This window comes from uncultured Clostridium sp., assembly GCF_963515715.1.
In the GTDB taxonomy this organism is placed as follows: domain Bacteria; phylum Bacillota; class Clostridia; order Clostridiales; family Clostridiaceae; genus Clostridium_AW.
This window is the reverse complement of the sequence record NZ_CAUPZS010000004.1, coordinates 1-57,671: the sequence shown is the minus strand read 5'-3', so window position 1 is coordinate 57,671 and position 57,671 is coordinate 1. Positions and strand designations below refer to the sequence as shown.

General features: G+C 30.5%; 57 protein-coding genes (1 of these 57 running past the window's edge). 46 read left to right on the top strand and 11 right to left on the bottom strand.

Going from position 1 to position 57,671, the window contains the following annotated elements; translation table 11 throughout:
* The 7 genes from RYO54_RS04900 to RYO54_RS04870 all read left to right on the top strand — a co-directional run.
* Positions 1 to 866, top strand: partial view of a sugar ABC transporter ATP-binding protein gene (locus tag RYO54_RS04900; RefSeq protein ID WP_315116312.1) — the 3' portion only. 649 nt of this gene lie to the left of the window's left edge; only the last 866 of its 1,515 coding nucleotides appear in the window; its start codon lies beyond the left edge, outside the window; it ends in the stop codon at positions 864 to 866.
* A gap of 17 nt (positions 867 to 883) precedes the next feature.
* Complete coding sequence (gene mglC, locus RYO54_RS04895; protein ID WP_315116311.1) at positions 884 to 1,885, top strand: galactose/methyl galactoside ABC transporter permease MglC; 1,002 nt, start codon at positions 884 to 886, stop codon at positions 1,883 to 1,885.
* 115 nt (positions 1,886 to 2,000) lie between these two features.
* Positions 2,001 to 3,014 carry a LacI family DNA-binding transcriptional regulator gene (locus RYO54_RS04890; RefSeq protein WP_315116310.1) on the top strand — a complete coding sequence of 338 codons (1,014 nt, stop codon included), beginning with the start codon at positions 2,001 to 2,003 and terminating at the stop codon, positions 3,012 to 3,014.
* Between the two features lie 69 nt (positions 3,015 to 3,083).
* Positions 3,084 to 4,649 carry a UDP-glucose--hexose-1-phosphate uridylyltransferase gene (locus tag RYO54_RS04885; protein WP_315116308.1) on the top strand — a complete coding sequence of 522 codons (1,566 nt, stop codon included), beginning with the start codon at positions 3,084 to 3,086 and terminating at the stop codon, positions 4,647 to 4,649.
* A gap of 4 nt (positions 4,650 to 4,653) precedes the next feature.
* Entirely contained in the window at positions 4,654 to 5,811 is a 1,158-nt protein-coding gene (locus RYO54_RS04880; protein WP_315116306.1) for a galactokinase, read from the top strand.
* A gap of 22 nt (positions 5,812 to 5,833) precedes the next feature.
* Entirely contained in the window at positions 5,834 to 6,820 is a 987-nt protein-coding gene (gene galE, locus RYO54_RS04875) for a UDP-glucose 4-epimerase GalE (protein ID WP_315116304.1), read from the top strand.
* A 204-nt stretch (positions 6,821 to 7,024) separates the two neighbouring features.
* The gene (locus RYO54_RS04870) at positions 7,025 to 7,879 is read left to right on the top strand and encodes an RNA polymerase sigma factor RpoD/SigA (protein WP_399549061.1); all 855 of its coding nucleotides are present in this window, start codon (positions 7,025 to 7,027) and stop codon (positions 7,877 to 7,879) included.
* 21 nt (positions 7,880 to 7,900) lie between these two features.
* Here the strand turns inward: RYO54_RS04870 and RYO54_RS04865 are convergent, their stop codons facing one another.
* Positions 7,901 to 8,653 (bottom strand): tRNA threonylcarbamoyladenosine dehydratase, encoded by a 753-nt coding sequence (locus RYO54_RS04865; RefSeq protein ID WP_315116302.1) that lies wholly within the window; start codon positions 8,651 to 8,653, stop codon positions 7,901 to 7,903.
* 113 nt (positions 8,654 to 8,766) lie between these two features.
* On the opposite strand from RYO54_RS04865, the gene RYO54_RS04860 reads away from it, so the two are divergent.
* From RYO54_RS04860 to RYO54_RS04815, 10 genes are all read left to right on the top strand, one after another.
* On the top strand, positions 8,767 to 8,913 hold the full coding sequence (locus RYO54_RS04860; RefSeq protein WP_315116300.1) for a hypothetical protein: 147 nt from the start codon (positions 8,767 to 8,769) through the stop codon (positions 8,911 to 8,913).
* 87 nt (positions 8,914 to 9,000) lie between these two features.
* A complete protein-coding gene (locus RYO54_RS04855) occupies positions 9,001 to 10,137 on the top strand; it encodes a cysteine desulfurase family protein (protein ID WP_315116298.1) in 1,137 nt (378 codons plus the stop codon).
* The gene (thiI, locus tag RYO54_RS04850) at positions 10,137 to 11,282 is read left to right on the top strand and encodes a tRNA uracil 4-sulfurtransferase ThiI (RefSeq protein WP_315116296.1); all 1,146 of its coding nucleotides are present in this window, start codon (positions 10,137 to 10,139) and stop codon (positions 11,280 to 11,282) included. The genes RYO54_RS04855 and thiI overlap by 1 nt, the downstream gene beginning before the upstream one ends.
* A 157-nt stretch (positions 11,283 to 11,439) precedes the next feature.
* On the top strand, positions 11,440 to 12,123 hold the full coding sequence (locus RYO54_RS04845) for a response regulator transcription factor (protein WP_315116294.1): 684 nt from the start codon (positions 11,440 to 11,442) through the stop codon (positions 12,121 to 12,123).
* Positions 12,123 to 13,487: a HAMP domain-containing sensor histidine kinase gene (locus tag RYO54_RS04840; protein ID WP_315116293.1), complete on the top strand. Its 1,365-nt coding sequence runs from the start codon at positions 12,123 to 12,125 to the stop codon at positions 13,485 to 13,487. Before RYO54_RS04845 ends, RYO54_RS04840 begins: the two co-directional genes overlap by 1 nt.
* A gap of 156 nt (positions 13,488 to 13,643) precedes the next feature.
* Positions 13,644 to 13,910 (top strand): metal-sensing transcriptional repressor, encoded by a 267-nt coding sequence (locus tag RYO54_RS04835; RefSeq protein WP_315116290.1) that lies wholly within the window; start codon positions 13,644 to 13,646, stop codon positions 13,908 to 13,910.
* A gap of 12 nt (positions 13,911 to 13,922) precedes the next feature.
* The gene (locus tag RYO54_RS04830; protein WP_315116289.1) at positions 13,923 to 14,054 is read left to right on the top strand and encodes an LDCC motif putative metal-binding protein; all 132 of its coding nucleotides are present in this window, start codon (positions 13,923 to 13,925) and stop codon (positions 14,052 to 14,054) included.
* 28 nt (positions 14,055 to 14,082) lie between these two features.
* Positions 14,083 to 16,527: a heavy metal translocating P-type ATPase gene (locus RYO54_RS04825; protein ID WP_315116287.1), complete on the top strand. Its 2,445-nt coding sequence runs from the start codon at positions 14,083 to 14,085 to the stop codon at positions 16,525 to 16,527.
* Between the two features lie 24 nt (positions 16,528 to 16,551).
* Positions 16,552 to 16,764: a cation transporter gene (locus tag RYO54_RS04820; RefSeq protein ID WP_315116285.1), complete on the top strand. Its 213-nt coding sequence runs from the start codon at positions 16,552 to 16,554 to the stop codon at positions 16,762 to 16,764.
* A 191-nt stretch (positions 16,765 to 16,955) separates the two neighbouring features.
* Positions 16,956 to 18,287 carry an FMN-binding glutamate synthase family protein gene (locus RYO54_RS04815; protein ID WP_315116283.1) on the top strand — a complete coding sequence of 444 codons (1,332 nt, stop codon included), beginning with the start codon at positions 16,956 to 16,958 and terminating at the stop codon, positions 18,285 to 18,287.
* A gap of 100 nt (positions 18,288 to 18,387) precedes the next feature.
* Here RYO54_RS04815 and RYO54_RS04810 read toward each other — a convergent pair whose 3' ends face one another.
* Positions 18,388 to 18,735 carry a hypothetical protein gene (locus tag RYO54_RS04810; protein ID WP_315116281.1) on the bottom strand — a complete coding sequence of 116 codons (348 nt, stop codon included), beginning with the start codon at positions 18,733 to 18,735 and terminating at the stop codon, positions 18,388 to 18,390.
* A gap of 221 nt (positions 18,736 to 18,956) precedes the next feature.
* Between RYO54_RS04810 and RYO54_RS04805 the strand changes: the two genes are divergently transcribed.
* Together RYO54_RS04805 and RYO54_RS04800 are read left to right on the top strand one after the other, a co-directional pair.
* Positions 18,957 to 19,661: a LiaF transmembrane domain-containing protein gene (locus tag RYO54_RS04805; protein ID WP_315116279.1), complete on the top strand. Its 705-nt coding sequence runs from the start codon at positions 18,957 to 18,959 to the stop codon at positions 19,659 to 19,661.
* Between the two features lie 169 nt (positions 19,662 to 19,830).
* Positions 19,831 to 21,471, top strand: coding sequence for a Na/Pi cotransporter family protein (locus RYO54_RS04800; protein ID WP_315116277.1), 1,641 nt, complete (start codon positions 19,831 to 19,833; stop codon positions 21,469 to 21,471).
* A 49-nt stretch (positions 21,472 to 21,520) separates the two neighbouring features.
* Here RYO54_RS04800 and RYO54_RS04795 read toward each other — a convergent pair whose 3' ends face one another.
* Together RYO54_RS04795 and RYO54_RS04790 are read right to left on the bottom strand one after the other, a co-directional pair.
* Positions 21,521 to 21,799, bottom strand: coding sequence for a hypothetical protein (locus RYO54_RS04795; protein WP_315116275.1), 279 nt, complete (start codon positions 21,797 to 21,799; stop codon positions 21,521 to 21,523).
* Positions 21,800 to 21,959: 160 nt separating this feature from the next.
* Positions 21,960 to 23,330, bottom strand: coding sequence for an aldehyde dehydrogenase (locus RYO54_RS04790; protein ID WP_315116274.1), 1,371 nt, complete (start codon positions 23,328 to 23,330; stop codon positions 21,960 to 21,962).
* Positions 23,331 to 23,589: 259 nt separating this feature from the next.
* Here RYO54_RS04790 and RYO54_RS04785 point away from each other — a divergent pair, with 259 nt between their 5' ends.
* Complete coding sequence (locus tag RYO54_RS04785; RefSeq protein WP_315116271.1) at positions 23,590 to 24,123, top strand: 50S ribosomal protein L25; 534 nt, start codon at positions 23,590 to 23,592, stop codon at positions 24,121 to 24,123.
* Positions 24,124 to 24,238: 115 nt separating this feature from the next.
* Here the strand turns inward: RYO54_RS04785 and RYO54_RS04780 are convergent, their stop codons facing one another.
* Together RYO54_RS04780 and RYO54_RS04775 are read right to left on the bottom strand one after the other, a co-directional pair.
* Positions 24,239 to 25,198 (bottom strand): P1 family peptidase, encoded by a 960-nt coding sequence (locus RYO54_RS04780; RefSeq protein WP_315116269.1) that lies wholly within the window; start codon positions 25,196 to 25,198, stop codon positions 24,239 to 24,241.
* A 72-nt stretch (positions 25,199 to 25,270) separates the two neighbouring features.
* Positions 25,271 to 25,858 (bottom strand): ECF transporter S component, encoded by a 588-nt coding sequence (locus RYO54_RS04775; RefSeq protein WP_315116267.1) that lies wholly within the window; start codon positions 25,856 to 25,858, stop codon positions 25,271 to 25,273.
* A 287-nt stretch (positions 25,859 to 26,145) separates the two neighbouring features.
* Between RYO54_RS04775 and RYO54_RS04770 the strand changes: the two genes are divergently transcribed.
* Positions 26,146 to 27,528: a methyl-accepting chemotaxis protein gene (locus tag RYO54_RS04770; RefSeq protein WP_315116265.1), complete on the top strand. Its 1,383-nt coding sequence runs from the start codon at positions 26,146 to 26,148 to the stop codon at positions 27,526 to 27,528.
* Here RYO54_RS04770 and RYO54_RS04765 read toward each other — a convergent pair.
* Positions 27,525 to 28,082, bottom strand: coding sequence for a GDSL-type esterase/lipase family protein (locus RYO54_RS04765; RefSeq protein WP_315116263.1), 558 nt, complete (start codon positions 28,080 to 28,082; stop codon positions 27,525 to 27,527). The two genes, RYO54_RS04770 and RYO54_RS04765, sit on opposite strands and share 4 nt — an antisense overlap.
* A 174-nt stretch (positions 28,083 to 28,256) precedes the next feature.
* On the opposite strand from RYO54_RS04765, the gene RYO54_RS04760 reads away from it, so the two are divergent.
* The 7 genes from RYO54_RS04760 (at position 28,257) to RYO54_RS04730 (ending at position 36,002) form a co-directional block, all read left to right on the top strand.
* Positions 28,257 to 29,885 carry a S41 family peptidase gene (locus tag RYO54_RS04760; protein WP_315116261.1) on the top strand — a complete coding sequence of 543 codons (1,629 nt, stop codon included), beginning with the start codon at positions 28,257 to 28,259 and terminating at the stop codon, positions 29,883 to 29,885.
* Positions 29,886 to 30,052: 167 nt separating this feature from the next.
* Positions 30,053 to 30,421 (top strand): hypothetical protein, encoded by a 369-nt coding sequence (locus RYO54_RS04755; RefSeq protein WP_315116260.1) that lies wholly within the window; start codon positions 30,053 to 30,055, stop codon positions 30,419 to 30,421.
* 209 nt (positions 30,422 to 30,630) lie between these two features.
* Positions 30,631 to 31,482, top strand: coding sequence for a DegV family protein (locus RYO54_RS04750; RefSeq protein ID WP_315116258.1), 852 nt, complete (start codon positions 30,631 to 30,633; stop codon positions 31,480 to 31,482).
* Positions 31,483 to 31,484: 2 nt separating this feature from the next.
* A complete protein-coding gene (locus tag RYO54_RS04745; protein ID WP_315116256.1) occupies positions 31,485 to 31,916 on the top strand; it encodes a PadR family transcriptional regulator in 432 nt (143 codons plus the stop codon).
* A gap of 140 nt (positions 31,917 to 32,056) precedes the next feature.
* Positions 32,057 to 33,076: a homoserine dehydrogenase gene (locus RYO54_RS04740; RefSeq protein WP_315116254.1), complete on the top strand. Its 1,020-nt coding sequence runs from the start codon at positions 32,057 to 32,059 to the stop codon at positions 33,074 to 33,076.
* Positions 33,077 to 33,241: 165 nt separating this feature from the next.
* Complete coding sequence (locus RYO54_RS04735; protein ID WP_315116526.1) at positions 33,242 to 33,700, top strand: DUF5698 domain-containing protein; 459 nt, start codon at positions 33,242 to 33,244, stop codon at positions 33,698 to 33,700.
* 199 nt (positions 33,701 to 33,899) lie between these two features.
* Positions 33,900 to 36,002 carry a methyl-accepting chemotaxis protein gene (locus RYO54_RS04730; protein ID WP_315116253.1) on the top strand — a complete coding sequence of 701 codons (2,103 nt, stop codon included), beginning with the start codon at positions 33,900 to 33,902 and terminating at the stop codon, positions 36,000 to 36,002.
* Between the two features lie 24 nt (positions 36,003 to 36,026).
* On the opposite strand, the gene ablA is transcribed toward RYO54_RS04730, so the two are convergent.
* Positions 36,027 to 37,295, bottom strand: a complete 1,269-nt coding sequence (gene ablA, locus RYO54_RS04725; RefSeq protein WP_315116251.1) for a lysine 2,3-aminomutase — start codon at positions 37,293 to 37,295, stop codon at positions 36,027 to 36,029.
* 11 nt (positions 37,296 to 37,306) lie between these two features.
* Positions 37,307 to 38,071: a hypothetical protein gene (locus RYO54_RS04720; RefSeq protein ID WP_315116249.1), complete on the bottom strand. Its 765-nt coding sequence runs from the start codon at positions 38,069 to 38,071 to the stop codon at positions 37,307 to 37,309.
* A 162-nt stretch (positions 38,072 to 38,233) separates the two neighbouring features.
* Here RYO54_RS04720 and RYO54_RS04715 point away from each other — a divergent pair, with 162 nt between their 5' ends.
* The 17 genes from RYO54_RS04715 to RYO54_RS04635 all read left to right on the top strand — a co-directional run bounded on the left by RYO54_RS04715 (position 38,234) and on the right by RYO54_RS04635 (position 53,992).
* Entirely contained in the window at positions 38,234 to 39,352 is a 1,119-nt protein-coding gene (locus RYO54_RS04715) for an alanine dehydrogenase (protein ID WP_315116247.1), read from the top strand.
* Positions 39,353 to 39,431: 79 nt separating this feature from the next.
* The gene (locus RYO54_RS04710) at positions 39,432 to 40,073 is read left to right on the top strand and encodes a TrkA C-terminal domain-containing protein (RefSeq protein ID WP_315116245.1); all 642 of its coding nucleotides are present in this window, start codon (positions 39,432 to 39,434) and stop codon (positions 40,071 to 40,073) included.
* A 106-nt stretch (positions 40,074 to 40,179) separates the two neighbouring features.
* Positions 40,180 to 40,878, top strand: coding sequence for a phosphatase PAP2 family protein (locus tag RYO54_RS04705; protein WP_315116244.1), 699 nt, complete (start codon positions 40,180 to 40,182; stop codon positions 40,876 to 40,878).
* 181 nt (positions 40,879 to 41,059) lie between these two features.
* Entirely contained in the window at positions 41,060 to 41,668 is a 609-nt protein-coding gene (locus RYO54_RS04700) for a phosphatase PAP2 family protein (RefSeq protein WP_315116242.1), read from the top strand.
* 280 nt (positions 41,669 to 41,948) lie between these two features.
* The gene (locus RYO54_RS04695; protein WP_315116240.1) at positions 41,949 to 43,061 is read left to right on the top strand and encodes an amidase domain-containing protein; all 1,113 of its coding nucleotides are present in this window, start codon (positions 41,949 to 41,951) and stop codon (positions 43,059 to 43,061) included.
* A 50-nt stretch (positions 43,062 to 43,111) separates the two neighbouring features.
* Positions 43,112 to 44,020, top strand: coding sequence for a M15 family metallopeptidase (locus RYO54_RS04690; protein ID WP_315116525.1), 909 nt, complete (start codon positions 43,112 to 43,114; stop codon positions 44,018 to 44,020).
* A gap of 281 nt (positions 44,021 to 44,301) precedes the next feature.
* On the top strand, positions 44,302 to 45,201 hold the full coding sequence (gnd, locus tag RYO54_RS04685) for a phosphogluconate dehydrogenase (NAD(+)-dependent, decarboxylating) (protein ID WP_315116238.1): 900 nt from the start codon (positions 44,302 to 44,304) through the stop codon (positions 45,199 to 45,201).
* 26 nt (positions 45,202 to 45,227) lie between these two features.
* A complete protein-coding gene (zwf, locus tag RYO54_RS04680; RefSeq protein WP_315116236.1) occupies positions 45,228 to 46,715 on the top strand; it encodes a glucose-6-phosphate dehydrogenase in 1,488 nt (495 codons plus the stop codon).
* 13 nt (positions 46,716 to 46,728) lie between these two features.
* On the top strand, positions 46,729 to 47,352 hold the full coding sequence (locus RYO54_RS04675) for a cyclase family protein (RefSeq protein WP_315116234.1): 624 nt from the start codon (positions 46,729 to 46,731) through the stop codon (positions 47,350 to 47,352).
* A gap of 242 nt (positions 47,353 to 47,594) precedes the next feature.
* Positions 47,595 to 48,440: a GNAT family N-acetyltransferase gene (locus tag RYO54_RS04670; RefSeq protein WP_315116232.1), complete on the top strand. Its 846-nt coding sequence runs from the start codon at positions 47,595 to 47,597 to the stop codon at positions 48,438 to 48,440.
* An 83-nt stretch (positions 48,441 to 48,523) separates the two neighbouring features.
* Positions 48,524 to 49,021 carry a GNAT family N-acetyltransferase gene (locus RYO54_RS04665; RefSeq protein WP_315116230.1) on the top strand — a complete coding sequence of 166 codons (498 nt, stop codon included), beginning with the start codon at positions 48,524 to 48,526 and terminating at the stop codon, positions 49,019 to 49,021.
* 382 nt (positions 49,022 to 49,403) lie between these two features.
* Entirely contained in the window at positions 49,404 to 50,123 is a 720-nt protein-coding gene (locus RYO54_RS04660) for a glycosyltransferase family 2 protein (protein ID WP_315116229.1), read from the top strand.
* Entirely contained in the window at positions 50,120 to 50,449 is a 330-nt protein-coding gene (locus tag RYO54_RS04655) for a DUF2304 domain-containing protein (protein WP_315116227.1), read from the top strand. The genes RYO54_RS04660 and RYO54_RS04655 overlap by 4 nt, the downstream gene beginning before the upstream one ends.
* Before the next feature lie 3 nt (positions 50,450 to 50,452).
* On the top strand, positions 50,453 to 50,800 hold the full coding sequence (locus RYO54_RS04650) for an EamA family transporter (RefSeq protein ID WP_315116225.1): 348 nt from the start codon (positions 50,453 to 50,455) through the stop codon (positions 50,798 to 50,800).
* A gap of 33 nt (positions 50,801 to 50,833) precedes the next feature.
* Positions 50,834 to 52,078, top strand: a complete 1,245-nt coding sequence (locus RYO54_RS04645; protein WP_315116223.1) for a glycosyltransferase family 39 protein — start codon at positions 50,834 to 50,836, stop codon at positions 52,076 to 52,078.
* A gap of 23 nt (positions 52,079 to 52,101) precedes the next feature.
* Positions 52,102 to 52,797: a response regulator transcription factor gene (locus RYO54_RS04640; RefSeq protein ID WP_315116221.1), complete on the top strand. Its 696-nt coding sequence runs from the start codon at positions 52,102 to 52,104 to the stop codon at positions 52,795 to 52,797.
* Positions 52,787 to 53,992: a HAMP domain-containing sensor histidine kinase gene (locus RYO54_RS04635; RefSeq protein WP_315116219.1), complete on the top strand. Its 1,206-nt coding sequence runs from the start codon at positions 52,787 to 52,789 to the stop codon at positions 53,990 to 53,992. Before RYO54_RS04640 ends, RYO54_RS04635 begins: the two co-directional genes overlap by 11 nt.
* 30 nt (positions 53,993 to 54,022) lie before the next feature.
* Here the strand turns inward: RYO54_RS04635 and RYO54_RS04630 are convergent, their stop codons facing one another.
* Both RYO54_RS04630 and RYO54_RS04625 read right to left on the bottom strand, forming a co-directional pair.
* On the bottom strand, positions 54,023 to 55,132 hold the full coding sequence (locus RYO54_RS04630) for a hypothetical protein (RefSeq protein ID WP_315116217.1): 1,110 nt from the start codon (positions 55,130 to 55,132) through the stop codon (positions 54,023 to 54,025).
* On the bottom strand, positions 55,119 to 55,628 hold the full coding sequence (locus RYO54_RS04625; RefSeq protein WP_315116215.1) for an RNA polymerase sigma factor: 510 nt from the start codon (positions 55,626 to 55,628) through the stop codon (positions 55,119 to 55,121). Before RYO54_RS04625 ends, RYO54_RS04630 begins: the two co-directional genes overlap by 14 nt.
* A 722-nt stretch (positions 55,629 to 56,350) precedes the next feature.
* On the opposite strand from RYO54_RS04625, the gene RYO54_RS04620 reads away from it, so the two are divergent.
* Positions 56,351 to 57,562: a pyridoxal phosphate-dependent aminotransferase gene (locus tag RYO54_RS04620; RefSeq protein ID WP_315116214.1), complete on the top strand. Its 1,212-nt coding sequence runs from the start codon at positions 56,351 to 56,353 to the stop codon at positions 57,560 to 57,562.
* Positions 57,563 to 57,671 lie beyond the last annotated feature (109 nt).

The following is a 57,671-nucleotide window of genomic DNA, read 5'->3' as shown; positions in this document are numbered from 1 at the left end:
TAACAATAATGAGAGATGGAAAGTATATCGGCACATGGAGATCATCAGAGATGAGCACAGATATGATTATATCTAAGATGGTTGGAAGAGATCTAACTAATAGATTTCCCCCACGTGAAAATAAACAAGGGGAAGTAGTTATGAGGGTAGAAAATTTCACATCAATTAATTCTAAGTCCTTTAAGGATATAACTTTTGAACTAAGACGTGGAGAAATATTAGGAATAGGAGGGCTTGTTGGAGCGCAAAGAACAGAATTGGTAGAAGCCATATTTGGACTTAGAAGAATAAATAGCGGTAAAATATACATTTCAGGCAAAGAAGTAAAGATAAAAAGCCCAATTGATGCTAAAAAATGTGGTGTGGCATTACTTACAGAGGAAAGAAGATCTACGGGTATTTTTCCAGTGCTTTCTGTAGGAAATAACACAATAATTGCAAATTTAAATCGCTACATGGATTTTAATTTTATTGTAAATAGCAAGAAGGGCACGGCAGAAGTGAATAAAAGCATACACATGCTTAATATAAAAACTCCTTCAGGAAAAACTTTAATAAGAAACCTATCTGGAGGAAATCAACAAAAGGTAATTTTTTCTCGTTGGTTGTTGACAGAACCGGACATATTAATCTTAGACGAGCCTACTCGTGGTATTGATGTAGGTGCAAAATATGAAATATACTCCATAATTGCCGACCTTGCAAAGGAAGGTAAAAGTATTATTATGATATCTTCAGAAATGCCTGAACTCATCGGTATGTCTGATAGGATTATGGTAATGTGTTCAGGAAGATTAAGTGGCATTATAGATGGTAAGGAAGCTAATCAAGAACTCATAATGAAATATGCTACAAAGTTCGCTTAGGTAGGGAGGTTATAAACATGGGTGAAGAGTCAAAAAAAATCAGTGGAAATTCTATAAAAGAATATACAAGTAAATATGCAATATACTTAGTGCTTTTAGTTTTAGTTTTATCTATAGGTGCATTAAATAGTAACTTTTTATCTCTAGGCAACCTTGTTAATGTATCTATTATTGCTTCAGTTCGTATAATAATTGCTTTAGGAGTAGGAGGCATATTGATTACTAGGGGAACGGATCTTTCTTCTGGTAGAGTAGTGGGACTAACTGCTTGTATTTCTGCAAGTTTGCTTCAACGTCCTGATTATGCCTACAAACTATTTAAAAATGCTCCAGAATTAAATATTTTTGTAGTAATTTTGTTTGTTATGGCTATAGGTATGATAATAGGTTCAATAAATGGAGTGGTAATAGCCTATCTTAAAGTTCCACCATTTATAGCTACTCTTGGAATGATGGTTATTGTATATGGTGCATCCTGTATTTATACTAATGCTCAACCTATTGGAGGGCTTAGAAATGACTTTACAGGATTAGCCTCAGGAAGATTATTTACTATACCTAACTTGGTATTAATAGCTGCGGTTGTTATATTTTTAATATGGTTCGTATTAAATAAAACACGTTTTGGAAAATATATTTACGCCATAGGGGGAAATCCAAATGCAGCAGAGGTTTCAGGAGTAAATGTTGAGTTTACTTTAATAAAGGTTTATGCTCTTGCAGGAGCCCTTTATGGATTAGCAGGAGCCTTATTGGCTGCTAGAACTGGTGGTGCTACAAACAATTACGGTACTATGTATGAGCTTGATGCTATAGCGGCGGCAACCATAGGTGGGGTTTCAACTTCAGGTGGTATAGGTACTGTGTCTGGTATAATAACAGGAGTACTAATATTCGAAGTTTTAAACAATGGACTAGTAATATTAGGGGTTTCTGCATATTGGCAGCAGGTAGTAAAAGGAATAATAATTATAGGTGCTGTAGCTTTTGACATACGTAAATACTTAGCAAAGAGATAAGTAGACATAAGACTTTCCATTTAGGAGTAATGGGAAGTCTTTTAAATAATAATTGATAAATTAGGGGAAAATATATATTATATATGTATGTTATAAAATATTAGAGGGTGAGTGCGTGACTGTAACTATTAAAGAAGTTGCTAAAGAAGCCGGTGTATCTATAACAACGGTATCAAGAGTTTTGAACAATAATTATCCTGTAAAAGAAGAAACCAGAATAAGGATAGAAAAAGCTATAGAAAAATTAAATTATAAACCTAATATAATGGCTAGAAGTTTAATAACAAAAAGATCTTCCGTTATTGGCGTTGTAGTGCCAGGGATAACTAATTTGTTTTTTCCAACTATTGTAGAATCTATTGAAAGTCTTACCAATAAAGAAGGATATAGTATATCACTATGCAACACTGGTGGTGATGAGGGAAAAGAGAGAAATTTAATTGAAGAGTTGATGGCTAAGAGGGTGGATGGAATAATTATAATAGATCCCACAGTAGATAATTTAAATAGTGGTTATTTAGGGAATATATCAAAAACTTTACCCTTAGTTATAGTTAATGGTTGCAGTGATGGGTATGATTGTAATTTTGTTTCTTATGATGAAAAAGCCGGAACCATGGAAGCTTTTAGATATTTAAGAAATTTGGGACATGAAAAGATTGCTTTTGTAAGAGGAAGTAAAAGTTATTCTTATGATATAAAAGAAAAGATTTATTTGGATATAATAAAGGAAGATAAGCTTAAATATAAAGAAATATTAAATGTTGGTATGGGAAATACCATTGAGGTTGTTAAAAATACTAAAGAAAAAATTAAAACTTTAATGCTTAGTAAAAGCAGACCAACAGCAATATTTGCATGTAATGACTTAATGGCAGTAGGGGTAATAAATGCCTGTAATGAACTAAAATTAACAGTTCCTAAAGATTTATCTGTTATGGGCTTTGACAATACTTTATTAGCTTTTGTCAGCCATCCAAGGTTAACTTCTGTGGATTTAAATATGAAAGAGATAGGTAAAAGAGCTGCCTTAGAAATACTAGATATTATAGATAAAGATAATAAAACTAAAAAAACAATCATAATGGACACAAGTTTAATAATCAGAGAAAGCTGCGATAAGTTATAGTTTAAATATTATATGTTGGTAGACATATAATATAGCAAAATAGAAAAGGTTTTCTAAGGGAGGGGTTTTATGAAGAAAGTAAATGTAGCTAAGGAAGTAGAGCGTTTACTACAGTATGCTTTAAAACATAAATTAATAGAAAAATGGGATGTTATTAGCAGTAGAAATACACTTTTAGATTTATTAAATATAGATGAGCCTTATGATAAAGTTTTAGAGAGTGAAAATTTTCACAGTGTCACCCCTATATTAAATAATATATTAGATTATGCTAATGAATGTGGATTATTATCCATAAATACCACTACTTACAGAGATTTATTAGACTCAAAAATAATGGGGTTATTAATGCCAAGGCAATCGGAGATAGTAAATAAGTTTTATAATATCTATAATACTGAAGGTGCTAAAAAAGCTACAGAGTATTATTATAATTTATCAACGGATTCAAATTATATAAGAATAGATAGAACCAATAAAAATTTATATTGGAAAGAAAATACGCCCTATGGAGATATTGAAATCACAATTAATTTATCTAAACCCGAAAAGGATCCAAGAGATATTGCAGCTTCAAAACTGAAAGAAAACTCAAATTATCCAAAATGCCTTTTATGTTTAGAGAATGTAGGATATGCTGGGCATGTAAATCATCCTGGAAGACAAAATCATAGAGTAATTCCAATAAATTTAGGAGAAGAACAGTGGTATCTACAGTATTCGCCATATGTATATTATAATGAGCATTCTATATTATTTTATGAAAAGCATATACCCATGAGTATTACTGAGAAGACTTTTGAAAGAATAGTTTATTTTCTTGATCAATTTCCTCATTATTTTATAGGTTCTAATGCTGATCTACCTATAGTTGGAGGATCCATTCTAAATCATGAACATTATCAAGGAGGAAAGCATACTTTTCCTATGGTAAAAGCACCTATAGAATATTATTTTGAAAATGAGGAATTTATTCATGTTAAAGGTGGTATTGTAAAATGGCCTATGTCAGTAATAAGGCTTTCATCGAAAAACAAGAACCAATTAATTTTTCTATCAAATAAGATATTAAATCTTTGGAGAGAGTACAAAGATGAGGCTTTAGAAATATTACCTTATAGCATGATTCAAGGAGAAAAATTTTTCCACAATACCATTACGCCTATAGGAAGAATAAATTCTATAGGGGAATATGAAATTGACTTAGTATTGCGTAATAATAGGACTAATGAAGAACATCCTTATGGAATTTTTCATCCTCATAGTTATTTACATCATATAAAGAAAGAAAATATAGGATTAATAGAAGTTATGGGACTAGCAGTATTACCAGGTAGGTTAAATGAGGAGTTAAAGGAAATAGAAAATATACTAATGGAAGGCGTAAAGAGGTTAGATAAAATTAGAGAAGACGAAAATTCAAATATGAAAAAACATCTTTTTTGGATAGAGAGTATGATATACAAATATGAAAATATATGTACGAAAGATTATGCCAAGGAGATTATAAAAAGGGAAATAGGAGAGAAATTTATAGAGATATTAAGTGATGCGGGAGTGTTTAAGAGGGATAAAGATGGAATGGAAGGATTCATAAGATTTATGAAAGAAATTGGATTTAAGTATAAGGGGTGAGGGCATGAATTTAGATTACTTAAAAGATGAATTTATAAAACTTTATGGAGAGGGGAAAATCAGAGTATTTCATTCTCCAGGAAGGGTTAATTTAATAGGGGAGCATATTGATTATAACGGAGGATATGTTTTTCCTTGTGCATTAGATTTTGGAACCTATGGGCTTGTGAGGAAAAGAGTAGATAGAAAAGTAAATTTATGTTCTATGAATTTTCCTAAAAGAGTTCAAGTAGATATAGATGATATGCTCTATGAAATAGAAGATGATTGGGGAAATTATGTTAAAGGAGTAATCAAAATATTTGAAGAAGAAGGGTATAGTGTAGGTGGGATGGATGTATTAATTAGCGGCAATATACCAAATGGTGCAGGACTTTCTTCTTCTGCTTCAGTAGAAGTGCTCACTGGGGTTATTATAGATGAGCTATTTAATAATGGTAATATAGATAAAGTAGAACTAATAAAACTTTGTCAAAGAGCGGAAAATGAATTTGTTGGAGTAAACTGTGGTATAATGGATCAATTTGCTGTAGGCATAGGAAAGAAAAACAAAGGAATACTTTTAGATTGCTATACATTAAAATATGAATATGCTGACATAGAGTTAGGAGATTTTACTTTAGTGATTATGAATACAAATAAGAGAAGGGCGCTGAGTGAATCAAAGTATAATGAAAGAAGAATAGAATGTGAAGAAGGTTTAAAGATTATAAAAAGCATTAAAAATGTGGAAAATCTTTGTCAATTAAGTGTAGAAGATTATAATGATTTTAAATATTTATTGTTAGATGAAAATGTTAAAAAAAGAGTGGAACATGTAATATATGAAAATCACAGAGTAAAAAAAGCCTTTGCATTAATAAATAAAGGGAAAGTAGAGGAGTTTGGAGAATTATTAATTGAGTCCCATATGTCTTTAAAGAATTTATATGAAGTCACTGGTAAAGAGTTAGATACTATAGTGGATTTAGCCTTAGAATGTGATGGATGCATAGGAGCACGAATGACAGGGGCGGGATTTGGAGGATGCGCTATTGCAATAGTAAAAGAAGATAGGGTTATAGAGTTTATAGAATATGTAAAAGAGAACTATAAAAATAAGATTGGATACGAACCGAGTTTTTACCTTAGTGGCATAGGAGAAGGGACAAAGGAATTTTGAAATTAAATAAGGAGGTTATATTATGGCAGTACTTGTTTGCGGAGGTGCCGGGTACATTGGAAGTCACATGGTAGCGGCATTGATTGAAAAAGGAGAGGAAGTAGTAGTTTTAGATAATTTTCAAAAGGGCCATAAAAAAGCGATATTAGGTGGAAGAATTTATGAAGGGGATATAAGAGATAAAATTATTTTAAATAAGATATTTAATGAAAATTCTATAGACTCAGTTATCGACTTTGCAGCAGATTCCTTAGTAGGAGAAAGTGTTATTGAGCCTTTAAAATATTTTAATAACAACATTGCAGGTACAATTAATCTTTTGGAAGTGATGAAAGAATATGAAGTTAAGCATATGGTATTTTCATCAACAGCTGCAACCTATGGAGAACCTAAGAATATACCTATAAAAGAAGAGGATGATACTATACCAACAAATCCTTATGGGGAATCAAAGTTAGCTGTGGAAAAAATTTTAAAATGGTGTGACAAAGCCTACGGTATAAAATATACTGCTTTAAGATATTTTAACGCAGCTGGAGCACATATAAATGGTAGAATAGGTGAAGATCATAGACCAGAAACCCACTTGATTCCAATCATACTTCAAGTAGCTCTAGGGAAAAGAGAGGCTATTACAATTTTTGGAGAGGACTATGCAACGAAAGATGGTACCTGCATAAGAGATTATATACATGTTATGGATTTAGCCAAGGCGCACTCCTTAGCATTAGATAGGTTAAGAAAAGGTGGAGAAAGTAGAATATATAATTTAGGAAATGGACAAGGTTTTTCAGTAAAGGAAGTAATTGAAGTAGCAAGAAAAGTAACTGGTGAGCCCATAAAAACTAAAATCGACGAGAGAAGAAAAGGGGATCCAGCGGTATTGGTTGCATCTTCAAAAAAAATCATAGATGAGTTAGGTTGGATACCAGAATTTAATTCCCTGGAAACAATTATCGATACAGCATGGAATTGGTATAAGAACCACCCCAATGGATATAATGATTAATACTAAGTAGTAAGTTAAGTAAAACTGTAGCAGAACTTGTAAAAAGCTACAGTTTTATATTTTTAATTGTTTACAATCACAATTATTGTATAAAAGTTGAATAAATTGTTACAATTTCTTTAATTTTATTTAATTTAGAAGGATAATGGTGTAGTATATGGAAGTATTAATATTGGGTATTTTAATCATTATTATGTAAGGGTGATGTTATTGAGTATGAAAGAATTTAGTAATATAGAAGATTATATAAATATTTATTTAAAAGAAATAGGTAAAGAAGAATTATTGAACCAAGAAGAGGAAATTGAATTAGCTAAAAAAATAGAAGAAGGAGACCAATTAGCTAAGGATAAATTAATTGAATCAAATTTAAGATTGGTAGTAAGCATTGCAAAAAAATATGTAGGTAAAGGACTAAGCCTATTAGATTTAGTCCAAGAAGGAAATATTGGGCTTATGAAGGCAGTTGAAAAATTTGATTATAAAAAAGGATATAGATTTAGTACTTATGCTACTTGGTGGATAAAACAAGCGGTAACAAGAGCTATTGCCGATCAATCAAGGACAATAAGAATACCGGTGCATATGAACGAAATAGCAAGTAAAGTTATAAAAACCCAGAAGGAATTGGAGCAAAAGTTAGATAGGGAACCATCGGAAGAAGAAGTAGCAGAGGAACTACAAATACCACTTCAAAAGATAAAACAGATATATAGTATATGCAGAGAACCTATATCATTAGAAACTCCTGTGGGAGATAATGAGGATACATTTTTAGAAAACTTTATTTCAGATGACAGTTATGCTCCAGAAAAAAATGTTATATCTTCAATGCTTGGCGATGTAATTACCAGTGCTCTAGGAACTCTTTCCCCTAGAGAAGAGAGAATTGTAAGGCTTAGATATGGTCTATTAGAGGATGGAGAGATTAGAACACTAGAAGAAATAGGAAGAGAGTTTAACTTAACTAGAGAAAGGATAAGACAAATAGAAGCAAATGCAATAAGAAAATTAAGACATCCTAATAGAATAAAACTGTTTCAAGGGTATATGGATTAAATAAGGGATTTGTAAAATCCCTTATTTAATTATATCCTTAATAACTTCTCCACCTATAATCATTCCAGCTACAGGAGGAACGAAAGAAATACTTGCAGGGATTTGTCTTTTAACTGTACATTTTTTACTGCCATTTGTGCAGACACAGCCTTCCTTACAAGTGATTATTTCATCTAATTTAGGCTTAGAAGGTACTTCTTCTGAATAAAGAACTTTTACCCCATCTACACCACGTTTTCTTAATTCGTATCTCATTACTTTGGCTAAAGGACATATTTTAGTTCTATAAATATCTTCTATTTTAAACTTGGTTGGATCTAGTTTATTACCTGTTCCCATAGAACTAATTATTGGAATGTTGTTATTCTTACACCAAATTATTAGAGCTATTTTAGAGGATACTGTATCTATTGCATCTATAACATAATCTGCATCTTTTGGAATTATAGTTCCTATATTGTCATCATTTACAAAGGTTTGATGTATTGTTACTTTACATTTTGGATTAATTTTTTCTATTCTCTCTTTCATTACTGCAACCTTAGGCTTACCTAAAGTGCTATAATCAGCAATTAGTTGTCTATTTATATTTGTTAAACATATCGTATCGTCATCAATTAGTATCAGATGTCCTATACCACTTCTAACCAAAGCTTCCGTTGCAAAACTTCCAACACCACCTATACCAAAGACTACTACGGTACTATTTTTAAGTTTTTCTAAGGATTCTTTACCAATTAAAAGCTCTGTTCTTGAAAACAAATGTTGATTCATTATATTTACCTCGCTTTTTTATATAGATAATACAATTAGTAATATAACATAGAATGAAATCTGCTGTAAAGTCAATAATAAATATATAAATATAATTTAAACGAGGTGATTTAATGAGAAAAAATTATATGAAAGAGTTCATAAATAAGTTAAGAAAAACTAATGTTGAAACCTTTGGAACAGATGAGAAACTAGATTATAGAATTGTCCATAAAGAAAGAATAGAAAGGGCAAAAGAAGATAAATGGCCTCTAGGTTAAGAGTGTACTAAATTACTAGAAAATTAAAACATACAGTGTTATAATTTATAGCATTGTATGTTTTTTAAGATATATAGGAGTGATAAAATGGAAGTGTATTTAGATAATAGCGCCACCACAAAACCCTATGATGAAGTAATAGAAAAAGTCAGCGAAGTTATGAGAGATTACTATGGTAATCCATCCTCAGCTCATAACTTAGGCATTAAAGCAGAAAGGCTTTTAAATGATAGTAGGGCAATAATTGGGGATACTATAAATTGCAGCAAGGATGAAATAATATTTACATCAGGTGGGAGCGAGAGCAATAATTTTATTATTAAAGGACTTGTAAAAGAAGGTGGCAATATAATAACCACTAATATAGAACATCCTAGTGTATTTAATACTTTAAAGGAGTTAGAAAAGGAAGGTATTGAGATTAAAGTATTAAATGTAAATGAAAAAGGAAGAGTAGATTTAGAAGAGTTAGAAAAGGCAATAAATAAAGATACTAATTTGGTAAGTATTATGCATGTAAACAATGAAATAGGAAGCATACAAGATATTTTTTCTATTGGAAAAATTATTAAAGAAAAGAGTAGTAGAGCAAAATTTCATATAGATGGAGTGCAGAGTTACGGTAAATTTAAAATAGATGTTAAAGAGCTTAATATAGATGCTTTTTCAGCCAGTGGTCATAAAATACATGGACCAAGAGGTGTAGGTTTTGCCTATATAAAAAAAGGACTAATGCCAAAACCTTTAATTTCCGGAGGAGGACAAGAAAGAAGCTTTCGATCTGGTACAGAAAATCTTCCTGCTGTAGTAGGTTTTAGTGAAGCGGCAAGAATAATTCATAGTTCCATGGAGGAAAATTATAAAAAAATTTATGATATAAAAAATTATTTTATAGAAAAGATTAAAGATTTTGAAGGTGTAAAAATTAATAGTCCCTTGGAGAATGATTTTTCTCCATACATCCTAAGCCTTTCTTTTGCGGGAGTTAGGGGTGAAGTTTTACTTAGAACATTAGATAGTAATGGGATTTATGTTTCTACAGGTTCTGCTTGCTCCGCTAAAGATACGAAAGATAGTCATGTGTTAAAAGCTATAGGATTAAACAATAGCGAAATAAAGGGAACCATAAGATTTAGTTTTTCTGAATGGAACAGGAGAGAAGAAATAGATTATACAATAAGCAGTCTTAAGGATTCTTTAAAATTTTTAAGGAGGAGTAAATAATGAAAGAGTTATTGTTAATAAAATACAGCCCAGAGATATTTTTGAAAGGTTTAAATAGAAATAAATTTGAAAAAACATTAAAAGATAATATTAGAAGAGTATTAAAAGAAATAGATTATGAATTTATTGTAGATAGTGGAAGATGGTTTTTGTATTCAGAAAATATAAATGAATTAGCAAAAAGAGTAAGGAAAGTTTTTGGAGTTCAAGAAGTGTGTATAGTAAAAGAAGTCAATCTCTCTTTTGAAGATATATGTTCTCAGGCTTTGAAAGAAATAGAAGAAGGAGATTACAAAACTTTTAAAGTGGAGACAAATAGAGCAAATAAAAAATTTCCTAAAAATTCAATGGAGATAAATAGAGAAGTAGGGGCATTTATATTAAAGCATAGAGAAGATTTAAAAGTTGATGTTAAAAATCCAGAGGTGTTTATTAATGTTGAAGTAAGGGAAAAAGGAGCATATATCTACTCTAAAAAGATAAAAGGAGTAGGTGGGATGCCTTACGGAACCAATGGAAGTACCCTTCTTATGTTATCAGGAGGCATAGATTCCCCTGTGGCAGGTTACATGATGGGAAAACGCGGAGTAGAGTTACATTGTGTATATTTCCATAGCCATCCTTATACTAGTGAAAGGGCAAAGGAAAAAGTTATAACATTAAATAATATTTTAAAGTCTTACACAGGAAATACAAAACTATACATAGTACCTTTTACAAAAATACAAATGGAGATTATGGATAAGTGCAGAGAAGATGAACTTACCATCATAATGAGAAGATTTATGATGAGAGTTACCTGTGGACTCGCAAATATTCATAATATAAGTTCTGTTACTACAGGAGAGAGTATAGGGCAAGTTGCTAGCCAAACTATGGATAGTTTAGTTGTTACAAATGCTATAGGAGATAGACCTGTATTTAGACCTTTAATAGCAATGGATAAGGAAGAAATTATGAATATTTCTAGGAAAATTGAAACATATGAAACTTCCATACTTCCGTATGAAGATTGTTGCACCATATTTGTTCCAAAACATCCTAAAACAAAACCTATCTTAGAAATTATTGAAAAATCAGAGAGTGTATTAGATATTGAAAATCTTGTTAAAGATGCTATTGAGAATACTGAAGTTATTCAATAGACTAGGATTTAATCTTCATACTTTCTTTATAATTATATTGTAAACTTATGAAAGAAGCATAAGGCATATAGTATTATGGACATTTTATAAAAGTTCTGTATTCACTATATGCTTTTTTAATAAAGAAATATCAGATAAGGTTAAAAGAGGTGGATATATGGGGAATATATTGATTATTGAGGACGAAAGAAAAGTATTAAATGTAATAAAGGCTTATCTAGAAAAGGAAGGCTATAATGTTTGGGGAGCAACCAGTGGAGTGGAAGGCTTGGAACTTTTTAATAAAATAGATTTTGATTTAATATTATTAGATTTAATGTTACCGGATATAGATGGAGAGGAAATATGCAAAAGAATAAGAATGGCTTCAAAGGTGCACATATTTATGCTTACAGCTAAAGGGGAACTAGTGGATAAGATACAAGGACTAAATATTGGTGCTGATGAGTACTTAGTTAAGCCATTAAGCCCGAGAGAGTTAACTGCAAGAGTAAATGCTCTTTTTAGAAGGATAAGTGAAGATAAAGGGTCAACACTAAGCCTTGATGGAGGGAATTTAAAGATATATAAGGAGGAAAGAACAGTTAAAGCAAAAGAGATTGAAGTAAATTTAACTCCAAATGAATTTGATATTTTATATACCTTAGCTTTAAATAAAGGAAAAGTTTTTACAAGGGAGATGCTTATAGATTCAGCCTTTGATTCAGATTTTGATGGATTTGATAGAACTGTAGATGTACACATAAAAAACATAAGAAAAAAGATAGAAGAAGATAGTAAAAATCCTAGATACATTATTACAGTGACAAGGGTTGGTTATAAATTCGGCGGTGAGAATTGATGTATAGTATAAGAAAAAAAATCCTAATATTTTTTCTAGTATCCTCTTTAGCAACCTTAATAATATCAGCTTTTTTTGTGAATTTAACCATAAACAACACCTTTAAAGACTATATGGAGGGAGTTCAAAATAGAAGAGATGAGAGGATAGTTAGATATTTTCAACAAGTATATAAAAAAGATAGGCAATGGCAGAAAAATTCAGGGGAAGAGTTGGTACATGAAGCTTATATGAGCAAATATTGTCTAACCCTTATGGATGAGAATAAAAACATTATTTGGAGTATGGATCCAAATGAAATTAAGGCTAGAATGCACATGGAAAATATGATGGGACAAAATAAAGGGGTTTACACTACAGACACTTATGAAATAACAGATAAAGATAGGGTAGTGGGATATGTATCTATAGGGCAGTATTGTTCATTACTGTTATCTGAAGAAGATGCTAAATTTAAAAGCCAAATAAATCAGGGCATTGTTATTGCATTGATATTTGCAGTAATAATTACTACAATAATAAGCATTTATCTTTCTAAGGATTTTTCTAAACCAATAAAAAAGATATCCGATATTTCTGTAGAATTATCTAGGGGAAACTATGATGTAGAATCAAAAAATCAAAGTAATATAATTGAAATCAATAATCTTCAAAATAGCATAGAAGAGTTAAAGGAAAAACTCAAGAATCAAGATGCTCTAAGGAAAAGATTAGTTTCTGACATATCTCATGAGATACGAACACCACTTAATATATTGCAAAATAATTTAGAGGCAATGATGGATGGGATAATTCCCATAGATGATGATACACTATCTGGACTCAATGACGAAGTTATAAGATTCAGCAAGTTATTGGATAATTTAAATATACTTAAGGAAGTAGAAGGGAAAGATATTAATTTAAATTTAAAAAGGATTTCTCTAAATAAAGTTATTTTAGCTGTTATACAAGATTTTGAAGTAACTTCTAAAGAAAAAGAGATAACTATAAACTTTAACAAAGATGATAAAGAATATTTTATATTGGGAGATGAAAATAGTTTAAAGCAAGTATTTATTAATCTAATCTCCAATAGTTTAAAGTTTGGAGAAAAAGAGGGAGAAATCTGGATTAATATTAAAGAGACAAAAGAAAATGTAGTAGTAGAAGTAATAGATAATGGAATGGGTATAAAAGAAGAAGATCTGCCATTTATTTTTGAAAGGATGTATAGAGGAGATAAGAGTAGAAATAAAACAGAGGGCAGCGGAATTGGGCTGGCTATAGTAAAAAACATATTAACCCTTCACTCAGCATGGATAAAGGCTGAGAGCAATGGGAAAAAAGGAACTAAAATTTCTATAAATTTCAAAGCTGTATAGCGCCTTCATAATATATTTATAAAAAAATTATATTATAAAAATCTACTAGTAAACTAAATTAGTATAATTTTAATAAAACAGTTGCAATTTATTTTCAACTGTTTTATAATAAAAACATACCCCCTTACTATGGGGGGGTATGGAGGAGGGAAAGATATGAATTTAGAAAAACAAAAGGCTTTACAATCTTTAAAAATATCTAAAGGGCAAATAGAAGGCATAATTAAGATGATAGAAGATGAAAGATATTGTATAGATATATCTAATCAGATTATTGCTGTTCAATCTTTGCTAAAAAAAGCAAATATACAAATATTAAAACAACATTTAAATCATTGTGTAAAAGATGCCTTTCTTCATGATTCAGGAGAAGAAAAGGTAGATGAAATAATGGGAGTATTACAAAAGTTAATAGATAAATAGGAGATGTAAAATATGAGGAATCTAATAAAGAAGTTCATAAAAAAACTTGCTGATGAAAATAGCAAGACCTTTGGAACAGGAGAGAAATTAGATTGCTGTAATATAAATAAAAGTAGCAATGCAAAGAAAACTCCAAATAAATAGTTTAAAAGAGTTTTTATAGGAGGGTAATATGAAAAATGAAATTTTAAATATAGAAGGCATGACCTGTGCCGCCTGCGCTAAAGCTGTGGAACGAGCAGCTAAAAAAGTAGAGGGCATAAATGAAGCTAATGTAAATTTTGCTTCAGAGAAATTAAATATTTCCTTTGATGAATCAAAGGTTAACTTAGAAGAGATACAAAAGGTAATAGAGAAATCTGGATACAAAGCTATAGTAGAGGCTACTACTAAAAGTTTTTCTATAGAGGGTATGACTTGTTCTGCTTGTGCTAAAGCGGTAGAAAGAGCTTGCAAGAAGTTAGATGGTGTTATTGAAGCCAATGTAAACTTTGCTACAGAAAAACTTACAATTACTTTTCAGCCATCAAAAGTAAGAATATCTGAAATAAAAAAGGCTGTAGAAAAAGGTGGCTATAAGTTAGTTGAAGAAGCTACTCTAGATTTACACAAAGAAAAGAAAGAAGAAGAAAGAAAATTACTTTGGAAGAAATTTCTCGTTTCTGCTATATTTACAGTACCTCTATTGATTATTTCAATGGGACATATGGTAGGACTTCATCTTCCAGAGATAATCGATCCAATGCATAATCCATTGAATTTTGCATTAGTTCAGCTAATATTAACTTTACCTGTTGTAATAATAGGTAATAAGTTTTACAGTGTTGGATTTAAGGCTTTAATAAGAAGAGAACCTAATATGGATTCCCTAATAGCCATAGGAACTCTATCGGCTACATTATATGGCATATTTGCAGTATATAAAATTTATTTAGGGGATACTGGTTATGTAATGCAACTGTATTTTGAATCCGCAGCGGTTATATTGACGCTAATTACTTTAGGTAAATATTTAGAAACAGTGACTAAGGGCAAAACTTCAGAAGCTATAAAAAAGCTTATGGGGCTTGCACCAAAAACTGCAATCATAATTCAAGACGGAAAAGAAGTTGAGATTTCTATAGATGAAGTGGAAGTTGGAGATGTTGTAGTAGTAAAACCAGGAGAAAAGCTTCCAGTGGATGGTATAGTAGTTGAAGGGTTAACCTCTGTTGATGAATCAATGCTTACAGGTGAAAGTATACCTGTAGAGAAAAATATTGATGATAGAGTTATAGGAGGAAGCATAAATAAGAATGGCTTTATAAAATATAAGGCCACTAGAGTAGGGAAAGATACCGCTTTATCTCAAATAATTAAGCTTGTGGAAGAAGCACAAGGAAGCAAGGCTCCAATAGCAAGACTTGCAGACATAATTTCAGGTTATTTTGTGCCAATAGTTATAGTTATAGCCATAGTTTCTTCTCTTATGTGGAAACTATCAGGACAAAGCTCAGTGTTTTCGCTAACCATATTTATATCTGTATTAGTAATAGCTTGCCCATGTGCCTTAGGACTAGCAACACCTACTGCTATTATGGTTGGGACAGGTAAAGGGGCAGAATATGGAGTATTAATAAAAAGTGGTGATGCTCTAGAAACTGCACATAAATTAAAAACAGTAGTATTTGATAAAACAGGAACCATTACAGAAGGGAAACCAAAAGTAACAGATATAGTAACGATAAATGAATTTGACAAAGATTATTTGCTACAAATTGCTGCCAGTGGGGAAAAGGGTTCTGAGCATCCACTGGGAGAAGCTATAGTTAAATCAGCCGAAGAAAAGGGAGTAGAGTTTAAAAAAGTAGAAGCTTTTACCGCTATACCAGGGCATGGTATTAAGGTGGAGATAGAAGGTAAGAAAATACTTTTAGGTAATAAAAAATTGATGGTAGAGAATAATATATCTCTAGATAACATGGAAGATAGATCAAATAAGTTAGCAGAAGAAGGAAAAACTCCAATGTATGTATCTGTGGATAATAAATTAGCTGGAATTATAGCAGTAGCAGACACAGTAAAAGAAAGTAGTAAAAAAGCCATAGAAAAGCTTCATAGCATGGGGTTAGAGGTTGCAATGATTACCGGAGACAATAAGAGAACTGCAGAAGCTATAGGAAGACAAGTTGGCATAGATAGAGTTCTTGCAGAAGTGTTACCAGAAGACAAGGCAAATGAAGTTAAAAAGCTTCAAGGAGAAGGTAAAAAAGTAGGTATGGTTGGAGATGGAGTAAACGATGCCCCAGCATTAGCGCAGGCAGATATAGGTATAGCTATAGGTTCTGGTACTGATGTAGCAATAGAATCCGCTGATATAGTATTGATGAGAAGTGACTTGATGGATGTTCCTACTGCTATACAGTTGAGTAAAAAGACCATAACAACTATAAAGGAAAATTTATTCTGGGCCTTTGCTTATAATACAATAGGAATTCCAGTAGCAATGGGGATACTACCTCTATTTGGTATAGATGTTTTATTAAATCCTATGATAGCTGGAGCAGCTATGAGCTTTAGTTCAGTAACAGTTTTACTAAATGCGTTAAGATTAAAAACTTTTAAACCATATAATTAAACAATATTGAAGGGAGATAATATTATGAAAAAGAAAATATTAATTGAAGGAATGAGTTGTGGACATTGCGTCAATCATGTAGAAGGAGCGCTAGAAGATATAGGTGGCGAAAATATTGAAGTAGATTTAAAGGGAAAATATGCCACTGTAGAATTTAATAACAATTCCACAGATGAAGACATAAAAGCTGCTATAGAAGATGCAGGATACGATGTTGTAAGAATAGAAACTATGTAAAAATCCTCATTTAAAAATATAAAAAAGCATATAGTGCAAAGTAAACTTTGCACTATATGCTTTTTTATATTTTAAAACCTCCACATATTTAATAAATAAAACCATTATACTTAAAAGCTATAAAGAAACTATGAATAAATAAATATTTATAGCAAAAAATAACTTAAGATTTAAAAAGAGGAGGGATTTTTATGATAAAAAACATGGTAACTAATATGATGGATAGTTTATCTGATGATTTAATGGTAAATATACTTACAAAGGATTATCCAGAAAATTTTTTCGTAATGGCAACGGCTGCTGAGAAATTAAGTATTATGGCCATTGTAGAAGCCTGTATGAGAGGAGAAAGTGGCAAAACCCTTCAAAGAACTTATGGAAGTCCTAATGTTCAATCGGAATGGAATAAAATATTTTTAAATGGAAGGCAATTATTTCAAATGCCAACTGAAAGTTTAGATGCAATAAATACTCAAGTTGTTATTGGTAAAAATGCTAAAAAACCTTTAACTATATCTATGCCTATCATGATAACTGGTATGTCCTATGGTGGATCTTTAAGCCTTAAAACAAAAATTGCTTTAGCAAAAGGTGCATCTATGGCAGGAACTTCAAGTAATACAGGTGAATCAGGTGTTTGTAAAGAAGAGAGAGAAGCAGCAAAACTATTGATAGGTCAATATAACAGAGGAGGATGGTTAAGAAAACAAGAGGATTTAGAACAGCTAGATGCAATTGAAATACAATTAGGCCAGGGAGCTTGGGGTGGAGCTGTACCAACTCAAATACCTTCAAATCAAATAGGAAAACATTTAAGAAATACCTTTGGGTTGCAAGAAGGGGAAGACGCGAAAAAAGGATCTAGAATGGAAGGAATAAATAATGAAGATGATTTAGTTAATTTAGTAAAGAACTTAAGGGAGACCTATGGTGTTCCTGTGGGAATAAAGATATCGTCTACGCATTTCCTAGAAAAAGAACTAGATGTGATTACGAAGACAGAAGTAGATTATATTGTACTCGATGGAGCAGAAGGCGGTACCTCAAGTGCTCCTCCAATTTTAGAAGACGATATGGGATTGCCTACTTTATTTACATTAGCTAGAGCATCTAAATATCTAAAGGAAAAAGGACTTGATGATAAAATTGACTTAATAATAGCAGGGGGATTAAAAACTCCAGGAGAGTTTTTAAAAGCTTTAGCTTTAGGGGCGAAAGCAGTTTACATAGGATCTATTGCACTTATAGCCACAGTACAGAGTCAAATAATTAAAACATTAACTAATGAAACTACACCTCAATTAGTGTTATATGGTGGAAAATTAACAGATGATTTAGATGAGGACAGAGGAGCAGAAACTCTTTCTAATTTTTTAATGTCTTGCCAAGAAGAAATGAAATTAGCACTAGCAGCTATGGCAAAAACTGATATAACTCAATTAACTAAAGAAGATCTTATGTCTGTAGATAGAGAGTTGAGTGGGGTTTTAGGAGTAGAATATGGAGGAGAGCCTTGTAATTAATTAGAGGTAAGTAATTGAAAAATGACAGTAAAGATAAGAATTTTAGTTTTAATAAAATTTTATCCTTTACTGTCAATTTTTCATTTTCAAATTTTAATTATCAATGAATGCTGTTTAATTGTTCTTGTCTATTAAGTTGTTTTTTCTTCATATTTTCTAATTGAGCATCATTCATATTTCCTAAATTTTCTTTAATATATCCGCCTGTGTATTTCATATTTTTTATAATATTTTCCTCTTCATCAGTTGGACCACCATCACCATATACTAATTTATCCTTTAAATTTGATATACTTTCCTCTCTTATATTTTGTAGTTCTTTAGCTGCTTTTATATTTTCAGGAGAGGATATATCTTCATATTGTTCAAGATGTCTTTCTGTTCTTGTATGCTTTTCTACTAAATCTATCATTTCATCTAATCTATTTTCTTCTTCACGTCTATCCATTTTTATTCCTCCTCTAAATTATTTTCATCATATTTATTTTGTCCTTTAACAAGCATATAATTCTATAAATATTTTGGCATAGTAATATGACTTTAGTCATATTGTATGATGACTTTTAATACTGTAATAATATTTTAGATGTGAGTATAATTAAAATATAGGATTTTAAAATAAAGAATATAATTTATTTTATAAAAATTTTTAATTTAGAGGTGAAGAATATGAATGGAAAGGTAACTATAGGAATTTTATTTATACTATTTGGTTTAGTAACATTATTGCAACAATTTAATATTTTTTATTTTGGGAATATATTTTCCACTTGGTGGCCCATTATCATTATTGCAGTAGGAATAAATAAATTAACTAGTAAAAATGAGTCGAAAACATCAGGTGTAATATTTTTAGTAGTCGGTGCTTTTCTTCAGTTAAAAACTTTAAATATTATTACTGTAAGTATATGGAGAATCATTTGGCCGGCAATATTTATATTTATTGGTTTTAATATGCTTCTTTCAAAGGAAAAATACGTAAAAGATTTTCATGGAAATTCAGTAAACGACGATGTAGTAGATTATGTAAATATATTTTCAGCATTAGAAAATAGAAATTTTTCCCAAAATTTTAAGGGTGGAAGTATTGTAGCTGTTTTTGGAGGAGTTACTATAGATTTAAGGGATGCTGAATTAGCGCCAGAAGGAGCAATTTTAGATATGACAACTGCTTTTGGTGGAATTGAATTGATTGTTCCTACCCACTGGAAAGTTATCGTTACAGGAGTACCTATATTTGGAGGGTGGAGCAATAAAACGCAGAGTGACCAATTAGGCAACAATGATGATTTTCTTTCTGTACAACCAGTGTTAAGAGTTAAATGTGTAGCCGCTTTTGGAGGTATAGATATTAAAAATCATAATGAAAAGTAAGAATATAAAAAATGGTTAATATATAATTATATGTATTAACCATTTTTTTAATGTTAAATCTATGTTAATTAACGTAAAAAAAACTTTATTTTTGTTAAAAATGATGTAATATTTATGATGTAATAATTACTATATACAAAATTTATATTCTTTTGGAAGGAGTTTGGTAATGAATACTTCGCAAATGTTAATAGGTCTTTTTGGAGGATTGGGTTTATTCCTTTATGGAATGAAACTAATGGGAGATGGTCTTGAAAACGCAGCAGGAGATAGATTAAAGGTTTTTTTTGAAAAGGTTGTCTCCAATCCATTTAAAGGAATACTAATTGGTGCAATAGTAACTGCCATAATACAAAGTAGTAGTGCTACCACAGTAATGGTAATAGGATTTGTTAATGCAGGACTGATGAATCTATATCAAGCTACTGGAGTTATTATGGGAGCCAATATTGGAACCACAGTGACTGGCCAGCTTGTTGCTCTTAATCTTACAGCAGTTGCCCCAGTTTTTGTTGGAGTCGGTGCTTTAGTTGTTTTATTTTCAAAAGGAGATAAAAGAAGAGAGATTGGTAATATCATATTAGGATTTGGTATTCTATTTATAGGAATGCAATCTATGTCTTCTTCAATGGCGCCATTAGCGAAATCTGAAGGTTTTACAAGTTTAATAGCAACTTTATCATATAATCCTATATTGGGAGTTTTAGTAGGTTTGGTTCTTACTGCAGTAGTTCAGAGTTCATCCGCTACTATTGCAATACTTATAACATTAGCTAATACAGGATTGATGCCATTAGAAGTTGCACTTCCAGTATTATTTGGAGACAATATAGGAACATGTGCTACAGCACTTTTATCCAGTATAGGTACTAATAAAAATGCAAAGAAAGCTGCACTTATACATATGATTTTTAATGTAACTGGTACAATAGTATTTTTATTTATGTTAAGACCAGTTACTTATTTAATGCATTTGATAACTCCTGGAAATGCTGGTAAACAAATAGCAAATGCACATACTTTCTTTAATATTGCCAATGTAATAATACAGGCACCATTTATTAAATATTTAGTTGGTATAGTAAATAAAATAATTCCAAATGATATAGAAGAAGAGAATCCGACAATGCTGTATTTAGATGATAGATTATTGGAAACTCCGGTAATTGCAGTTGGACAATGTAATAAAGAAATTGTAAGAATGGGTCAAAAGGCTAGAGAGATATTAGTACTAGCAGTAGAATCTTTAGAAACAGGGGATGAAGAGTTAATAAAGAAAGTAGCAGAAGGAGAAGATCTTGTAGATTTATTAGAAGAAGAAATAACAAAATTCCTTGTTAAACTTTCAAATACAGAATTATCTAAACAGCAGGTAGATAATGTGACATCAATGTTCCATGTGGTTAAGGACATAGAGAGAATAGGAGATCATGCTAAAAACATTGCTAACTTATCTACAGAAAAAACATCAAAGAGATTAAGTTTTTCTAAAGACGCTAAAAAAGAATTAAAAGAAATGTATAAATCTACTCTTGAAGCATTGGATACATCTATAATAAGCTTTGAAAAAAATGATGTAAAAATGGCAATAAGTGTTCAAAAGATTGAAGATGAGATCGATAGACTTCAAGATGAATTGAGGGACAATGATATAAAGAGATTAAACTCATCAGCTTGTGAAGCAAGGGTTAGCGCTATATATTTAGATATTATATCAAATTTTGAAAGAGTAGGAGATCATTCTCTTAATGTATCTGAAGCTGTAATAAGGGTCAATAAATTATCCGCATCAGAAATAGCAGCTAATTAATTAAAAACCAATTTAAAAAAGGATGCTTAGCTTAGCATCCTTTTTTAAATTAGTTTTCTTCATTTTCAGCATTTTCTTCAGGGAGAGGCGCTTCATCTTCAAATTTTATTTCAAAAGATGAATCTACATCTGTTTCATTAAGTTCATCATTGTGGCAACCACAACAAACATCATCTTCAATATCCTCTATTTCAATCACTCCGTGATTTTCAATAATGCCATCGTCTTCATTTTTTTTCTTTATAAATTTTTTATATAAAAATGTCCCTAAGGCAATACCAGCTGTTGTAAGTGCAGCTTTAGCTAGATAATTATTTCTTCTTTTCATAGGTTAATACCTCCTTAATAATATTAATATATTCATAATGTTATATAATTAATGTATTCTCTTTAATTTTTTTTATACAAAAAGACTTTAAGTAAAGTTGTTCTTTATATTCTACCATTATATGATATTCTTTACAATGGAAAAAGTAAGAATTACCATATTACTCTATAATTTTTTTTAATAAATTTAAAGGAAAACTATATGGCGGATACTTTAATTTTAAATCAAATAAAAAACTTCTCTTCATTACAGATTTTTGATGAGTAAATGAGTAGTAACTCCATTTCCCGTGATATTTTCCCATGCCACTATTACCAACTCCTCCAAAAGGTAGGTAAGGGCTATTTATTTGAGATAGTGTTTCGTTTATGCACACACTACCTGAAGAGGTGCTTTTTATTAATTTATTAATATTCTTTTTGTTTTTAGAGAAATAATAAAGGGATAAAGGTTTAGGTCTACTATTGATAAAATGTATCACTTGGTCTAAATTATCAAATTGAAGCATTGGCAGTATAGGTCCGAATATCTCCTCTCTCATTACAGAAGAACTAATTTTTGTGCCTATCATTAAAGTAGGTGATATATATAAATCTTCTTTTTTTGTTTCACCACCAAAGATTATTTGTCCATCTTCGAGATAGGAACTTAGCCTATCAAAATGTTGTTCGTTTATTATTCTTCCATAATGGGGGCTATTTATTGCATTTTCCCCGTAGAAGTCTTTTATATACTTTATTAAAATAGGAATAAACTGATGGGCAACATCTTTGTGTACAAATAAATAATCAGGAGCTACACAAGTTTGACCTGTATTAAAAAATTTCCCCCAAACTATTCTCTTAGCAGAGATTTCTAAATCTGTATGTTTATCAACTATGCAGGGACTCTTGCCACCAAGTTCAAGAGTTGTCGGTATAAGTTTCTTGCTAGCAGCCTCCATGACTATTTTTCCAACCTTTTCACTTCCAGTGAAGAAAATGTAATCCCAATGTAAGGAAAGCAATTTGCTTGTTTCATCTACTCCACCTTGAACTGAATATAATAATTTTGGATCAAAATTATTATTAATTAAGCTAGTTATGGTATTTGAGATATTGGGAGATAACTCAGAAGGTTTAACAACAACACAGTTACCAGCGGCAATAGCTCCCATTAAAGGTGCAAAAATTAAATGAAAAGGATAATTCCATGGTCCAATTATTAAAACGGAGCCATAAGGTTCGTTAATAATATAACTTTTACCTGGGAAAGCAGTGAGAGGAGTTTTAACCAATTCATCCTTGGACCACTTTCTTAAATTATTTATAATATAATTTAATTCGGAAATAACAAAGCCAACTTCACTAACGTAGCTCTCAAAATTACATTTACCTAAATCTTTTTTTAGTGCTTCATAAATTACAGATTCATTCTCTTTGATAAGATATTTAAGTTTTTTTAATTGATTTATTCTAAAATTTATATCGTAGGTAGCCCTACTATTGAAAAATATTTGTTGGTCACATAAAATTTTATGGAAATCTGCCATATTAATCACCCCTTACTATGAAATATACCATAATATTATAGTATTTGAAATAAGAAGAATTTTTATGAAAAATTTAATTTCATATGATATGAAGAGGTTTTTGTGAGGAGGTATTGAACATATAAATATGGTATTAAGATTATGAACTATGTGTAAAATAGATGTAAACTTTACCTCAAAAGTGTATAATAATTCCAGTAATGTGATATAATTAACTTTATGGATAATATTAAAGACATATCACTGAGGAGGGTTTAATATGGAAGTAGCAATAAACGCATATGTAAGGAATGAAAAGCCGAAGATTACAAAGAGAGAAGGATTTATCCCTGGAGTTATCTATGGCAAAGATTTTGAAAATATACTTGTTAAATTTGAAAGAAATAAGCTCATAGGTCTACTTAAGGAAAAAGGAGAAAAAGCAAAAATATCATACATGTTAGATAATGTCACAAAAGAAGGCATTATAAAAGAAGTAGGAAGAGATTTTGCTACTGGTGAAATCATACATATTGATATTCAGTCAGTAAAAGGAAATGATAATGTTAAGTGGACAATACCTATAGTTTTTACAGGAAAGGAACTTTTAAATAATAAAGGACTATATCTTCAAGTGTATTCAAATGAAATTGATGTTGAGGGAGAAGCTTCATTAATACCAAACAATGCAGAAATTGAAGTGAGTTCTATGGAATTCGGTAAAGAAATAAAAATTAAGGATTTAAATCTAAACTCAGCTATTAAATTAGCCAAGGATAGTGAAACTATTTTAGCGGTTGTAACAAACTCTTAAATCTTTTGTTAAGATAAAAGTGTTTATTTAAATAGAATTTGAAAGTAGAGAGTTGAAAATAAAAAAGAGATTTTAGCTTTGATAAAATCTCTTTTTTTATTTTAAAAATATTAATTTAAACCATGTCTTTATATGCAATTATTCCATAACGAGAATTAGCATTTTTAATTGCGTTAATAACTGCTCTTTCAACAACTCTAGCAGCTAACATTCCTATAACATTTGTATCTGCTTCTACTTTATTTGTGGCCATTGTAAATATTGTGTCTCCATCAAACATAGTATGGGCGGGGCGCATGGTTCTTCCGTAACCATTGTGAGCCATTGAAGCAATTTTATTAGCAGAAGATTTTGTTAATATAGCATTAGTGATAACTGCTCCTATAGTGGTATTTCCTGGGAAAACATTATTATCATTATGGTAGTTATCTATCATCCATTGTTCAGTGTTTATAAATTTGCCATTTTTTATAGCGCCAGCAATAATTTCACCTGTTTTAGGATCAACAACATCTCCAAGGCAGTTCACTGCGATAAGAGCACCTACTTTTAGTTCTCCAACCTGAATGCAATAACTTCCTAAACCGCCTTTCATAGAGTGTTCGGGACCTAACATTTTTCCTAAAGTAGCACCTGTTCCTGCACCTACATTTCCTTGTAAATCTTCTTTATTATGTTCAGAATGGAGTGCAGCTTGATACCCCATTGTTTTATCAGGTCTAATATTTTTAATACCTACATTTAAATCAAAAAGAACTGCGGAACAAACTATAGGCACTTTAGTAACACCAACATCAAATCCAACTTCAGATTTCTCTAAATATTCCATAACCCCATTAGCAGCATCTAACCCGAAAGCACTGCCTCCAGAGAGTACTACACTATGTATTTTTTCAATCATATTAACTGGATTTAAAAGATCTGTTTCGCGAGTTCCAGGAGCTCCGCCTCTTACATCAACACCTGCAGTAGCTCCTTCTTTACATATTATAACAGAGCATCCAGTGCCGCCTTCTAAATTTTGAGCATGCCCAATGTTTATTCCATCTATATCAACTAAGTTTATTTCCTTCATTTCAATACTCCTTTGTAAATGTTTTTACTCCAATGTTTTAAAAATCTCCTGAACTAAGTCAGGAGATTTTTGTTACTTCTTTATTTTTTTTACTGCCATAACCACTGGTATAGTTATTAAGACGGATAGTATGGCTTCGGGAATTCCATTGGTTAGAGCTACAGCCATAATACCTTTTCTAGCAGCTGGCACGCTTATATTAAAAACTGATGCATATCTTTCTAAATAAATTAAGTACATTAATCCTAAAACACCAAAGGTATTTATCAAGGAGCCAACTATCGCAGCTAAAGCAATTTTTAAAGTACCTAGCTTTGTGGATAGGGCTGAATAACAATAATAAGATGCTATTCCAATAACAACTCTAGGAACCACAGAAACTATTGGATTAACAAAAACAAAGAATAATGGTGTAGGATTTGTAAAGGCATTTATTACGCTAAAAATACCGAAAATTAAACCTATCATTCCTCCTACTACCGGTCCTTCAATAATAGCACCGATTATTACTGGTACATGCATGATAGTAGCTTTTACCGGTGGAATAGGTATAAAACCTAAGCCAGAAATACCAAGAAAAATTGAAATTGCAGACAACATTCCAACAACGGCTATTTGTCTAGTGTTAAGATTAATTGATGATTTTAACTTTTTTTCCATTTAAATTACCTCCGTTATTATTCCCTTAGGGATATAATTCGAAAATTTTTTATTGAACTATTGGGTGTTCAGTTTCATAAGAATACCGACGAAATCATTTTAACACGTTTGTAGAAAAAATTAAATAGAGTCGTTAAAATTTTGTCAATAAAAAGTATTCTGACAATTTCTATAAACTGAGAAAAAAAACCATCTATATAAAAGGAAAAACATATACTATGGAGAATATAGAATAAATGTAGAGAAATAAATAATAAATTGTAATAATATGAAAAGGGAGGACCAACATGATATTCAGCAAAAAAAATAGCAATGGAAATTATAATGTTGATAGTGATTTAGAAATAATAAAAAAGAATATTAATGAACTAATGAAAGGAAATTTCATAAGAATAGATGAATTTCAAATAAAAGATGAAGAGTTAATAAAATCATGGAATACATTAGTTGATAAAATGTACGATGAAAAAAATGATAATTTAAATTTAGTAAATAATATATTAAATTCAGTAATTAAGATGGAATATATCGGTGAAATGGTGGATAGTGCAAATAATCAAACCAATTCTATCAATGATATAAATAATAATAGTGAGGAGTTAACTTTATCAATTCATGAGGTAACAAAATTCGCTGAGAGAATATCTACAAAAACTGAAAGTGCTATTCATGCAGTAGATGAAGGGGTTAACAGTATAAAAACTTCTTATAATTATATGATGGAATCTTTGAAGAATAATAAAACTATTGAAGATAACATGAATATGGTTATTCAAAGGACAGCAGATATTGAAAAAATAATAGACATAGTTAAAGGTATTGCAGATCAAACAAATTTACTAGCATTAAATGCTGCAATTGAAGCCGCAAGGGCTGGTGAGGCAGGAAAAGGATTTGCGGTTGTAGCACAAGAAGTAAGAAAGCTTGCAGAAGATACAAAAGAGTCAGTAAATAGTATACAAAATAACATTGGAGAGCTAAAGAATGATATAGAAATTTTGGTTGACGATATAAACAGTACGAGTTCTAATGCATCTTTTGAAGAAGATTTATTAAACAATTCAATAAACACTATAGAAAATATTAAAAAGGTAGTTGAAGAAATTAATGTGGAGATGAATCAAATTTCCGCTAATAGGGAAGAACAGCTAACTGCAACAGAAGAGCTTAATGAGCATATAAACTTAATATCTAAAGAGGCTAGTGAGCTTTTAGAACAATTTAATAGAGCAGGAAGAGATATTTATGATTTAAGCATAGTTACAGATAAAGGAAGAAAAACTTTGTTGTCAATAGGAAACTGTCTACAGGACAAAGATATGATAGAATTCTATAAAACAGATCACTTGCTTTGGAAATGGAAAGTTTACAATATGATGTTAGGATATGAAAAGTTAGATGAAGATATTGTGGCAAATTATAAAACATGTAATCTAGGAAAATGGTATTATTCTGTAAAGAATGAAGAACTTCTTAAAAATAAAGATTTTATTGAAATTGAAAAATATCATAAAGAACTTCATAGCATTGCTAAAGAAGCCATAGTATTCTGTAAAGAAAAGGATATAAGAAATGCAAAAGTAAGCATGAAGGATATGGAAGATTGTTCTGCAACAATGTTAAATTATATGGATAAAATAAAAAACTTTTTAAACAAAAATAATGGTTAGAACTTTATAGTTCTAGCCATTATTTTATGTCCTTCATAAGTTGGATGAATACCATCTGTGTAAAGATTATATAGTAGGTGTTGGTTTTCAATAAAAGAAGCGTAAAAATCAAAATAAGTGATATTATTAATGATACAATAATCTATAATGTTTTTTCTATAAATTTCAATAGCAGAGTTAACTCTAGAGTAATCAATACCAGTTTCCCAACGTTCATTTGCTAGACTTATGTGTACTGGAGGTTGAATTCCTAAAAGAGGAATTATATTATTTTTCCTACATTCCTGTATAATCAATATAATATTACTTATTGTATTATCTATGGATGTGTTAAGTAGAAAGTCATTTGTACCTCCCATAATTATACAATGAGTAGGATGTAAAGATATTACATCATTATAGGATCTAAAAAGCATACCAGCTGTAGTATCTCCATTTAAACCTTTATTTGTAACAGAGATTTTTAATTTTTCCCTTATAATATCACACCAGCATTCTCCATATGCTACGCCATAGCCATAGGTAAGGCTATCACCGAAACAAATTAATTTCATATAAATCACCTTTTGTAAAATTATTATATCTATAATATTATCATAAGTTGTTTAGTATCTCCATGGATAAAGTATTGAATTCATGAAACAATGAAATATGAATTTACAAAACAAAATTTCATATTTTTCAATATATGTCTTATAATAATATTATTAGAAAGGTGGGAGATATTTATGATACATTATAAAAAGAAAAATAAATTTAATTGCCTACTTCTTGGATTAATTGTTTTTATAAATATAATATTTTTTAATGGAAGAGTTCAGGCTTATACAACAAATGAACAAAGTTTGTTGGAAGTAAAATATTTGATTCAAAAAAATTCTATTTATGATCTTCCATTAGAAGGATTAAACTCTAACAACATTAATGAGGTGATAAAGTACTTAAAAGATCCTTATAGTCAATATTTTACTAAAGAAGAGTTTCAAGAATTTGTCATGGGAATTAATCAAAGTTTTCATGGCATAGGTATATATAATGAAAGTGTGCCAGAGGGAATAAAAGTAGATTCTTTTTTACCAGGTTCATCGGCACAGACAGCGGGATTAAAGGTTGGAGATATAATTATAAGTGCAGATGGTAATAATTTAAAAGGACTGGATTTAGCTAAAGCAGTGAAATATATAAAAGGTGAAAGCGGTACTTTTGTTAAGTTGATAGTAAAAAGAGGGGAATCGATTTTAAATTATAATGTGGAGAGAAAAGAAATAAAAATACCTACTGTAGAAGGAAAGCTTTTAGAGAATAATGTAGCATATATTTTAATTGAATCCTTTGGTGAAGACACGCCAGAACTTTTAAATGAAAAATTTAAAGAAATGGAAAGCAAAGGAGCGGAAAAATACATTATTGACTTACGTAACAATACTGGCGGATATACTAACTCTGCCTACGATATCTTAGGTTATTTTATAGATGATAATGTAGCTACAATTATGAAAGATAGTAAAAATAACGAATATAGATATAAAGCTTTAAAGCATGATTATACAATTAATAAAGATATTATACTTTTAGTAAATGAATATACTGCTTCTGCGTCAGAAATACTTTCAGCGGCATTAAAAGATTATAATAAGGTTTTACTAATTGGAAATAAAACCTATGGAAAGGGAGTACAGCAAACTATATTTTCACTAAGCAATGGAGATGTAATAAAATTAACTACTCATAGCTTTTATTCACCTCTAGGTAAAGAAATACACGGCGTTGGAATAACTCCAAATATTGATTCTGGGAAAGTAGATCCTTTAAGTATAGCAGAGTTACTTTTTTCAGGAAAACCTTCTACTATGGATAAAAGTCATTTAGTGAAAATTATAGGAGAAAATAAAAAAGAATATTATATTGATTTAAATAAAGCTAGAGAAAAAGATTATAGAAAAGCATTCAAGCATATATTGGATTCAACCAAGGAAGGTAATATATTTATTGGAACTGAAGGCGGATGGAATGAGCTTACTAAGAAGGATATAGCTAACCAGATTAATGTATATTTTAATGATTATAGTAAACTTCCAAGACTGGTTAAATCAAAAGAAAAGGCAACATTTAGAATAAAATTAAATAAAGATATTGATTCTAATACAGTAAATTCAAATACAATAAAGTTAATTAATGAAGAAACCTTTGAAGAAATAAAAGGAGACTTTAACTTAGAGAAAAATGATGAGATAATATTTTGTCCACTACAAGCCTCTAAACTACAAGGTAATTATATATTATTAGTTGAAGGTTTAAAAGGTAAGGATGGTAAAGAACTAAAAAGTAAAATATTATTACCTGTTCAATTTCAATAATTTATATTGATATTTTATAAGGACTTTGCTACATTATTTATAGTGAAGTCTTATTTTAATTATGTAAAATATACAAAAAGTTTATAAATCATTAATAAAGTATTATAAAGAAATATGTTAATATATATATAATAAATTTTAATTACTTCAAGGAGGTAAGTAGTTAAATGAATATGAACTATTATAAACAGATGGATAAATGGGATAATTTAACTAAAGCACTATTAATTCTTGGTGTGATTTTGTTATTATCAAAATTTAATAGAATGATAGGAATTGCACTAATAATATATGCTATAGGGAGAATGGGCTATTATAGTAAAATGAATAAAAATATTGGAGACATTAACTTTAATAAAGTTAAGAGTGATATGAGGAGTACTCTAAATAATTTTAAAAATAAAATAAAGGAAAGAAAGGAATTTTTGATTACAAGATGCCCTAACTGCTCGCAAAAATTAAGACTTCCACGTAAAAAAGGTAACATATTAGTTACTTGTCCAAGGTGTGGATATAAATTTAAATTAAAAACCTGATAGTTAATTCTATCAGGTATAGATATATATAAATTAAAGGAAATTTATTAGTTTAAGTTTCTTTTTATTTTTTTTGATAGTTATCAATAGTGATAGTTATCAACAGTGATAGTTATCACTATTGATATTAATATATAAAAGGTGATATAATTTATATATAGTGTGGGATAATATACTAGAAAGCTATTTATATAGAGGAGGAAATGTAATTGGAAAAGATTGCTTTAATAACTGATACTACAGCTGATTTAACAGAGGAAATTATTAAGGAATACAATGTAGAGGTACTACCTTTTAGAATAATTTATAAGGACAGAGAGTATAAAGATAAGATTGAAATTACTCCACAGGAGGTTTATGACAATTTTAAAGTAGAAGTACCAACGTCTTCACTACCATCTATGCAAGATATGGAGGAGCTATTCACCAGGCTTGAAGAGGAAGGATATACTCATGCAATTGCAATAACATTATCAACGGGTCTTTCAGGAATATACAATGGCGTAAAAGTAGTAAGTGAAAATCATCCGAAAATTATTACTCATGTTATGGACTCAAAAGCTATATCATGGGGTGAAGGAGCTTTAGCTCATAAATGCGGTGAATTGATAAAAGAAGGGAAAAATTTTGATACAATAGTAGATGAATTATATGAATTTAGGAAAAAGATTCAAGTTTATTTTGTTGTAGGTACTTTAGAATACTTGAAAAGAGGCGGTAGAATAGGCAAGGTTTCAGGAACAATAGGGGAATTATTAAACATCAAGCCTATAATTGCTGTAGATAACAATGATGGTAAGTATTGTACTTGCGATAAGGTTAGAGGTAGGAAACAATCATTAAATAGGATGTTTGAAATAATAGAAAACAAATTAAAAGAAAAGAGATGTGCTATTTATATTATGAGCGGGGATGCTTTAGAAGAAGCAAAAAAGTTACATGAAAGAATAAGTAAGTTAGAAAATGCTTCAAAGGTGGTAATGGGAGGAGCAATAAGCCCTGTATCTGGAGTTCATAGCGGTCCTGGCCTTGTTGGAATTGTATTAATAGAGGAATCATAAATATGGGCCTTGGTTATGATGACGTAAAGGAAGAAGAGAAGCGCCTTTATGAAGAGTATAAAAGAAAATTAGAAGATTTAAAAAAAATTGAAAAAGAGAAGGAAGCTGTAGGCCAAGTTTTTACCAAAGGACTTTTACCTCTATATGTTTTATACATATTGAGTTTAGGGCCAACCAATGGTAATGATATAGCTCATCAAATAGGTGAAAGAACAAAGGGGCTATGGATACCAAGTACTGGAGGGATTTATCCGCTTCTTAAAAAATTTGAGAAACAAAAGTTAGTTAAAGGCAAATGGGATAGTTCAAAAAGGATATATTCACTTACAGACGTAGGCTATGAAGAACTTGAAAACAAAAAAGAATTATTAAAACCTAAAATTGAAGAGGCACTTAAGGTTTTTAACATCATATATAATGATTTATATAAGTAAACAGCAAAAAAATTGCTGTTTTTCTTTTTCACTTTCACTACAGAAATTAATAAAAATATGATATAATGTAATAGATTACATGTAATTTTGTCACCTCTTATTTTCAGAAATTTTATAATATTAAGGGATTGGGGGATCTTATGATAAAAAGGATTATTTTAGCTGGTTTTGGTAATGTAGGTAAAGAATTTGTGAGGCTTATTGATGAAAAAAGGTTATATATTAGAGAAAAATATGACATGGATTTAATCTTATGTGGTGTTTTAGAAAAGGAAGGATGCATTTTTGAAGATGGGGGAATTGACACATCTTATTTAATCAACTGTCCTTCAGGACCCCAAGGGGTTCTTGAATATGCTGAACATTTTAAAGAATCATACTATAATTATCCTGTTTTAGAAGGGGATATTCTTATAGAATGCACACAAAGTGATATAAGAACAGGAGGTCCTTCCCTAAATTATATAATGAATTCTATTAATAGGGGCATGGATATAGTAATGCTATCTAAAGGTGCTTTAGTCGCAAACTTTAATCAATTGATGGAGTTATCAAGAAAAAAAGATGTAAAAATAAAGTATAGCGGTGCTACAGCAGCGGCTCTTCCTACTATGGATTTGGGCGTATACAGTTTGGCAGGAGCAAAAATTACAAATATAACTGGAATTTTAAATGGAACTACTAATTATATATTGAACAGAATGTTTGAAGAAAATATATCTTTTGAACAAGCATTAGAGGAAGCGGTTAAAAAAGGGATAGCAGAGAAAGAAAACTCAATGGATATAGATGGCATTGATAGTGCATCTAAAATATTGTTATTAGCAAACAGCTTAATGGATGGTAATTACTCATTAGAGGATATTGCAATTAAAGGCATTAGAAATATAAGTAGAGAAGATATATTAGAGGCTAAAAATAAGAACAAGGTTATAAAATTATTATGCAAAGCTTACTATAAAGCTGGTAAGTTAGTTTTAGAAGTATTTCCGGAAAAGATTGATGCTAATAGCCTTTTAGGGAATATAAACGGGAGCAATAAAGGGATAGTATTCCATACTGATACTATGGGAGAAATATATTTAATTGGTGGAGCATCAAATCCTAGAGGAGCAGCGGCTGCTGCATTAAAAGATGTTATAAATTTATGTAGAGAATAGCTTATTGGATAGATATGGAATAAAAATCATTGGACTTGCGTATAGCTAAAGTATCGAGTTTACTTGGGGGATGAATTCTCTCCCAAGCATTTATTAAAGGGAGAGGATATTTTCTTGATTACGTATTTGTTAATTTTTTTAGCAAAGATAGTAGAAGTATCTTTAATGACTATAAGAACAGTATTAATAACTAGAGGAGAGAAACTATACGGTTCAATAATTGGTTTTTTTGAAATATCAATATGGCTATATTTAATCAATAAAGTATTAGTAGGAATAAGCGAAGATCCAATAAGGATGGTGACATATGCATTAGGATATGCATGTGGCAACTATTTAGGGTCTATATTAGAAGAAAAATTGGCTTTAGGATTGCTAACTATAAGTATAATTTTACCTGAATCTGAAGGAGAGGAACTGATTAAAAAATTAAGAGAAAAAAATGTAGGTGTAACTAAAGTAAGAGCTGAAGGAATAAATAAAGACAAAAGCTTATTGTTAATTCATATTAAAAGAAAAAGAAAGAATGAAATCATCAAACTTATTGAGAAAAGTCCATTGCATTGTGTTATCTCAATAAGCGATACAAAAACTGTAATGGGTGGATATGGTATAAAAAAATAGATTCTATTTTTATAGAATCTATTTTTCGTAGAATATAATTTTAAGCAAGTTTATTAGCTAATTAAAAGTATAATAAAAAATATAAACATATTTAACAAAACATAATATTATTATGAAAACATTAGTAAATCCATTGAAATTTATCAATAAATGTTATATTATACATTTATAAGATATGTAATTATTAGGAGAATTTTGTTTGAAAAAGGAGGGGATTAAAATTAAATCAATAAAACACAAATTAATACTTGTAGCTGTGATGATTGTAATTATACCAGTTTTAGCAATTACAATTACTACTACAGGTATTACAAGTAAAAACCTTACAAGCCATTTTTATGCCGATCATGTAACATTATCCAATACCATAGCTAATGGTGTATCAGATTATATGGATAAGGCATATGTTTTAACAGAAGAACTTATAAGTAATTATTATGTAAGACAAATGGACCCTAAGATGCAGGACATAGCTGTAAAGGATACCATTAAAAGAAATCCGTATTTTGATTTATTTTGTATTCAAGATATGAAAGGTGATCAAACAGCTAGAACTACAGGAAAGCTAGCAAATAGGGCAGATAGATGGTGGTTTAAAGAAAGCGTAAGCAAAAAGAAACCTTTTGTTACTAAATCATATCTTACTGTAAATGATGATAGTGATGCTATTAATTCCATTATATTTCCAATTTTTGATGAAAAAAATGATATGACTGGAGTAATGGATGCAGATTTGAAATTGGACGAGCTTCAGAAATTGGTAGAAAAATATAGTACTGATTTAATTTATGCTTATGTTGTTGATGGAGACGGGGCTGTTATTGCTCATCCAGAGAGGGAGCTAGTACAAGAAATATATAATTACAAAACATTTACAAAAACTGTAAGACAGAGAGATAGCTCTAATAAAGTTATAAAGGATGATACTGGTGCTCCGGTGACTAAAGTGGAAAATATAGAAGTACCAGAAAAATTAACGGAGATTACTCTAGATGCTTTAGCTGGAAATTCAGGTAAAACTGAATATAAAGATTTAAATGGTGAAATAGTGATAAGTGCATATCAGACCATTAAATTGCCAGGAGAGTCAGATAACTGGGCAGTAATCACAGTAGAAAAGAAAAGTGATGCACTAGCACTAGTTTCTAAAGTTCAAAAAATCAGTTACATAATAGGTGCAGGGATGCTACTTCTTGTAATTATAATTATATATTTCTTATCAAGTAAATTTACAAAACCATTAACTAACCTTGCTAAGATTACTGAAAAAGCATCTTCAGGAGATTTGACGGCTTATAGTGATTATAAGTCAAAAGATGAGATAGGGCTTTTAAGCAATAGCTTTAATGTCATGTTAGATAATATGAAAAATTTAATAAAAAATATAAATGAGGCATCAGCGGTAGTATCTGATTCTTCACAATCATTATTAGCATCAACGGAGCAGACTTCTAGTTCTATAAGTGAAGTAGCTCAAACCATAACTGAAGTGGCATCTAACATGGAAAAAGGTGCTGATAGTTCAAAAGAAGGTGTAATGGCAGCTCATGAATTATCAAAGGAATTAGATCTAGTTGTACAGCGTATAAAAGAAAGTATAGATACTACAAGTAGGATGCATGAAATTTCTAATACTGGCTTCCAAACAATTGATAAATTAGAAGCAAAAAATCTAGAGAATGGCAATGTATCCAGAGCAGTATTTAATGTTATTAATGACTTAAGTGAAAAAGCTAACAGCATTGGTGGCATTGTAGAAACAATTACTTCAATATCAGAGCAAACTAACTTACTTGCATTAAATGCGGCTATAGAAGCTGCTAGAGCAGGGGAAGCAGGTAAAGGTTTCTCAGTGGTAGCAGAGGAAGTAAGGAAATTATCTGAAAACACTGCTCACTCTACAAATAATGTTAAATCTATAATAACTAGTATACAAAATGACATAGAAGTAGCTCTAACCACAATAAAGACAGCAGATACAGTTCTTAAAGATCAAAACGAGGCTGTAGACAATACTAGAGATACCTTTAAAGAAATAAATACTTCAATAGTAAATGTTGTTGAAAAAATTGACTATATATCTGAAAGCTTAAAGAGTGTTGATGAATGTAGAAATAAGCTATTGTCAGTAGTTCAAGAAGTTTCTAGTATTTCAGGGGATATTGCAGATGCTGCTCAAAATGTAAGTGGTGCAACAGAAGAACAAAATGCTGAAATGGAAGAGATAAATGCCTTATCAGAAGAATTAAACAGAATGGCACAGACATTAGAAAGTGAAATAAGAAGATTTAAAATACAATAAAAAAATAGTCCTAGGAAGTATTTCCTAGGATTTGCTTTTATAATCATTAATTCTTTTCTTTCTATCTAAGGATTTAGGCTCGAGATTTATTTGTATATTTTCTAATAAAGATGAAACACCAGTAGATGGTTCTTTATTTTCACTTTTGCATGTTGGGCAATTACAATGAGTTTCTTCGAAATGAGAAGGCTCTGTATATGTTGTTATAACACCCTCATAGTTTCTTAATACAACTTTTGAAGGAGATTGACTAATAAGATATTGAGGCATTACAGGTATTTTTCCGCCGCCACCAGGAGCGTCAACAACAAAAGTAGGGACGCAGTAGCCAGAAGTATGACCTCTTAAACCTTCTATTATTTCAATTCCTTTAGAAACTTTAGTTCTAAAATGTTCAATTCCTTCTGATAAATCACATTGATATAAATAATAAGGTCTTACCCTCATTTTTACTAACTTATTAACTAAATCTTTTTGTATATGCACACAATCATTAACTCCTCTTAATAAAACTGTTTGATTTCCTAGAGGAACCCCAGCATTGGCTAATTTCTCGCAAGCTTTTATGGAATATTCTGTAATTTCATTTGGGTGGTTAAAGTGCGTGTTAAGCCAAATAGGATGATACTTTTTCAACATATCTACTAAATCATCTGTTATTCTCATTGGATTAACTACAGGAATTCTAGAACCTATTCTTACAATTTCTACATGGGGAATTTCCCTCAAATTCTTTATTATATATTCTAGCTTATCGTCTTCAATCATTAGTCCGTCTCCACCTGATAACAATACATCTCTTACAGAGGGGGTGTTTCTTATATAATCTAATGCCATTTCAATTCTATCTTTAGGCATGAAAGAATCTGTATGACCAGCAAATCTTCTTCTAGTACAATGTCTACAATACATTGAACACATATCGGTAATCAAGAATAAAACTCTGTCAGGGTAAGCGTGAGTCAATCCTGGAACTGGTGAAGAAGCATCTTCGTGTAAAGGATCGCACATATCAGCTTTTGAAAAGTTTAATTCATGTATGGTTGGAACTGCTTGTTTTCTAATAGGATCATTTAAATCATCTGGATCTATTAGAGTAGCATAATATGGAGATATTCCCATTCGTAATGACTGTAAACATTTATCTATAGCTTCTTCTTCTTCTGGCAAAATATTGATGACTTTTTTTAGTTGTTCTATAGTGGTAATTCTATTTCTAACTTGCCATTTCCAATCATTCCACTGCTCTTCGGTAACATCTTTCCATAAATCAATTTCTCTGTAATCTCTCATATAGTAGCCCCCTATTCTTTAATCTTTATTATTTCTATCAATTTTTTTTGTATTGAATGAACATCTTCTTTTAAATTATCTCGCTCATAGTGAAAGTCATTGGAATCTAAAAGATAACTATGGGTAACTCCCAAAGTAAGTTTATTTTCATCAATTGCATCACTTAAGAATTCACAAAGTTTTTCAGATGAAAAATATTCTAGTCTCAATTCCTCTTTATCATCTAATGAATATACAGGTAGTGATGTAAGTAAATTATTACTTACTTTATATTGTTCTCTATAAATATTATGAGATTCAAATCTTATATCCGTTAATTCGTATAAGGCCTTAGCGGTATCATCATTCATTGAAAAGTAACCACCTCTATATATTTGAACAGGCATTACACCTCTTTGACTCAAATAATCCATAGAATAATTAATAATATGTTTTTGTTCTTCTATATTGTAAGAGGCCAGTAGTTCCTCATCTTTTTTTATAAAGGGACATTTTTGGTTGATTTCATCCGGAAGATTTTCAGGATGAATATGAAGACCAAAAATCACATTATATTCCTTAATTTTCTCAACTAAATTTAGTTGAAAGAGCATGTCTGCAAAAAAAGGAGTTATAAATAAAATGGTAGTAATTCCATTTTCTGAATTGAGTTTTAAAAATCTTTCCAGATTCTTCACATTATTCTCTAAATTTTTGTCAAAATTAGTCCCTTCGCAATCTATTGTGATTGCATACTGGAAACCATCTTTACTTATTAATTCTAGTATGTCTTTCATGCTTTAAGTCCTCCTACAATAAATATATTGAAAAACTACAACTTTGGATATATAATGAAGTTGTAACTAAATAACAACTTCATTATACTATATGAGTTTTTGGTTGTCAAAAACTTTCAGATAAAAAATAATTAATATTTTGTTAAGAATAGGGGGATAAAAATGATTACTTTAGGATATCCAAGAATGCACAAGGAAGAGAATGAAAAAAGGGATTTTTTACCAGATTTTTTTAGAAGATTAAAGGGAGAGAAGGCAGAATTTTATCTAGAAGAAGGTTATGGTTCAAAAATGGGGATAAAAGAAGAAGAGTATCTACAGGCCAATGAAAATATAAAATTTGTATCAAATAAGGAATGTTATGAAAAGAATATTATAGTTGTTCTTCGCTCACCAGAATTTAATGAAATAGACTACATGGCAAATGGCAGCACTTTAGTTAGTATGCTGCATTATCCCACAAGACCTACGAGAGTTGAGAAGTTAAAAAAGAAGAATATTTTTGGAGTATCCATGGATTCTTTAAGAAATGATTTCTTAGAAAGAATAGTTGTAAATTACAATGGAACTTCTGGCAATGGTATAGAAATGGCTTTCCAAGAGCTGAGTAAAAGTATGAGAGATTTTTACTCAAAAGATAGAGGAGTTATAAATGTAACAATAATGGGGATGGGAATGGTAGGTTTATATGCTGCTAAAGCTGCTGGTAAATATGGAAATAGGGATTTAAATAGCAAAATGGCAGAACTAGGCACTAAGGGGATAATAGTAAAAATGTTACCAAGAACGGTAACAGGAGATAGAGAGGAAAGAATAAACTTATTAAAGGAAACAGATATTTTAGTAGATGCAACTACAAGAGATAATCCATCCGATTATATAATTACAAATGACTTAATAGCACATTTAAAACCTCATGCCATAATATTAGATTTAACAGCAGACCCTTATTTAACGGATACAGATACTATTCAAGTTAAGGCTGTTGAGGGCATACCTACAGGAACTTTAGATAAGCCCGTAATATATCCAGAGGATGAAATTTATAAAACTATACCTAAGAGAGTTAATAATGATAATAGGAGAACTGTAGTAGGATGCAATGCATGGCCAGGAGTAAAACCAAAGGAATGTATGCACCTGTATGGAATGCAGCTATTCCCAATAATACAACAGTTGATAAGACTAGATAGAAAAGACTTTTCTTTGAATAATGATGATTTTTTTAATAGAGCTATTTATAGAGCTACAGTAGATCACTTTGAAGAATATGAAAAATAGTAGAAAAATAAGGATTTTTGTTGTAATATATAAGATATGACATTACCATCATTAAATACTACAAAATGGAGGAATAAAAATGAAAGTCCATCAAGGTGGGGCAGTATACAAAAATATAGCTCTAGATGTAGCTAATAAAATAGTGTTAGGTGATTTTAAAGTAGATGAGAAAATTAGTGGAAGATCTACACTGGCTAGTATGTATAATGTATCCCCTGAAACAATAAGGAGAGCAATAGCTCTACTTGAGGAAATGAATGTTGTATCTTCTACTAGAGGAAGTGGAATAGAAATATTGTCAGTATCTGCAGCAGAAAAATTTATTGAAAAAAATAGAGATACTGAATATCTATCTACAGTAAAAGAAAATATTTTTAGATTAATAGAAAAAAAGAAAGAATTAGATGATGAAATTCAACTTAATTTTGATAAAATATTAGATTTTATTGATAGATTCAAAAACATAACACCATTTACTTTAATAGAGATCGAAGTAAATGATCAATGTAAGATAATTGGTAAAAAAATTAACGAAATTAGATTCTGGCAAGCTACAGGGGCTACTATGGTAGCTTATAGGAGAGGAGAAAAAATAATGATTTCACCGGGGCCAGATTATGTTTTTAAAGCTGGAGATACTATTGTGGTGATTGGAAGCAGTAATGTGTATGACAAAGTATATAACTTCATATATAATACATTTTCTGATGGAGAAGAATAGGGAAAAAAGCATCAAACAATAATTGTTTGATGCTTTTTTTCTCAAATTGACAATTACAGGGTATATATATATACTATACCTATGTTGCTATTTTGAGGTGATGATATTGACTAAAAATTATTTTAATAATTATAAAAGTATAGATGAAAGATGGAAAATATCTCTTGTATCAGTGGTACTTTCTATAATGTCTACAACTTTATTTTTAGTATTAGCATATTATTTTTACAAGCTACAGGGAAATTTTCTAATGGATAAGAGAGCTATAGATTATATAATTCATATACAAGGAAAAGGTTTGGATGCTTTCTTTAAGACTATAACCACCATAGGGGATCCATCAACAATAATAATCATGTCCTTTTTAATAGTAGTCCTTTTTTATTATAAGAAATTGTTAAAGGATGGCATATACTTTGTTGTTAATATAATTGGAGTTTGGCTTTTTAATGAATTGTTAAAATTCATATTTAAAAGAGAAAGACCAATTTTGAAAATTATTGAAGCGAGAGGATACAGCTTACCTAGCGGACACGCCATGGTTTTTACTGCATTTTCCTTAATGTGTGTATATTTTATTTCTATAAAAATTAAATCAAGTGTGTTTAGGAACATTGGTATTTTATTAATTATCGCTTTGAATTTTTTTGTGGGTATTAGCAGGGTATATTTAAGAGTGCATTTTTTAAGTGATGTAATTGCTGGATGGTGTGCAGGAATTTTATGGTCATGTATTGGCATAATTATTCATAGATATGTGCATTATAAGAGCAAGGTAAGATTAATAAATGATAAAGTACATTAAAAATAGTAAGGATTATATTTCTATAAAATTAAAATTAGAAATATAATCTTTTTAATTATGTTCTATATAATAAGTTTTTTATTGACATGCTAAAATATTCATAATAATATCTATACTAAAGTTATTAAATAATTTTATTATACTAAGAGGATAAAAATACATATAAATGGAGGGCGTTTTTGTGCCGTTAATATCAACTATAATTTTACCGTCACTTGCGATGGTATCATTATTTATACTATTAAATTTTTATAAGAAAAAAGAGAAGTTTAGTATGGATATCAAAGCCATAAACTATGTAAAGAATATAGAAAATGAAAAATTGTATAAGTTTTTTAAAATAGCTACTACAATAGGTGATCCTACATCTATAGTTATAATGACTATAGTAGTATGCTTTTTTTGCTATCGAAACAATTACTTTAAAGAGAGCATGTTCTTTTTTATGAATATTATTGGGGTGTGGTTATTTAATGAATTACTAAAACTAATATACAGAAGGGAAAGACCTAGTATAAAATTATTTAAAGTAAGAGGATATAGCTTACCTAGCGGACATGCAATGGTATTTATGGCCTATTCTATTATTAGCATGTATTTTATATTCGATAAAATTGGTGTTAATTTAATTACCTGCATAATAAGTGGGATTATAGTGATTTTAAACATTTCAGTTGGATTAAGCAGAGTATATTTTAGAGTACACTATTTAAGCGATGTAATAGCAGGGTGGTATGCAGGAATAGTATGGATGTGTTTAAGCATACCTATATATAAATTTTACTATTAGAGAATAATCTAAGTATATTTCAAAATTAATCTCTATAAAAAATTTATTAGTCCATAAAACTATGGAATCATAAAAAAATAAAATTAATTTTGGAGGTGTTAAATTTATTAATATTTAGCACTTTTTTTATTATGTTCATTTTTATAGCTTTATTTTACAGATATTTCTAAATATTCATTAAATTATAAAGCTTTTATACTGAATATTAAAATATTTACTGAGCTATACTAAACTAAGTGATTGTAAACAGTGATATAAATGATTATAAGGAGTGCTATATATGAAGACCTATCCTAAAAAAGTAACATATAAACATATAACAAAATTTTTTATAATAATTATATTTTGCTTATTAGGTTTATTTAATTATAATAAAGCGTCGGCAATTACAGAAGATACTAATGAAGAAGTTATAAATGCTATAGAAGAAATTTTTGAAAATAGGAATAAAGCTATTTTAAATGAAGATTCAGAGTTAATAGAGATCATGTATGATGAAAATACTACTTATGGTAAATGGGCCTGTGAACATGAGAAAAGAAAAATGAAATACATTCATAATTGGGAGCAGAAACAGGGAGCAAAATTTATTGACATAAATCCAAAGGTTGTAGTGAGGAAAGTTAGTGGAGGAGAGGATAAATATTCTGTTAATTTATTATGTTCAACAGAATACAAGTATGTATATGAAAACAATCCAGAGGAAGTAAATATATCTAGAATTGGAACCTATCACAGTTTAAACTTGATAAATAGAAGAGGAATGTGGATCATCACAAAGGAATGGTATAAAGACCCATTTGCAGATTCATTAAACTTAGACAACATAAAAACCGATTCTATAAAAGAATTTATATTGAATCAAAGTTGCAGAGATTTTTCTAATATGAATGAAAGAAGAATTAAAGCTGTAGATTATACTGAGAAATATTGTGGAGCGGCCAACGAAGAAAAATATGGCTTTACTTATAATAAAGATTATAAAAATTTTAATTCTTTAGGAGGAGATTGCGCAAATTTTGCCTCTCAGATGCTCTTTGAAGGTGGTAAGTTTAGGAAAAATTCTATGTGGAATTATGAGAAAGATAATGGAACACGTGCTTGGTTGAACGCAGATGGATTTAAAGATTATATGCTACATAGCGGTAGAGCCTCATTAATTGCCTATGGAAGTTATGATAAGGTATATAAGGCATCCTTTAAGCTATTACCTGGTGATTTCGTTGCATATGAAAAGAAAGGTGATGTCACTCATATTTCAGTTGTAACAGGAGCTGATTCTAAAGGATATTCTTTAGTTAGCTGTCATAATACAGACAGAAACAAAGTTCCATGGGATCTTGGATGGAGTGATAGCAATATAAGATTTTGGTTAGTACGTGTTCATTATTAATAATTTAATATACTCATAAACTTTTAAGGAGTGATTTTATGAAAAATTTTATGATGAAAATATATTTAATTATAACATCACTTTGTTTAGTTTTATATAGTAGCTCTACTGTGAAGGCTTCATCAAATTCTAGTGATTATGAAAGAGTTATGAAGCAGGATATTCTATCTTTAATGATGGCTTATCCTGATTATATTTTAGATGTAGTTAAGGAAGAAAGTGGATCAGTTTATGTAGTGATGAAATCAGGTAAAAAAATTTTATATGATGATAAAAGAGAAAAAAATTTTGAAGAAAAAATGGCTAATCCAGATATACAAGATATGATGGAACAAATATATCCATTATCATCCATCTCAAAATTGATGGATAAAAATTTTGACCCTGGCCGTTGTAGGATATACCCTTTGTTAAAGGAAGTTTATGGAGAGTCACAGGAGAGAGTACAATCTAATCTTAAAAATATAGTATATACTAATTATCAATTCAATGGTAATAATAAAGCTGCTGAATCATTGCGATTGGTAATGGAGGAGCTTATACCAATGGCCAATGGAAATAACACCATAGGAGCTTGTGTATATCCAATGAGTGGTACTTTTAATTATCGTTATATAGCTGGAACAAATAGATTAAGTCCCCATGCCTTTGGAATTGCTATTGATCTTGCAAGGGATAGTAGGGATTATTGGAAATGGGCCTCTGCTGAGGAAGGGGAAAAAAGAATAGCCTCTTATCCTAAAGAAATTGTAGAGATATTTGAAAAAAATAATTTCATATGGGGCGGTAAATGGAGACATTTTGATATTTTGCATTTTGAATACAGACCTGAGATTATCATAAAGGCTAGATATTTTGGAGAAAAATGTAGAGATGGGCAACTATGGTATGAGGGTGTATCCTCAGAAGATGTTACCATAAAAAGTTATATTGAAAAAGTTGAAAAAGCATTAAAATAATCTAACTAATAATAAAAAAAATATAAATATAAATCTTTAAAAATTGAATAGAAACAAATATATTTATAAGACCTAGGGATAAAATAAATTAATCTCTAGGTTTTTGTTTAAATAGTGATAGATGTTACAGAATAGTTATTACTATATTGATATAATATGGTGATATACTTATAGTATGAATAAGTGAAGAACTGATATGGGAAAATATCATTGGGAACCGTATAAATTTATAATTAATTTTACAATATATAATTTTAAAAGTGTAAGTAAGGAGGATTAATATGAATGTTGGGTTAATTGGATTGGGAAGAATGGGTTACAATTTAGCATTAAATGCAAGGGATAAGGGGCATAATGTTGTGGTTTTTAACAGGACGCTAGAAAAGGTTCAACAAGCGGAAAAAGAGGAGTTAATTGGAGCATATAGCTTAGAGGAATTTGTTCAAAAACTTGAAGGGAGAAGGGTCATATGGCTTATGGTTCCTGCGGGAAATTCTGTTGATGAAATGATTACTAAGCTTGTACCGCTTTTAAATGAGCATGACATTATAATAGATGGAGGAAATTCCAATTATAAAGATACATTAAGAAGATATGCTGAACTTAAGAATAAAGGAATAGATTTTGTTGACATAGGTACTAGTGGAGGTATTGAAGGAGCAAGAAATGGAGCATGCACAATGATAGGTTCAGAAGATGATGTATTCAAATTTATAGAGCCTTTTGTTAAGGACATAAGTATTGAAAATGGATATCTACATACAGGTGAAAATGGCTCCGGCCACTTTGTAAAGATGGTTCATAATGGTATAGAGTATGGTATGATGCAGGCCATAGGAGAAGGCTTTGAAATACTTGAAAAATCTCAGTTTGATTTGAATTTTGAGAAAGTTGCAAAAGTATGGAATAATGGTTCTGTCATAAGAGGATGGCTTATGGAACTTTCGGAAAATGCCTTTAAGAAAGATCCACATCTTGATGGAATCAAGGGAGTCATGTATTCATCTGGAGAAGGGTTATGGACTGTTCAGGAGGCATTAGAGTTAAAAGTACCTGCAACGGTTATAACTCAATCTCTGCTCATGAGATATAGATCGGAGCAGGAAGACACTTTTAATGGTAAGGTTGTAGCTGCATTAAGAAATGAATTTGGAGGACACGCAACTAAGAAGAATGAATAAAACTCTTCTGGAGAGGAGGAATTAACATGGAGATAAATATTGATTTGTCATGTATAATGGTTATTTTCGGTGGCACGGGAGATCTTACCCATAGGAAACTTATGTCTGCTATATATAATCTATCATATCAGAATATGCTTCCTGATAATTTTGCTATTGTGTCTATAGGGAGAAGAGTATTCACTGATGAGGAATATAGAGAGCAAATAAAAGAATCCATAGGTAAATATTCAAGATTCACCATGGAAGAGGAAAAATGGAGTAAGATTAGAAATAAAATATATTATTTAGATTTTGATTTTAGAGATAATAATGGATATGTAAGGTTGAAAAAATTTTTAGATAATCTTGATGAGAGATATAATACTCATGGGAATAGAATCTTCTATCTTGCTGTGGCTCCAGAGTATTTTGAACCCATAGTTGAAAAATTAAAGTTTCATGGTATGAATACTCATAAAGATAGCAATAAGAGAATAGTAATAGAGAAACCTTTTGGAGGAGATCTTAAATCAGCTACTTATCTTAATGAGAAAATCAGATCAGCCTTTAGTGAAGATAATATTTATAGAATAGATCATTATCTAGGAAAAGAAATGATACAAAACATAATGGTAATAAGGTTTGCTAATTTATTTTTTGAATCTCTTTGGAATAACAGATATATAGATAATATACAAATTTCATCAAGTGAAATGGTGGGTGTTGAAAGCAGAGGTGGGTATTATGAATCTGCTGGAGCTCTTAAGGACATGATTCAAAATCATATGTTTCAACTACTTTCATTGATAGCTATGGAGCCACCAGTAAGTCTCCATACCGAGGATATTAGGGACGAAAAGATAAAGGTCTTTAAATCTATTGAAAAAGTAACACCAGAGTATGTAATAGAGAATATGGTAAGAGGGCAATATGGAAGAGGTAAAATAGGTGATAAAGAAGTGTTAGCATATCGGGAAGAGGATAAGGTGCTACCTACTTCCAATGTTGAGACTTTTATAGCTATGAAGTTATATATTCAAAATTATAGATGGGCAGGGGTTCCATTCTATATTAGAACTGGAAAGAGGTTAGCAAATAAATGTACAGAAATAGTTATCCAATTCAAATCTATGGAAAAACTATTATATTTTAAGGAATTTGACAATTTACAGCCTAATCTTTTAGTAATAAAAATTCAGCCAAAGGAAGGAATTTTCTTTCAGATAAACGGTAAGAAGCAAGGGGTAGAAAATTGGATAATACCTATTCAGATGGAGTTTTGTCAAAACTGTCCTCTTGAAAACAATTCACCAGAAGCTTATGAAAGACTTCTTTTCGAAGTTATGAAAGGAGATTCAACACTATTTACGAGATGGGATGAGGTTGAATATTCATGGAAGTTTGCTGATACAATATCAGAAGTATGGGAAAATAATCAGCCTAATTATCCTAATTATGATTCTGGAAGTTGGGGACCAAAGGAATCAGATGAATTGCTCGAAAGGGACGGAAGATTTTGGTGGAATGTATAGGAGGGGGAAGTATATGAAAATTTATGATATATCTATGGATATACATAATAAAATGACTGTATACAAAAATAAAGATGAAAAAAGACCGGTTATTAAGGTTTTGCAAGATTTTTCAAAGGGAAGTAGTTATGAGTCCAGAATAAGCATGGATATGCATACTGGTACTCATATAGATGCACCACTTCATATGATTGAAAAGGGATCTACTATGGATGAGTTTAATATTGAAAATGTAGTAACAGAGTGCAAAGTGGTGGATTTAACATCAATAAAGGACAGAATTACGGAAGAGGATTTTGAGAATAAAGGAATAAACGAAGGAGACTTTATTTTATTAAAAACTAGGAACTCCTTTGAAGAGGGGTTTGACTTCAACTTTGTATTCCTTCACGAAAGTGGAGCAAAATATTTAAAGGAGCGAGGGATAAAAGGCGTAGGAATAGATTCTCTTGGTATAGAGAGAAGCCAAGAAGGACATGAAACTCATAAGATTCTCCTTGGAAATGGTATAACCATAATTGAGGGACTTAGACTTAAAGAGATAAATGAGGGAAAATATCTATTATGTGCCCTTCCTCTTAAGATTAAAGGAGTAGAGGCTGCGCCAGCAAGAGCTATTTTAATAGAGCAAAAGTAAATTTAGTTAATAAGAGACCACATAGTTTATTAGATTACTATGTGGTTTTTTAAAGTAGGAATTTCATGGGAATGAATGATATAATAATTATATAAGTTTGTGATATAAATCAACTTAGTTTACAATATAAGGATATTGTGCTGAACATGCAGAGAATTCATCAATCAAATAAGCATTTTACAGATTATCAAAAGCTCAGATTATAAGTAAGGTGTCATGTAATAGAAAGGGGAAGATAACAAATGTTTAGTTATAAGATATTAGGCAAAACAAGTATTGAAACACTTCATAAAACATTTTTAGATGCATTTTCTGATTATCAAGTTAAAATGGATTTGCCCCTTTGGAAGTTTAAACAAATGCTTCAAAGAAGAGGTTATGTCCCTGAAATGTCCATAGGTGCATTTAAAAATGAGATGTTAGTTGGATTCGTTTTAAATGGATTTCGAAATTGGAATGGGAAATCAACTGTGTATGACCTTGGGACAGGTGTTGTAGGTGAGTATAGAAGACAAGGTATAACAAGTGATATGCTTTTAAATATCAAAGAGGCGCTTAAAGAGAAACAAGTAGAGCAATATTTGCTCGAAGTAATTAAATCCAATACATCTGCAGTTCAACTTTACAAAAAACAAGGCTTCGAGATTCAAAGAGAATTCACATGCTTTCAGCTAGATAAAAATAAATATAACCCAATAACAACCTGCAAGGTTGAGCAGATTGACAGAATTAACTGGAGGCAGTTAACAGAATTTTGGGATTTTAAACCCTCCTGGCAGAATTCTATTGATTCAATCAATGCTGTACCAAAAGCATTCATATATTCTATTGTACGTTTTGACAATGCAATTGTTGGCTATGGCATTATTGATAAAAAAACAGGAGATATTCCCCAAGTAGCAGTAAATAAGCATTATAGGGGTAAAGGAATTGCAAGAAGTATAATTACAGATATGATAAAAAATACAGAATCACATAAAATTAGTGTTCTTAATGTAGATGATCAATTTAAATCTACTAAAGATTTCTTATTTGAATTAGGATTTGAGTATAGCGTTAGTCAGTATGAAATGCTTTTGAAAATATAATTTATTTGAATTAAGCAAAACTTATCTTTTGCATATAAATTTACTTAGCGGTAAGCGTATTTATATTTTTGGAGGTATAATTCATGAACGTAAGATATAATTTTAATTTAGCCCAAGAAAAAGATATTGCTGATATTTTACTGCTAATTAGAAAAAGAATCCGATGGATGGATAATTGCGGTATTGAGCAATGGAATAAGACAAATTATATGGAATGCTATCCAAAAGAATACTTTGATGACTGCATTTTAAAACATAAATTGTATGTCTTGATTGAAAAAGAATCTGGTGAAATTGTTGGGGCTGTTGTATTAAATGATACAGATAAACGGTGGGAAGACGAGATACCTTCTTATTACATACATAATTTAGTAACTGATCTTGAGGCAAAGGGCGCGGGTGCAGCAATCATAAAATATTGTGAAGATATAGCAATTGAGCATGGCAAAAATAAACTACGTTTGGACTGCCAAACAGCAAATACTAAATTAAATCAATATTATGAAAATTTAGGTTTTCTTTATATTGAAAAAGTACGGGATGGATTATATATTGGGAACAAAAGAGAGAAATCATTATAACATAGATTATGAGTTATATAGGACAATCATAGAGTATATTATATATATAAGTTGATAATGAAATAATATTTAAATAGTCGAAAAGGGTACTACCGAATAAAAAGTAGTACCCTTTTATTTGAGTATACTAAAGATTATTTATCAAATGAGGGTTCAGATAGGACAAATACTATAGCAGAATTAGTTATCTTCATTAAATCTTCATAATTATAGAAACTATTTCTTTAATAATAGTTTCTATAATAATTAGTATAAATGGAAATGGTTATTGGATTAAGACGAGAAGCATTTTTTATTAACTATCATTTTTCTTCTTTTGCATTTTGCAGGGAAGCTTAATTTTTTTCGTCTATAGATTCGAAAGAAAGGGTGAGAGATAATTATGAAATGTTTAGTAATAATTCCAGCTTATAATGAAGAAAAAAATATATATAAAGTAGTAAAGGCAATTAAGGATAGTGATTTTGAAAAAGATGATAATCTTGAATTTGATATTGTAGTTGTCAACGACGGTTCAAAGGATAATACAGAATTAGAAGCGAAAAAGGCAGGAGCAAAGGTTTTAAATTTAAGTAGTAACTTAGGTATTGGTGGTGCTGTGCAGACAGGATATTTATATGCACTCTATAATGGTTACGATGCAGCGGTACAGATTGATGGGGATGGTCAACACAGCTCAAAGGATTTAGGTAGGTTAGTTAAGGAGCTTAATGAGAGTAATGCTGATATGGTAATTGGTTCTAGGTTTATTTGTAAGTCAAATTATAAACCTAGTGTATGCAGGAAGATTGGAATAAAATACTTTTCAAAGCTTGTGTCTTTTTTATGTAAGAGTTCATATTATGACACCACTTCTGGTTATAGGATGGTTAACAAAAGAGGAATCAGCCTTTTTGCAAATTATTATCCTCAAGACTATCCAGAAGTTGAGACTATAGTATACGCTGTAAAAAATGGCCTTAACGTGAAAGAGATTGACGTTAATATGAATAAAAGACAAGGAGGGAAATCCTCTATAACACCAATAAAATCTGTGTATTATATGGTGAAAGTAACTATAGCTTCGCTTATCCAACCGAGTAAAAAAGGGGTGTTACAATGAATTTATTTTGTTTTATGATTTCACTTTTTTTTCTAGTTATAAGTATTATATTTATTCGAAAAAGAAGTTTGGAGTTTAAGTGGGGTTTGCTATGGATTTTAGTAAGTTTAATTTTAATGATATTTTCAATGAATTCAAGGATTGTAGAATATCTTGCAAAAGCTACAGGGATAATGTACGCACCATCATTTTTGTTCTTTATGGGTATAGTATTTAGCTTAATAATGATTTTTTATTTAATGATAGTAATTTCAAATATGCAAAAAAAACTAACAAAGCTTATACAAGAAAATTCTATATTAAAAGATAGAGTTGAAGAGGGGTAAAAAATGACTTGTTTATTATTGATAATTAATATATTTATGTTGGTATGCGGGCAAGTTTTGTGGAAGATTGGAATGAGTAAAATTGATTTTCAGATATCTTTTAAAAGCATAATTAATACTTTATTTAATCCTTACATATTTTCAGGCGGAATTATCTATGTTTTTGCTACAGTTATTTGGTTGTATTTATTGTCTAAGGAACAGTTGAGTAGAATATATCCTCTTCAAAGTTTATGTTATATTGCAGGGGCCTTTGCAGGTATTATCATATTTAATGAAAGTCTAACAATATCAAAAACCCTTGGACTTTTATTAATTTTTTCAGGAGCTGTTTTAGTTGGGATAAAGTGATGATTTAATAATAGGATAAGCGGAGGAAGGTATATGAATAAATTAAAAGATATGAGTGAAGAAAAAAGAATCAATATTTATTTAATAATCATTGAAATAGTTTTTATGACAGTAGCTATTTTCTCTATATTTGCTTATGGAGATTCGCTGCTTTTAGGAAGTCTAGAAGAATTCAATAATGATGATGTAAAATATATTAGGAGCGCATGGAATTTAATAGATAACAACATACTGTCTTATGAAAATATAAAAGAACCTACAGCTTACATAATGCCGGGCTTAACCTTTCTTCTTTCATTTTTTATGTCTATTTTCGGTAAGATAAATGGCATTGTAGCATTTAAGATATTTCAAGTAATATTGCAAGGCTTAAGTTTATATTTGTTGTTTTTAATAGGAAAAAAAGTGTTTAATAGTAAGGTAGCTTTAATAGCGTGCTTTATGGATGTATTATATGCAGCTGAAATTTATGCAACAAACCTAATTTTAATGGAAGTTATTTTTAAATTTTTACTGTTACTTTTAATATATATAAGTATTTATGCAATTGAAAAGAAAAGTTTAAAGCTATATGTATTAGGTGGAATTGTTTGGGCAGCAGCCTGCTTATTTAGGCCTACCATTGCTGCTTATCCATTGTTGATTTTAATTATGTGGATAAAAAACAGATATAGTTTTAGCGAAATAGTCAAGTATACTATTGTAGTTACAATTATATTTTGCATTATTATGGCACCTTGGTGGATAAGAAATTATAAAGTTTTTGATAGAGTAATTTTGTTTACAAAATCTAGTGGGAATCCATTTTTGCAAGGGACCTTTGTTAATTACGATCAAAGTAAAGGTTGGGGAGTACCTTATGTAAAAGGAGAAGATGCTTTAGAAAATGATGAAAATGAAATAAAAGCAGGACTTCAAAGATTGAAGGTTTATGGAAAAAAAGAACCATTAAAATATATAGCTTGGTATACTTTGGGCAAAACTTTTTATTTTTGGAGAGCTCCTTTCTATTGGATAGCTAATATATCATATATCCCTGTAATTATCTATCATCTTGCAATTTTATATTGGGCCCTTTATGGTATGATAAAGCATAATGATAAAAGTTTGAATCTTAAGTTTTTGATTATGGTAGTGGTTTATTTTAATGTTATATATTTACCATATTTTACATTTGAAAGATATGCATATCCTATAATGCCATTAGTAATATTATTTGCGGCATATACTATCAATAATAAGAGATGTAAAAAGATAGGTAATGCTTACGATTATTAATAATAAGAAAGGGGCTATAATTCATGGAAAAAAGTACAGTATTAGTAGTAGATGATGAAAAAGATATAAGGGAGTTAATTGAAATTTATTTAATAAATGAAGGCTTAAAGGTTATTACTGCCTGCGATGGCATTGATGCCTTAGAAAAACTTAAAAATAATGATATTGATTTAATAATTTTAGATATCATGATGCCTAAATTAGATGGGATAAGAACATGTCTAAAAATTAGAGAAGAAAAAAAGCTCCCAATTATTATGCTCTCTGCTAAGAATGAAGATTGCGATAAAATATTGGGGTTAAATGTTGGAGCTGATGATTATGTTACTAAGCCTTTTAATCCATTAGAGCTTACTGCAAGAGTAAAATCTCAACTTAGAAGATGTTTTAATTTTAATGAAGTAAAAAAAGAAGATGAGGATGAGATAACTATTGATGGACTTACAATAAATAGAGCTTCAAGAGAAATTTTTGTTGAGGGTATCTTTGTAAGGCTTACTCCCTTAGAATTTTCTATATTAGAAATTTTGGCACTTAATAGAGGTAGAGTTATGAGTACAGAACAGATTTATGATAATGTATGGAATGAACCTTTTAATAATGCAGATAATACGGTAGCTGTACACATAAGAAATATAAGGGAGAAGATTGAGATTAATCCTAAGGAACCTAAGTATATAAAAGTGGTATGGGGAGTTGGATATAAGATTGAAAAATAGAATTAGGAAATTATTATTTGGAAGTGTAACAAGAGAACTATTATTAACTATTGTTTTAAGTGTTACATCTATATCTTTAATTTTCGATGTAATACCAGATAAAGTATCTGATGCAGTATCCAGTATTATATCAAATGCCTTACATATTATTACATTAAGCATCATACCAGGTATTGTAGTTATGTTATTGATTTCTTCAAAATTTAAAAATAGATTTAAGGAGTTAGTATTTGGAAGCGTAACAAGAGAATTATTATTATCTTTTTCTCTAATTCTTATTTCCGTGAAATTATTTCCCAATATCATAACTATTCTATTATTAATTTATTTATTGGTTAGAAGAAAAGCTGAATATATAAAAAATATATGTAATGGTATAAAAATAATTTCTGAAGGAAATTTAGATTATAAAATAGTAATTCAAGGACATGATGAATTAGCAATTTTAGCAGAAGAGATTAATAATATGTCACTTAAGTTGAAAAATAAAATAGAAGAAGAAAGAGCCGCAGAAAGGCTAAAAAGTGAACTTATAACAAATGTATCTCATGATTTAAGAACACCTCTTACGGCATTGATTGGGTACATTCAGCTTGCAGCAGATGATAAGATGAGTTTTGAAGATAAAGATAAATATACAAAAATATCTTTAGAAAAATCGAAGAAACTAAAGGTATTAATAGATGATTTGTTTGAGTATTCTAAGCTTGAGAGCGGCGGCATTAAACTCGAAAAAGTAAAAGTTAATATAATAGAAATAATAGAGCAAAGCATAGGTGAACTGTCAATTAAGGCAAAAGAAAGATGTATAGGGTTCAATAAAAATTTTAAAAATAGCAAAGTAGAGTTATTAGTAGATCCTAACAAGATAGCACGAGTTTTTGAAAATATTATAGGAAATGCTGTTAAATACAGTCTTGAAGGAAGCGACGTAAATATAAATTTATATGAAAATAATGAAAATGTAATTATAAGCTTTGAAAATATAGTTGAGAGCATCTCAGAAGAAGATTTAGATAAAATATTTAATAGATTTTATAGGACAGATGAATCAAGAAACTCAGAAATTGCAGGCTCAGGATTGGGATTAGCCATTACAAAAAGTATAGTAGAACTGCATGAAGGAAAAATTTGGGTGAAAAATGAAGATGATAAGTTTATAATCAACATAGAATTAAACGCAGATTACAGGTGATGAATATCATCACCTGTGGCTACCAACGAGTTAATTTAGCTTTAATATCCTACCAGTAATCACTCCATTAGCATCTCTTGATAATTGAATAGCGGTTAGGTTGTCATCTTCTCCATTTATACTTACAATTTTAGATACGTCAGTCTTTCCTTTTTCAAATAGAGAGTCTACGGCAATAGAAAGTTTGTAGCCTTCATATTCATAACATGCAAATCCATTTTTGTCGTAAGTAACTTTTTTTATAGATTCGGGTATTGCAACACCATTTGCAAATTTCTTTTCCCAATCAATAGCTGCTTCTTCACTAACTGTAGAATCTACTTTTGGTTCTTTCAATAATTCTTTCAAATATTTTTCGGCTTTCTCATAATCAGCTTTTCTTATGTCGAGAGGTAAGTTAAAAAGAGCGTTAGCACCATTATAATTAGTATTAGGGCTAATTTCACCAGTCTTTTCATTATAGTTAAAAGCATTTACATCATAGAAACTGCTGGTACTTATGCTAAGATAAAGTCCTCTGTCGGAGAACATCTCAACACCGTCGCATTCAATTAATCTATACATGATCCCATCCATTACAAATTCACTATATCCACCATTCATAGAAGCTATGTTAACTAGCCATGGCTTTTGGCCCTTTATTAGAGGAGAGATAAAAAATGGAACTTTCCCATACTCTTCATCCTGAGTATCCGGCATTTTACTGCCATCTTGTTTTGCTATTGAGACTACGGCATAGGTTCTATCTGGATGTATATCCTGTACAGAAGCTCTAAAGTCGCTTAAACCCTTGCCTGATACGATTCCAAGCAAAGTGAAATTATACCCACCTGAAACAATGGATTTATTTATTTCGATTGCATTTTTGTCCTCAAATGCATGAGCAAGCCTTTGATCTCCAAGGTGTTCAGCAATTTGTTTTGTATTAAGAAGATGCCAGGCTGCAAATACCGTTACTGACATTGCTATGGTAAGTGTAGCGGCAATTAGTGCAACGGATATCCTTTTTTTATAAACTGGTTTCATAATATTATTCTCCTTCAGTTGGTCTATGATTTTTTGATTTAAATCTTCACTAGGCTCAACTGTTGGAGAAAGGGCTCGCTTCAACAGTTGATCTAATTGCTCAGAATTCTTCATATTTACCGACCTCCATTAAAGTATTTTTCAAGGTTTTTCGAGCGGTGTGAAGCCTGCTTTTCACAGTTCCCAGGGGAATCTTCAGTGCAGATGCTATTTCTTCGTTGGACATTTCTGCAGTGTAATACATATACAAAGGTATTTTTAATTTATCGCTTAGCTTATCTGCTTCCGTTTGTATCATAACGCAGAGTTCATTGGATATAGCAATATCCTCTGGAGTTAGTTCATCCTTGAATATGTAACTATTCTTCATATCTTCGTTAAGTTGCTCTATTGGAGCTATTCTTTGCCGCCGGGCATATTTACGACGATTGTTTTTCCATAGTCCTATTGCAATGGAAATGAGAAACCCTTTAGGATTATTATCTTTATCAATTTTATGGCACAGCTCCATCGCTTTCAGAAATGTTTCTTGATATAGATCATCTGTATCAGCCTGATTTTTTGTAAGCTTGTGGCAAAAGCCATAGATGGATTTACCATGCAATTGCACAAGATCGCTTAAATCTGTAACGTTCACGTGACCCCTCCTTTCAGCATAATTAAAATTCCTTTTTTAAATAGGCCTTCACATATATATTGTCATGGCATAATAAAAGGTTCATTGTTCTACAGACTTTCTATTAATTTTACTATCAGTTATGCCCATTTGGGGAGTCTAGTTCCTATTCTTTATTATATAAAAGTTATGAATCTAATGTAGTTTATTATAAATTAAAAGCTATGAATCCCAATTAAGGATTTCATAGCTTTTTACTTTTTTATTTATATATATTTTCCTGTTACAGAATTTTTATTGGATCTTATATCATCTGGAGTACCCACCGCAATTACTTTGCCTCCATATCTCAAAAAATGACACTTGTGAGCCTAGTTACTGTAAAGATTGGAATTGAAGGTATTAGAAAATATATATAGTTGTATATAATTATATATATTTGAATAATTTTCCAAAGATGATATACTTTAATTGAAGAGAAGGTTGATAGTTAGTACTTATAACTAAAAGAAAATCACACTTTTCCAATAAAAGGATTCATAAAATTAAAGGAGTACTAATATAAAGAAAAAACCTCCTCTTTTGGCACAAATATTAATATCTATTGGATCTGGTGCTTAGGAAATAATTTGTCCAAATTATCCAAACTTATAACATTACATCATGACTAAAGGCAGTTATATGTTTAAATTAATTAATGAAAGAAGGTTAGAAAGATGGATTTGTTAAATGAAAAATTCGCTAAACTGGGTGTTGATAATGCTCCGGGGCAGGAGATAAGACAGCGCACAGCTGAGATTGAATTACGAGGTGAGAAGCTTTCTGGAACGCCAGTTGATTTTTCACATGGTGATGTTGATGCCTTTGAACCAATTCCTGGTACATTAGACGACTTTATTGCAGGTGTTCATGTTGGCGGCAAGCAGGCTTATACCGAGTACCGTGGAAGTAAAGAAATACGAGAGGGTGTAGCTCAGAAGCTTTCTCGTTACACCGGTACTGAGATTATTGCTGATAGTGAACTCATCATTACTCCCGGCACACAGGGTGCACTTTTCCTTGCAGTTGGTTCCTCTGTTGCAAGAGGTGACAAGGTTGCCATTGTAGAGCCAGACTATTTCGCCAATCGAAAGCTCGTTGAATTCTTTGATGGGGAGCTCGTCCCTATACAGATGAATTATCTAAGGGTAAAAGATCGTGCAGGTTTGGACTTAAATCAGCTTGAGGATGCTTTCAAATCTGGTGTTAAAGTATTTTTGTTTTCTAATCCCAATAATCCTACAGGCTTAATTTACTCACCTTCAGAAATTCATGAGATTGCAGTTCTTGCACAAAAGTATTGTGTAACAGTCATTGTAGATGAGTTGTACTCACGTCAGATTTTTGAAGGAAGAACTTATACTCACTTGTGTGCTGAAAAGGTAAAACCGGAAAACTTGATTACCATCATTGGGCCATCCAAGACTGAGTCTTTGAGCGGCTATCGTTTAGGAGTGGCATTTGGCTCCTCGAAAATTATTGGACGCATGGAAAAACTGCAGGCTATAGTGTCTTTGCGTGCAGGCGGATATAACCAAGCTGTACTGAAATCATGGTTTGCAGAGCCTGATGGTTGGATGGAACACCGAATCAAAGAGCATCAGGCAATTCGCGATGACCTTTTGATAAAGTTGCACGCTGTAGAAGGTATTGAGGTTAGAAGCACAGAGGCTGGCAGTTACCTATTTGTAAAGCTTCCGAAGCTGGATGTTACTATAGGGGAATTCGCTAAAATATTGCGTGTTCAGGCGGGAGTAACTATAACTCCGGGTACCGAATTTGGGCCTCAGTTTACCGACTGTTTCCGTATCAACTTCTCGCAGGATCACAAAGCAGCCGTAGAGGCCATTGAACGCGTAATCAAAATCGTTGGTAGGTATCGTAAATGAGTTTGACATCAATAAATAATTCTCCCATTCCAGAAGGGAAGTATTTACCCGCAACTCGATCCGCCAATCTTGTATTTAATGCAGGAATGACTCCGAGAAGAAAGTAGTA

What these genes read in the sequence shown, in the direction of transcription:
- galE (WP_315116304.1), top strand. Translation starts at nt 5,834, where the DNA reads ATGGCAGTACTTGTTTGCGGAGGTGCCGGGTACATTGGAAGTCACATG.
- RYO54_RS04670 (WP_315116232.1), top strand. Translation starts at nt 47,595, where the DNA reads ATGTTTAGTTATAAGATATTAGGCAAAACAAGTATTGAAACACTTCAT.
- thiI (WP_315116296.1), top strand. Translation starts at nt 10,137, where the DNA reads ATGAAAGAGTTATTGTTAATAAAATACAGCCCAGAGATATTTTTGAAA.
- RYO54_RS04770 (WP_315116265.1), top strand. Translation starts at nt 26,146, where the DNA reads ATGATATTCAGCAAAAAAAATAGCAATGGAAATTATAATGTTGATAGT.
- RYO54_RS04740 (WP_315116254.1), top strand. Translation starts at nt 32,057, where the DNA reads ATGATAAAAAGGATTATTTTAGCTGGTTTTGGTAATGTAGGTAAAGAA.
- RYO54_RS04665 (WP_315116230.1), top strand. Translation starts at nt 48,524, where the DNA reads ATGAACGTAAGATATAATTTTAATTTAGCCCAAGAAAAAGATATTGCT.
- gnd (WP_315116238.1), top strand. Translation starts at nt 44,302, where the DNA reads ATGAATGTTGGGTTAATTGGATTGGGAAGAATGGGTTACAATTTAGCA.
- RYO54_RS04845 (WP_315116294.1), top strand. Translation starts at nt 11,440, where the DNA reads ATGGGGAATATATTGATTATTGAGGACGAAAGAAAAGTATTAAATGTA.
- RYO54_RS04805 (WP_315116279.1), top strand. Translation starts at nt 18,957, where the DNA reads ATGAATGGAAAGGTAACTATAGGAATTTTATTTATACTATTTGGTTTA.
- RYO54_RS04800 (WP_315116277.1), top strand. Translation starts at nt 19,831, where the DNA reads ATGAATACTTCGCAAATGTTAATAGGTCTTTTTGGAGGATTGGGTTTA.
- RYO54_RS04655 (WP_315116227.1), top strand. Translation starts at nt 50,120, where the DNA reads ATGAATTTATTTTGTTTTATGATTTCACTTTTTTTTCTAGTTATAAGT.
- zwf (WP_315116236.1), top strand. Translation starts at nt 45,228, where the DNA reads ATGGAGATAAATATTGATTTGTCATGTATAATGGTTATTTTCGGTGGC.
- RYO54_RS04720 (WP_315116249.1), bottom strand. Translation starts at nt 38,071, where the DNA reads ATGAAAGACATACTAGAATTAATAAGTAAAGATGGTTTCCAGTATGCA.
- RYO54_RS04825 (WP_315116287.1), top strand. Translation starts at nt 14,083, where the DNA reads ATGAAAAATGAAATTTTAAATATAGAAGGCATGACCTGTGCCGCCTGC.
- RYO54_RS04660 (WP_315116229.1), top strand. Translation starts at nt 49,404, where the DNA reads ATGAAATGTTTAGTAATAATTCCAGCTTATAATGAAGAAAAAAATATA.
- RYO54_RS04675 (WP_315116234.1), top strand. Translation starts at nt 46,729, where the DNA reads ATGAAAATTTATGATATATCTATGGATATACATAATAAAATGACTGTA.
- RYO54_RS04885 (WP_315116308.1), top strand. Translation starts at nt 3,084, where the DNA reads ATGAAGAAAGTAAATGTAGCTAAGGAAGTAGAGCGTTTACTACAGTAT.
- mglC (WP_315116311.1), top strand. Translation starts at nt 884, where the DNA reads ATGGGTGAAGAGTCAAAAAAAATCAGTGGAAATTCTATAAAAGAATAT.
- RYO54_RS04710 (WP_315116245.1), top strand. Translation starts at nt 39,432, where the DNA reads ATGAAAGTCCATCAAGGTGGGGCAGTATACAAAAATATAGCTCTAGAT.
- RYO54_RS04840 (WP_315116293.1), top strand. Translation starts at nt 12,123, where the DNA reads ATGTATAGTATAAGAAAAAAAATCCTAATATTTTTTCTAGTATCCTCT.
- RYO54_RS04810 (WP_315116281.1), bottom strand. Translation starts at nt 18,735, where the DNA reads ATGGATAGACGTGAAGAAGAAAATAGATTAGATGAAATGATAGATTTA.
- RYO54_RS04790 (WP_315116274.1), bottom strand. Translation starts at nt 23,330, where the DNA reads ATGGCAGATTTCCATAAAATTTTATGTGACCAACAAATATTTTTCAAT.
- ablA (WP_315116251.1), bottom strand. Translation starts at nt 37,295, where the DNA reads ATGAGAGATTACAGAGAAATTGATTTATGGAAAGATGTTACCGAAGAG.
- RYO54_RS04880 (WP_315116306.1), top strand. Translation starts at nt 4,654, where the DNA reads ATGAATTTAGATTACTTAAAAGATGAATTTATAAAACTTTATGGAGAG.
- RYO54_RS04645 (WP_315116223.1), top strand. Translation starts at nt 50,834, where the DNA reads ATGAATAAATTAAAAGATATGAGTGAAGAAAAAAGAATCAATATTTAT.
- RYO54_RS04640 (WP_315116221.1), top strand. Translation starts at nt 52,102, where the DNA reads ATGGAAAAAAGTACAGTATTAGTAGTAGATGATGAAAAAGATATAAGG.
- RYO54_RS04745 (WP_315116256.1), top strand. Translation starts at nt 31,485, where the DNA reads ATGGGCCTTGGTTATGATGACGTAAAGGAAGAAGAGAAGCGCCTTTAT.
- RYO54_RS04860 (WP_315116300.1), top strand. Translation starts at nt 8,767, where the DNA reads ATGAGAAAAAATTATATGAAAGAGTTCATAAATAAGTTAAGAAAAACT.
- RYO54_RS04620 (WP_315116214.1), top strand. Translation starts at nt 56,351, where the DNA reads ATGGATTTGTTAAATGAAAAATTCGCTAAACTGGGTGTTGATAATGCT.
- RYO54_RS04830 (WP_315116289.1), top strand. Translation starts at nt 13,923, where the DNA reads ATGAGGAATCTAATAAAGAAGTTCATAAAAAAACTTGCTGATGAAAAT.
- RYO54_RS04815 (WP_315116283.1), top strand. Translation starts at nt 16,956, where the DNA reads ATGATAAAAAACATGGTAACTAATATGATGGATAGTTTATCTGATGAT.
- RYO54_RS04630 (WP_315116217.1), bottom strand. Translation starts at nt 55,132, where the DNA reads ATGAAGAATTCTGAGCAATTAGATCAACTGTTGAAGCGAGCCCTTTCT.
- RYO54_RS04835 (WP_315116290.1), top strand. Translation starts at nt 13,644, where the DNA reads ATGAATTTAGAAAAACAAAAGGCTTTACAATCTTTAAAAATATCTAAA.
- RYO54_RS04775 (WP_315116267.1), bottom strand. Translation starts at nt 25,858, where the DNA reads ATGGAAAAAAAGTTAAAATCATCAATTAATCTTAACACTAGACAAATA.
- RYO54_RS04785 (WP_315116271.1), top strand. Translation starts at nt 23,590, where the DNA reads ATGGAAGTAGCAATAAACGCATATGTAAGGAATGAAAAGCCGAAGATT.
- RYO54_RS04765 (WP_315116263.1), bottom strand. Translation starts at nt 28,082, where the DNA reads ATGAAATTAATTTGTTTCGGTGATAGCCTTACCTATGGCTATGGCGTA.
- RYO54_RS04855 (WP_315116298.1), top strand. Translation starts at nt 9,001, where the DNA reads ATGGAAGTGTATTTAGATAATAGCGCCACCACAAAACCCTATGATGAA.
- RYO54_RS04690 (WP_315116525.1), top strand. Translation starts at nt 43,112, where the DNA reads ATGATGAAAATATATTTAATTATAACATCACTTTGTTTAGTTTTATAT.
- RYO54_RS04715 (WP_315116247.1), top strand. Translation starts at nt 38,234, where the DNA reads ATGATTACTTTAGGATATCCAAGAATGCACAAGGAAGAGAATGAAAAA.
- RYO54_RS04650 (WP_315116225.1), top strand. Translation starts at nt 50,453, where the DNA reads ATGACTTGTTTATTATTGATAATTAATATATTTATGTTGGTATGCGGG.
- RYO54_RS04795 (WP_315116275.1), bottom strand. Translation starts at nt 21,799, where the DNA reads ATGAAAAGAAGAAATAATTATCTAGCTAAAGCTGCACTTACAACAGCT.
- RYO54_RS04760 (WP_315116261.1), top strand. Translation starts at nt 28,257, where the DNA reads ATGATACATTATAAAAAGAAAAATAAATTTAATTGCCTACTTCTTGGA.
- RYO54_RS04735 (WP_315116526.1), top strand. Translation starts at nt 33,242, where the DNA reads ATGACTATAAGAACAGTATTAATAACTAGAGGAGAGAAACTATACGGT.
- RYO54_RS04870 (WP_399549061.1), top strand. Translation starts at nt 7,025, where the DNA reads ATGTTATTGAGTATGAAAGAATTTAGTAATATAGAAGATTATATAAAT.
- RYO54_RS04755 (WP_315116260.1), top strand. Translation starts at nt 30,053, where the DNA reads ATGAATATGAACTATTATAAACAGATGGATAAATGGGATAATTTAACT.
- RYO54_RS04865 (WP_315116302.1), bottom strand. Translation starts at nt 8,653, where the DNA reads ATGAATCAACATTTGTTTTCAAGAACAGAGCTTTTAATTGGTAAAGAA.
- RYO54_RS04780 (WP_315116269.1), bottom strand. Translation starts at nt 25,198, where the DNA reads ATGAAGGAAATAAACTTAGTTGATATAGATGGAATAAACATTGGGCAT.
- RYO54_RS04820 (WP_315116285.1), top strand. Translation starts at nt 16,552, where the DNA reads ATGAAAAAGAAAATATTAATTGAAGGAATGAGTTGTGGACATTGCGTC.
- RYO54_RS04695 (WP_315116240.1), top strand. Translation starts at nt 41,949, where the DNA reads ATGAAGACCTATCCTAAAAAAGTAACATATAAACATATAACAAAATTT.